The organism is Mesorhizobium sp. M8A.F.Ca.ET.207.01.1.1 (assembly GCF_004794715.1).
Taxonomy (GTDB): domain Bacteria; phylum Pseudomonadota; class Alphaproteobacteria; order Rhizobiales; family Rhizobiaceae; genus Mesorhizobium.
Genome location: NZ_SRUS01000014.1, coordinates 1 through 56,863, shown reverse-complemented (window position 1 = coordinate 56,863; position 56,863 = coordinate 1). Strand labels below are relative to the sequence as shown.

49 protein-coding genes (1 of these 49 cut by a window edge) are annotated in these 56,863 nt (G+C 64.0%); 19 read left to right on the top strand and 30 right to left on the bottom strand.

Annotated features, from left to right (window positions below):
• Together EN850_RS30215 and EN850_RS30210 are read left to right on the top strand one after the other, a co-directional pair.
• Positions 1-70, top strand: the end of a protein-coding gene (locus EN850_RS30215) for a DUF6804 family protein (RefSeq protein ID WP_063169433.1). The gene continues 215 nt to the left of window position 1, outside the view; only the last 70 of its 285 coding nucleotides appear in the window; its start codon lies off the left edge, out of view; the stop codon is at positions 68-70.
• A gap of 14 nt (positions 71-84) precedes the next feature.
• On the top strand, positions 85-627 hold the full coding sequence (locus EN850_RS30210) for a hypothetical protein (RefSeq protein ID WP_127382441.1): 543 nt from the start codon (positions 85-87) through the stop codon (positions 625-627).
• A gap of 529 nt (positions 628-1,156) precedes the next feature.
• On the opposite strand, the gene EN850_RS30205 is transcribed toward EN850_RS30210, so the two are convergent.
• Entirely contained in the window at positions 1,157-1,855 is a 699-nt protein-coding gene (locus EN850_RS30205; RefSeq protein WP_127873388.1) for an SMC-Scp complex subunit ScpB, read from the bottom strand.
• A gap of 2 nt (positions 1,856-1,857) precedes the next feature.
• Positions 1,858-2,814: a DUF1403 family protein gene (locus tag EN850_RS30200; RefSeq protein WP_127873387.1), complete on the bottom strand. Its 957-nt coding sequence runs from the start codon at positions 2,812-2,814 to the stop codon at positions 1,858-1,860.
• An 894-nt stretch (positions 2,815-3,708) separates the two neighbouring features.
• On the opposite strand from EN850_RS30200, the gene EN850_RS36565 reads away from it, so the two are divergent.
• Together EN850_RS36565 and EN850_RS30195 are read left to right on the top strand one after the other, a co-directional pair.
• On the top strand, positions 3,709-3,864 hold the full coding sequence (locus tag EN850_RS36565; RefSeq protein ID WP_189591246.1) for a hypothetical protein: 156 nt from the start codon (positions 3,709-3,711) through the stop codon (positions 3,862-3,864).
• Between the two features lie 15 nt (positions 3,865-3,879).
• A complete protein-coding gene (locus EN850_RS30195) occupies positions 3,880-4,302 on the top strand; it encodes a hypothetical protein (protein WP_136092798.1) in 423 nt (140 codons plus the stop codon).
• Positions 4,303-4,924: 622 nt separating this feature from the next.
• On the opposite strand, the gene recQ is transcribed toward EN850_RS30195, so the two are convergent.
• Both recQ and EN850_RS30185 read right to left on the bottom strand, forming a co-directional pair.
• Complete coding sequence (gene recQ, locus EN850_RS30190) at positions 4,925-6,769, bottom strand: DNA helicase RecQ (RefSeq protein ID WP_136092797.1); 1,845 nt, start codon at positions 6,767-6,769, stop codon at positions 4,925-4,927.
• Between the two features lie 204 nt (positions 6,770-6,973).
• Entirely contained in the window at positions 6,974-7,516 is a 543-nt protein-coding gene (locus EN850_RS30185; protein ID WP_136092796.1) for a hypothetical protein, read from the bottom strand.
• 114 nt (positions 7,517-7,630) lie between these two features.
• On the opposite strand from EN850_RS30185, the gene EN850_RS30180 reads away from it, so the two are divergent.
• On the top strand, positions 7,631-9,052 hold the full coding sequence (locus tag EN850_RS30180) for a coniferyl aldehyde dehydrogenase (protein ID WP_127873383.1): 1,422 nt from the start codon (positions 7,631-7,633) through the stop codon (positions 9,050-9,052).
• Between the two features lie 154 nt (positions 9,053-9,206).
• Here EN850_RS30180 and EN850_RS30175 read toward each other — a convergent pair whose 3' ends face one another.
• From EN850_RS30175 to uxaC, 8 genes are read right to left on the bottom strand one after another with little or no spacing between them, the layout of a single operon-like run.
• Positions 9,207-9,545: a cupin domain-containing protein gene (locus EN850_RS30175; protein WP_136092795.1), complete on the bottom strand. Its 339-nt coding sequence runs from the start codon at positions 9,543-9,545 to the stop codon at positions 9,207-9,209.
• A 10-nt stretch (positions 9,546-9,555) separates the two neighbouring features.
• The gene (gene kduD, locus EN850_RS30170; RefSeq protein WP_136092794.1) at positions 9,556-10,320 is read right to left on the bottom strand and encodes a 2-dehydro-3-deoxy-D-gluconate 5-dehydrogenase KduD; all 765 of its coding nucleotides are present in this window, start codon (positions 10,318-10,320) and stop codon (positions 9,556-9,558) included.
• Positions 10,317-11,168 carry a 5-dehydro-4-deoxy-D-glucuronate isomerase gene (gene kduI / locus EN850_RS30165; protein WP_136092793.1) on the bottom strand — a complete coding sequence of 284 codons (852 nt, stop codon included), beginning with the start codon at positions 11,166-11,168 and terminating at the stop codon, positions 10,317-10,319. The genes kduD and kduI overlap by 4 nt, the downstream gene beginning before the upstream one ends.
• Before the next feature lie 22 nt (positions 11,169-11,190).
• Positions 11,191-11,964 carry a FadR/GntR family transcriptional regulator gene (locus tag EN850_RS30160; protein ID WP_127275634.1) on the bottom strand — a complete coding sequence of 258 codons (774 nt, stop codon included), beginning with the start codon at positions 11,962-11,964 and terminating at the stop codon, positions 11,191-11,193.
• Between the two features lie 12 nt (positions 11,965-11,976).
• Positions 11,977-13,257 (bottom strand): TRAP transporter large permease, encoded by a 1,281-nt coding sequence (locus EN850_RS30155; RefSeq protein WP_127275635.1) that lies wholly within the window; start codon positions 13,255-13,257, stop codon positions 11,977-11,979.
• 3 nt (positions 13,258-13,260) lie between these two features.
• Complete coding sequence (locus EN850_RS30150; protein WP_167531540.1) at positions 13,261-13,848, bottom strand: TRAP transporter small permease; 588 nt, start codon at positions 13,846-13,848, stop codon at positions 13,261-13,263.
• A complete protein-coding gene (locus tag EN850_RS30145) occupies positions 13,845-14,822 on the bottom strand; it encodes a TRAP transporter substrate-binding protein (protein ID WP_136092792.1) in 978 nt (325 codons plus the stop codon). The genes EN850_RS30150 and EN850_RS30145 overlap by 4 nt, the downstream gene beginning before the upstream one ends.
• A gap of 34 nt (positions 14,823-14,856) precedes the next feature.
• Positions 14,857-16,263, bottom strand: a complete 1,407-nt coding sequence (uxaC, locus tag EN850_RS30140; RefSeq protein ID WP_136092791.1) for a glucuronate isomerase — start codon at positions 16,261-16,263, stop codon at positions 14,857-14,859.
• A 200-nt stretch (positions 16,264-16,463) separates the two neighbouring features.
• Here uxaC and EN850_RS30135 point away from each other — a divergent pair, with 200 nt between their 5' ends.
• A complete protein-coding gene (locus tag EN850_RS30135; RefSeq protein ID WP_136092790.1) occupies positions 16,464-17,972 on the top strand; it encodes a mannitol dehydrogenase family protein in 1,509 nt (502 codons plus the stop codon).
• A 142-nt stretch (positions 17,973-18,114) separates the two neighbouring features.
• On the opposite strand, the gene EN850_RS30130 is transcribed toward EN850_RS30135, so the two are convergent.
• The 8 genes from EN850_RS30130 to EN850_RS30090 form a co-directional block, all read right to left on the bottom strand.
• Entirely contained in the window at positions 18,115-18,522 is a 408-nt protein-coding gene (locus tag EN850_RS30130; protein ID WP_127873378.1) for a F0F1 ATP synthase subunit epsilon, read from the bottom strand.
• 111 nt (positions 18,523-18,633) lie between these two features.
• Entirely contained in the window at positions 18,634-20,214 is a 1,581-nt protein-coding gene (gene atpD, locus EN850_RS30125; protein WP_189524574.1) for a F0F1 ATP synthase subunit beta, read from the bottom strand.
• A gap of 70 nt (positions 20,215-20,284) precedes the next feature.
• Positions 20,285-21,172 (bottom strand): F0F1 ATP synthase subunit gamma, encoded by an 888-nt coding sequence (locus EN850_RS30115; RefSeq protein WP_127275642.1) that lies wholly within the window; start codon positions 21,170-21,172, stop codon positions 20,285-20,287.
• A 46-nt stretch (positions 21,173-21,218) separates the two neighbouring features.
• A complete protein-coding gene (gene atpA / locus EN850_RS30110; RefSeq protein WP_127275643.1) occupies positions 21,219-22,748 on the bottom strand; it encodes a F0F1 ATP synthase subunit alpha in 1,530 nt (509 codons plus the stop codon).
• Positions 22,748-23,308: a F0F1 ATP synthase subunit delta gene (locus EN850_RS30105; RefSeq protein WP_127275644.1), complete on the bottom strand. Its 561-nt coding sequence runs from the start codon at positions 23,306-23,308 to the stop codon at positions 22,748-22,750. The genes atpA and EN850_RS30105 overlap by 1 nt, the downstream gene beginning before the upstream one ends.
• A gap of 246 nt (positions 23,309-23,554) precedes the next feature.
• A complete protein-coding gene (locus EN850_RS30100; protein ID WP_127275645.1) occupies positions 23,555-23,950 on the bottom strand; it encodes a DUF4345 family protein in 396 nt (131 codons plus the stop codon).
• Positions 23,951-24,044: 94 nt separating this feature from the next.
• The gene (locus EN850_RS30095) at positions 24,045-24,740 is read right to left on the bottom strand and encodes an aspartate/glutamate racemase family protein (protein ID WP_127275646.1); all 696 of its coding nucleotides are present in this window, start codon (positions 24,738-24,740) and stop codon (positions 24,045-24,047) included.
• Between the two features lie 50 nt (positions 24,741-24,790).
• Positions 24,791-26,974 (bottom strand): primosomal protein N', encoded by a 2,184-nt coding sequence (locus EN850_RS30090; RefSeq protein WP_136092789.1) that lies wholly within the window; start codon positions 26,972-26,974, stop codon positions 24,791-24,793.
• A gap of 91 nt (positions 26,975-27,065) precedes the next feature.
• Here EN850_RS30090 and fsa point away from each other — a divergent pair, with 91 nt between their 5' ends.
• Complete coding sequence (gene fsa, locus EN850_RS30085) at positions 27,066-27,722, top strand: fructose-6-phosphate aldolase (protein WP_135929934.1); 657 nt, start codon at positions 27,066-27,068, stop codon at positions 27,720-27,722.
• 79 nt (positions 27,723-27,801) lie between these two features.
• Here the strand turns inward: fsa and EN850_RS30080 are convergent, their stop codons facing one another.
• The 3 genes from EN850_RS30080 to leuS all read right to left on the bottom strand — a co-directional run bounded on the left by EN850_RS30080 (position 27,802) and on the right by leuS (position 33,802).
• Positions 27,802-30,282 (bottom strand): DNA translocase FtsK, encoded by a 2,481-nt coding sequence (locus tag EN850_RS30080; RefSeq protein WP_136092788.1) that lies wholly within the window; start codon positions 30,280-30,282, stop codon positions 27,802-27,804.
• A 330-nt stretch (positions 30,283-30,612) separates the two neighbouring features.
• Positions 30,613-31,191: an LPS assembly lipoprotein LptE gene (gene lptE, locus EN850_RS30075; protein ID WP_127279371.1), complete on the bottom strand. Its 579-nt coding sequence runs from the start codon at positions 31,189-31,191 to the stop codon at positions 30,613-30,615.
• Positions 31,178-33,802 carry a leucine--tRNA ligase gene (gene leuS / locus EN850_RS30070; RefSeq protein WP_136092787.1) on the bottom strand — a complete coding sequence of 875 codons (2,625 nt, stop codon included), beginning with the start codon at positions 33,800-33,802 and terminating at the stop codon, positions 31,178-31,180. The genes lptE and leuS overlap by 14 nt, the downstream gene beginning before the upstream one ends.
• 153 nt (positions 33,803-33,955) lie before the next feature.
• Between leuS and EN850_RS30065 the strand changes: the two genes are divergently transcribed.
• Both EN850_RS30065 and EN850_RS30060 read left to right on the top strand, forming a co-directional pair.
• A complete protein-coding gene (locus EN850_RS30065; protein WP_136092786.1) occupies positions 33,956-34,618 on the top strand; it encodes a YggS family pyridoxal phosphate-dependent enzyme in 663 nt (220 codons plus the stop codon).
• Positions 34,619-34,719: 101 nt separating this feature from the next.
• Positions 34,720-35,769, top strand: a complete 1,050-nt coding sequence (locus EN850_RS30060; RefSeq protein WP_136092785.1) for an aldo/keto reductase — start codon at positions 34,720-34,722, stop codon at positions 35,767-35,769.
• 56 nt (positions 35,770-35,825) lie between these two features.
• Here EN850_RS30060 and EN850_RS30055 read toward each other — a convergent pair whose 3' ends face one another.
• Complete coding sequence (locus tag EN850_RS30055; protein ID WP_136092784.1) at positions 35,826-36,731, bottom strand: LysR family transcriptional regulator; 906 nt, start codon at positions 36,729-36,731, stop codon at positions 35,826-35,828.
• 138 nt (positions 36,732-36,869) lie between these two features.
• Here EN850_RS30055 and EN850_RS30050 point away from each other — a divergent pair, with 138 nt between their 5' ends.
• Positions 36,870-38,051, top strand: coding sequence for an MFS transporter (locus EN850_RS30050; RefSeq protein ID WP_136092783.1), 1,182 nt, complete (start codon positions 36,870-36,872; stop codon positions 38,049-38,051).
• A 55-nt stretch (positions 38,052-38,106) separates the two neighbouring features.
• Positions 38,107-39,141: an aldo/keto reductase gene (locus tag EN850_RS30045; RefSeq protein ID WP_127277734.1), complete on the top strand. Its 1,035-nt coding sequence runs from the start codon at positions 38,107-38,109 to the stop codon at positions 39,139-39,141.
• A 126-nt stretch (positions 39,142-39,267) separates the two neighbouring features.
• Here EN850_RS30045 and EN850_RS30040 read toward each other — a convergent pair whose 3' ends face one another.
• On the bottom strand, positions 39,268-39,540 hold the full coding sequence (locus tag EN850_RS30040; RefSeq protein WP_023784217.1) for an usg protein: 273 nt from the start codon (positions 39,538-39,540) through the stop codon (positions 39,268-39,270).
• Positions 39,541-39,846: 306 nt separating this feature from the next.
• Here EN850_RS30040 and acs point away from each other — a divergent pair, with 306 nt between their 5' ends.
• The 3 genes from acs (at position 39,847) to EN850_RS30025 (ending at position 43,532) form a co-directional block, all read left to right on the top strand.
• On the top strand, positions 39,847-41,802 hold the full coding sequence (acs, locus tag EN850_RS30035) for an acetate--CoA ligase (RefSeq protein WP_136092782.1): 1,956 nt from the start codon (positions 39,847-39,849) through the stop codon (positions 41,800-41,802).
• 8 nt (positions 41,803-41,810) lie between these two features.
• Positions 41,811-42,557 carry an MOSC domain-containing protein gene (locus EN850_RS30030; protein ID WP_127873369.1) on the top strand — a complete coding sequence of 249 codons (747 nt, stop codon included), beginning with the start codon at positions 41,811-41,813 and terminating at the stop codon, positions 42,555-42,557.
• A gap of 156 nt (positions 42,558-42,713) precedes the next feature.
• Positions 42,714-43,532 (top strand): sugar phosphate isomerase/epimerase family protein, encoded by an 819-nt coding sequence (locus EN850_RS30025; protein ID WP_127873368.1) that lies wholly within the window; start codon positions 42,714-42,716, stop codon positions 43,530-43,532.
• 22 nt (positions 43,533-43,554) lie between these two features.
• Here EN850_RS30025 and EN850_RS30020 read toward each other — a convergent pair whose 3' ends face one another.
• The 3 genes from EN850_RS30020 to EN850_RS30010 all read right to left on the bottom strand — a co-directional run bounded on the left by EN850_RS30020 (position 43,555) and on the right by EN850_RS30010 (position 47,879).
• Positions 43,555-44,823, bottom strand: a complete 1,269-nt coding sequence (locus EN850_RS30020) for a cyclopropane-fatty-acyl-phospholipid synthase family protein (protein WP_127873367.1) — start codon at positions 44,821-44,823, stop codon at positions 43,555-43,557.
• Positions 44,824-45,184: 361 nt separating this feature from the next.
• Entirely contained in the window at positions 45,185-46,663 is a 1,479-nt protein-coding gene (locus EN850_RS30015) for a TadE/TadG family type IV pilus assembly protein (protein WP_136092781.1), read from the bottom strand.
• Positions 46,664-47,009: 346 nt separating this feature from the next.
• Positions 47,010-47,879, bottom strand: coding sequence for a transglutaminase family protein (locus EN850_RS30010; RefSeq protein ID WP_127277740.1), 870 nt, complete (start codon positions 47,877-47,879; stop codon positions 47,010-47,012).
• A 165-nt stretch (positions 47,880-48,044) separates the two neighbouring features.
• Between EN850_RS30010 and EN850_RS30005 the strand changes: the two genes are divergently transcribed.
• Complete coding sequence (locus EN850_RS30005) at positions 48,045-48,710, top strand: HAD-IA family hydrolase (RefSeq protein WP_127277741.1); 666 nt, start codon at positions 48,045-48,047, stop codon at positions 48,708-48,710.
• Positions 48,711-48,770: 60 nt separating this feature from the next.
• Here the strand turns inward: EN850_RS30005 and EN850_RS30000 are convergent, their stop codons facing one another.
• A complete protein-coding gene (locus EN850_RS30000; RefSeq protein ID WP_127277742.1) occupies positions 48,771-48,989 on the bottom strand; it encodes a DUF1674 domain-containing protein in 219 nt (72 codons plus the stop codon).
• 105 nt (positions 48,990-49,094) lie between these two features.
• Between EN850_RS30000 and htpX the strand changes: the two genes are divergently transcribed.
• From htpX to purH, 4 genes are all read left to right on the top strand, one after another.
• Positions 49,095-50,114 (top strand): zinc metalloprotease HtpX, encoded by a 1,020-nt coding sequence (gene htpX, locus EN850_RS29995; protein WP_135863317.1) that lies wholly within the window; start codon positions 49,095-49,097, stop codon positions 50,112-50,114.
• Positions 50,111-51,499, top strand: a complete 1,389-nt coding sequence (locus tag EN850_RS29990) for an RsmB/NOP family class I SAM-dependent RNA methyltransferase (RefSeq protein WP_189591244.1) — start codon at positions 50,111-50,113, stop codon at positions 51,497-51,499. The genes htpX and EN850_RS29990 overlap by 4 nt, the downstream gene beginning before the upstream one ends.
• A gap of 147 nt (positions 51,500-51,646) precedes the next feature.
• Positions 51,647-53,371, top strand: coding sequence for a heparinase II/III family protein (locus EN850_RS29985; protein WP_136092779.1), 1,725 nt, complete (start codon positions 51,647-51,649; stop codon positions 53,369-53,371).
• A gap of 105 nt (positions 53,372-53,476) precedes the next feature.
• The gene (purH, locus tag EN850_RS29980; RefSeq protein ID WP_135921682.1) at positions 53,477-55,093 is read left to right on the top strand and encodes a bifunctional phosphoribosylaminoimidazolecarboxamide formyltransferase/IMP cyclohydrolase; all 1,617 of its coding nucleotides are present in this window, start codon (positions 53,477-53,479) and stop codon (positions 55,091-55,093) included.
• A 44-nt stretch (positions 55,094-55,137) separates the two neighbouring features.
• Here purH and EN850_RS29975 read toward each other — a convergent pair whose 3' ends face one another.
• Positions 55,138-56,517, bottom strand: coding sequence for an MFS transporter (locus EN850_RS29975; RefSeq protein WP_127278614.1), 1,380 nt, complete (start codon positions 56,515-56,517; stop codon positions 55,138-55,140).
• Positions 56,518-56,863: the final 346 nt, after the last annotated feature.

Genomic DNA, 56,863 nt, shown 5'->3' with positions numbered 1-56,863 from the left:
GCTGTGGGCAATCTTCAACGTCGCAGCGGCTACTCTGTTCGGCTTTGTCGCATACCGGCACCGGAATTAAGCCGATAATCTGAGATGGCCAAGAGTGGACCTGAGACGCCGAAGGTCAAGGCGCGCCCGAGGGTCACCGTGTCACAGCCGTTGGCGCTTTATGCGGGAGATCTCCTCGAGCGGACGAAGGAGTACTTCGAGGCTTTCAACCATCTAGGCTCGGAGTCGGAAAAGGCGCATCTTTTTGCCCGTTATTTTCTATTTTCGCATGCCCTAGAACTCCTCTTGAAAGCGTATCTAGCTTCAAAGGGCGTGTCGAAACGCGGTCTCCGGCTCGGCTTCGGTCACAAGATCGAGGACATTTACGAAGCCGCAGTGGCCCTAGGAATGCCGCCGATTGGGAACGTGAAGATGATTGCCAACAACCTTGACCTGATGAATTCTCAGCAAGATTTTAGGTACCCGTCGGGGTACAAGCTGAATGTCCCGCCGCCGAGCTTCTGCCGAGAAACGTATAACGCTCTCCACACAGCGATCGAGCCGAGGATCCCCACCGAGGTACTGAAAGCCAACCTCAAATTTCATTGGGATTTTCGGGGGAAGACTGTCATTTGGAAGGACGAATAGCCCGAGGATGATCTTCCCCATCTACGTTGGCGTTCTTATGGCGCTGCTGTCAGCATCCGCCATTGGCGGTGGCGGCAAGGCGATCTTGTTGGGATGGCCGCCTCGCTGACAATGGCCGGGATGGGCACTCGCCGGCTGGCTAGGTTCTTAGCAGGCCATAGCCGGCTGTCTGGTGGAGATCGTCTTTCAGGGCTTTGATCGTCTGTGAAAGGTCGCGAACCTTGTCCATCAGCGTCTGAATGGTCGCCCCGATGGGCTGGATCTTAACGCCTCAATCGTCGCGAGAAGCTCAAGGTAGACGTGGTTCAATTGAACTTTCTCCCTTCGAGAGCTCTCAATGGTGATCGACATGTGCGACCAGGCTCGATCAATTGCCTGTTCGCTTATCCTTCATCGACAAGCGGACGCGTGCCGCCACCTCCCTTCCGTCACGCGAAGGACCCAGACGGCGAGACCAGACGGCGTGCGTGGCGCAATCTTCTATGTGACGAGCGGCGAGATCGCGTGTGTCCCGCCGTGATGGGATCATCTATTCGTCGAGCGCGGCGCTGGCGCCATCATCGTCGATATCTGCAAACCCTGGGATGATGTTACCGGCCAGCAGCTTCTCCTTCGACAGCAGCCCGGCGTCCTCGAGCGCCTCGAAATCCGGCAGCTGGCGCAGCGTGTCGAGCCCGAACTGCGACAGAAAAGTTTTGGTCGTCACATAGGTGTAGGGCGCGCCCGGCTGCGGGCTGCGCGGCCCCGAGGCGACCAGCTGCTCAGCGCGCAGCACGCCGATCAGGTCACGTGACACCTCCTTGCCGAAAAAGCTCGACAGCTCGCCACGGGTGATCGGCTGGAAATAGGCAATGCACATCAAGACAAGCGCCTCCGCCTGCGACAGTTCTTTTGCTCCCTCGCCCGCTGCCGTGCCGAAGGCTGCGTGAATGGCGTCGCCAAAAACCTTTTTGGTCCGGTGCTGCCAGCCGCCGGCGACCGCGACCAGCTCGTAAGGGCGGCCGGCGAGTTCGGCGCGAATGTCGTCGATGATCAGCTCGATATTGCAGTTTTTTCCCACCACCCGCGCGAGGACACTACGTGTCACCGGTTCATTTGCCGCAAAGATCACCGCTTCGACGCGGGCCATCCATTCGCACCAGCGCAGCTCCGGCGGCAGATGTTCCAGTTCGGTGTCGAGCAGCGCCGGCTGATCGTTTGGCTTGCGGCGGGCGGACGCTTCGCTCATCGCTACAGCCCGAACAGCCGGAATGTGGGGCGGCCGGAGAGCTCGCGCACGACCTCCAGTTGCTGCAGCCGTTCGAACAGCCGTCGCGATGCAAAGCGCGACAGATTGTCCGTCGTCAGCGATCCGGACACGGCGTCTTCACTGAGCAGCAGAAAGATTACGTCGCCGGCGCCTTTGGCGCGCAGTTTCGGCGCCACCGCCAGGAGTTTTTCGGCCCGGCGCGACAGCTCGGCGGCCAACCGACAAGCGTCCGCGGCGGCCGCGACGAGCGCGATGCAAACCGCCCGCTCAAAATTCTTGTCCCCGGGCCGGATGCGCCGGCCACCGCCGGCCTCGGTGCGGAAAGATGGTCCAAAACCCTGCGCCATTAGGAGCGGCAGGGGCTGCGGCCAGCCCAGGCGTTGCGCCAGTACCAGGTCGGCGAGCCACCAGCCAAAGAGTTCGGCATCGGGACGCATGGCGACGACCTCAGCGGCGATCGCCGCGGCGTCGAATGGCGCCGACCGCTGGGATACCCCGAGTTTTTCGATCTGCGTGCAAAGGTCGGCGAGCGCGGCGCCGTCCCAATGGAGGCCAAGCTGGTCGAGTATCTTCCCGAGCCGGCCGGGCGTAGCGGCGGGCGGCTGCCTGGCCAACTGCCGCCAGGCGCCAAAGACGGCGCCTGCGGGACCGGGGTCAGCACCTAGGGGACGCAAATGCCAGGCATCGCGCAAGGCGGCCGCATCCTCGGCGCGGCCGGCGAGCCGCATGCTGGAGGCGGCGCAGCGAACCGCCAGCCGCTGCCGCCAAGCGCCGGCCCAGGCTGCCTGCGCGCGGGCGAGCGTGTCGAGGGCACCCAGGGCGGCGCCGGCCCGGAAGGCGGCGTCGCCGTCACTCGGCGCGCCGGCGCTTGTGATCGCCCACGCGGGAACGGAGGGCGGCGCAGAGGAGCTGGCGGTCGCGGGATCGAGGCGAATCATAATTTGGAGAGTAAAGTGCCGGTGCGCTTTTCGCCATGATTTTCGTGCCAAAACGCACAGCCTGTCGGATCAGCACAACGACTGATAGTGTTGCATTATCAATCTCTTCACGAGTTCGTCCCTGCTAAGCCATTTGGCCAACAAGTAAGTCTCGACAGGGCACCTTTTTGCGCAGCCGGACGAAACTCCGTTCGGAAATGTGCCGGCTCGCGGCGTAGGAGCCTGCTCAGGTTCAGATGTCATGAAGGCATCTAACGCCCGATCTGCCGCGCAACTTCGGTCCCATATTCATTGCCGACGGGGTATCTGAGGGCGACGTTTTTTGCGGGTTTTTCCTGGTCGGCTTTGGAGGTGATGCTGGCGCCGATTGTCACAGGCTACTTCACTATCTGTTCCTTGACCGATGAGATCTTTTGCGCTGCGGCGCTCCCGTCTTTGCTGTGGGTCACCTTCTGACCCAAGCCCCAACGTACACACGCGGGAGTGTCCTACAAGCCATCGGTTTCGACAGATCGGATGGATTGGGCAGGCGAGCCCAAAAGCTGCGAGCTTAGAGCGGTTATAAATCGTAGTTGTAGCTGTGTAACAAACTGTGTAACAAAAAGCGCGAAAAGACTAGTATTTTCAGTATCATAGAGGTGAAAGGGAATCCCTCCCTCTCCGCCATATCATCAATAACAACCGTCGCATGCCCACAAAAAGTCCGGAAGCCGAGGCCGCCGGGCTAATTCGTTTCGCTAGCATAATGATATTACTTCGCTTAACCGGATTTTGATTAACCAGTTGTGGTCCGCGAGATCACTGCTAAAACCGTCTTGACCGCCCCCGTCCGGGTTCGATGACGCCATATCGAGGGGATTCATAGATTCCCGGTTTCGATCTATGTTGCTCGGCATGGAACGCACTTTCGACATTCCTCCTGTCCTGAGAGCCCCGCCAGCGTGTTTGCGCGAGCGCTACGGCGCCTTTGTCATCCGCATTGCCGAAAGCCTCGCCACGGGCCTTGCGACCGGCGTGGGCTTCGCCATCGTGCGCGCCTTGGCGGGTTAGAAAGTGGTGCGGGTATTGCCGGTCTACACCCCAGAAGATTATCCACTTATCCGGCAACTTCCTGGTGCCGATGATATGCCCCCGACTTGGGAAGAGTGGCACGCGAATTTCGATGCGACGCATATGGAGAGCTTGGAGGGGCTAAGCTACGCTACCATGCGCATCAAGCCCGACTTGTTCAAAGTTTGGTTGGACACCAATTCGCAGGTCGCTTCGGAAGACTCCAGACAACTCTACGCCCAAGAGTTGCTTGATGCGTGCAAGACGAAATCTGAAACTCGCCAAGAGGACGAACGTGCCCGACGGTTGATCGCTCGCATGGCGAACGACCCGCTCCCCACTGACCCCCTGATGTATAAATTGGCTGAGGTCGGTGCGCTGTTCATGATCGTGATGGCGATCGTTTCAGCCGCGTTGATCATACTGGCGAGGCGCTGACGTGGTCGCGCTAAGAATACCTCCTATTTCATTCATTCGGATAACTTCGCTTCTATTGGAGGAAGGCGCATGATCATCCTGGCCAGCGGGATGCCGTGCCCCCTACCAGTCTCTCGCCGGTTAGGCTCGGCGCCATCAGGCAACTCTTGCAAGGACGCCGAGCCGCTGCATCGCTATCGGGCCGGCGCTGCTCTGGTGGACGAGGCCACGTAGCCGTTCGCGCCTTCATAATCCTCTGCCGGACTAACCTGAGCATCTAATTTAGCCGATACCTGCGCTCGCGCCTTGATTACGCGATGCTGAGTTGGCGCAATAATGAGGGGCGGGTTTTGCGTAGATTCCGACACGTCGCTGCGGCGGCGCATGATCACTAACCTATTGGCGTCGCCGCCTTGGCAATCCTCATCCCGCTCTACATCATCCTCAAATGACAATCCCATAGAAACGCCTCAGATCCCGTCTGCCGAAGACGCATGTCGTCGTCTGGGAGAAGAGAGCGGGTGGGTAAGTTCGATCCGCAAACAATCGGTACACCGTCGGAAGTATGGCGGTGGCCGTCGTTTCGGCGGAGGCGGGGTAGCCTAACAGCAGCTGAAGGCAGTCCCATCGCCAAGCCTGATCCTCAGCCTGCCCCGTCGGGCCGATGCGCCGCGATCGCGGCCAGAAAAACCTCGCCAAACTCCTTGAGTTTCGCCCCGCCCACGCCATTCACCTCGGTGAAGGCGTCGAGGTCGCGCGGGCGGCGGGCGGCCATGTCGATCAGCGTGCGGTCGGAAAACACCACATAGGCCGGCACCTGGCGCTCCTTGGCGAGCCGCAGCCGCAGCGCCTTGAGCGCCGCCAGCAGCGAGGCATCCACGCCCTCGGCATCGGCGGGAGAGCCTTCCCCGGAACGCTTCCTGCCGCGCGTGAGAGGGTCGCGGTTCTCGACGCGATACCGGAATTCAACCTCGCCGCGGCCGAGCGCGCGGCCGCTTTCGGAGATGGCGAGACCGCCATGGCCCTCGGGATCCGGCATCAGGAACCCACCGGCGACCAGTTGCCGGACCAGCGACAGCCACACTGTCTTCCTGTGCGCGGCGCCGGCGCCAAAACTGCTCAGCGATTGATGGCCCCGCGCCAGCACCTTCTCGGTCTCATGGCCAAGCAGGATGTCGATGACATGGGCCGCGCCGAAGCGCTCGCCGCTCTGCGCGACCGCCGCGAGGATTTTCCGCGCCTCGGCACTGCCATCGGCGCGCGGCGCCTGATCGAGGCAGTTGTCGCAATTGCCGCAGGCTTGAGCCTCTTCGCCGAAATAGCCGAGCAGCACCTGGCGGCGGCATTGCGCCGTTTCGCAATAACCGATCAGCGTGTCGAGCCGGCGATGCGACCGTCTCTTGTGCTCGGGCGAGGCGTCCTCGTCATCGATGAACAGCCGCCGCATGCGGATGTCGCCAAGACCGTAGAGCATATGCGCCTCGGCCTCGCGTCCGTCGCGGCCGGCACGACCGATTTCCTGATAATAGGCCTCCAGGCTGCCCGGCATATCGGTGTGGAAGACATAGGCGACATCGGGCTTGTCGATGCCCATGCCGAAGGCGATGGTCGCCACCATGACGACGCCAGACAAGGTCATGAAGGCGTTTTGATTCGCCTCGCGCGCCTCCTTGCTCATGCCGGCGTGATAGGCAAGCGCTCTCACGCCGTTCTTCTCGAGGAAGGCCGCCATCTCCTCGGTCTTCTTGCGCGACAGGCAATAGATGATGCCGCTCTTGCCCGCATGGCGCTCGATGAACCGCAGCAATTGCCGCTTGCTGTCCTGCTTGGCCTCGATGGCCAGCTTGATGTTGGGCCGGTCGAAACCCAGCACCAGCGTCTCGACCCGCTCGGCGAACAGCCGGGCGGCGATGTCGGTGCGCGTGCTCTCGTCGGCCGTCGCCGTCACCGCGATGATCGGCACATTGGCAAAGATGCCGCGCAACCGAGACAGATCTTCATATTCGGGCCGGAATGCCGGCCCCCAGTGCGAGATGCAGTGCGCCTCGTCGATGGCGATCAGGCTGACGTCGAGCCTGGAGAGCGCCTCGAGCATGCGCTCGGTCATCAGCCGCTCCGGCGCCAGATAGAGCAGCCGCGTCTGGCCCGAAGCGACGCGACGCCAGGCCGCGACATTGGCCTCGCGATCGAGCGAGGAATTGATCGTATCGGCCGCTACCCCGGCAAGCCGCAGCGCCGCGACCTGATCCTGCATCAGCGCCACCAGCGGCGAGACGACGAGGGTGAGCCCGCCCAGCACCAGCGCCGGAACCTGGTAGCAGAGCGATTTTCCGGCCCCCGTGGGCATGACAGCCAGCACATGGCGCCCGCCGAGCAGCGCGTCCATCACGTCGGCCTGGCCGGGGCGGAAATCGTCGAAGCCGAACACGTCCTTCAGCACGCGCCGCTTGGGATCCTCGGCGCGGATGCTCGCTGCCATTACCTGCATCAGGCGGCCGCCGGACTGGGAACGGCTTTTCGTGGATTGGAGAGGATAGGCAAACCGGTCAAAGCGACCTCCGGGTGAGGGCCTGGAGTAGCGCAGCCCTCATCCGATCACAACGGTCGATATCGCCGATCTGCACCAGTGCCGCGCACGACCGCCTGACAGGTCAGACTAAGGTGATACAGAGATATAGCTCCCTCCCAGGCATCACTCGCCGCTGCCGCCTTGCTCCAATTCGTCATAATAGCGCTGGGCGGCCTTGCCCTTCTCCAACCGATATGTCTCGGACCGGCGATCGAATTCGGCCTTGAGAGCCTTCGACAGTTGCAGCGCATGGAAGCAATAGCCGGTAAGGACCGCCAGCAGCATGATAAACAGGCCTATCGGCACCTGGCCATCGCTCAGCATGAGGATGCCGATGACGGCTTCCAGCAGCGTGGCGAGAGCCGCCATGACCGTCAGGAAAATCTTCGCCGGCCTTGACCCTTTCAGGAAGTAGTAGCCACCGATGACGTAGGCCACGCTTGAGGCGGAACCCACAATATTCGGCGAATGTCCAAAGGCCAGCAGGACGATCGCGGACAGGATGCCGATCGCGCCGGTTACTAAGAAAATGCCGGCCACTGCCAGCATGTGGTGTTTTCCGCTCATTCGAACCCCCTTGGTGTCGAGCTCTTGCCCGTCCAGCATTGCAGCATGCAACCAAGGATTGCACAAGGCCTGCCGCACCACCTTCTGCAAAATCGCCAACGCCGCTTATGGCATCGGGGCATCATCGCGCCTCCTTCCCCAACGACACCATCGCTCCCGCTGGATTCCTTCGCTCTGCGATGTAAACTTGGCCAATCAGGCCGGGAGGGCACGATGCTGCAGGTGAGACAGGATGCTCTCGACGAGCGGTTCCGGCTACAGCGCGCCGCTTTCGAGAAGCAACCCTTTGCGGACCTTGGCCTGAGGAAAGACCGTCTCAAACGCCTGCTGGCGCTGACCGAGCGGCATGAGAGCGAAATCTGCGCCACGATCGACGCTGACTTCGGCGGCCGCTCGGCGCATGAGACCCGTCTTGCGGAACTGTTCGTCGTGCGCGCCGGCATTCGCCATGCCCTTGCGCATGTCGGCGGCTGGATGCGGGAGCGTCGTGTCGCCACCACCTTGCCCTTCCTGCCGGGCAAAAACCGCCTTCTGCCGCAGCCACTTGGGGTGGTCGGCGTCGTATCGCCCTGGAACTACCCCTTTCAGCTCGCCGTGGCGCCGGTCACGGCGGCCCTCGCCGCCGGCAACCGCGTCCTGGTAAAGCCTTCCGAATTGACGCCTGCTTTCTCCGAACTGCTGGCCAGACTGGCCGGCGAGCACTTCGCCCCGGATGAACTCAGCGTCATCACCGGCGATGCCGAGATGGGCAAGGCCTTCGTCTCGATGCCCTTCGACCACCTGCTGTTCACCGGCTCGACCGCGGTCGGACGCCAGGTCGCCATCGCCGCCGCCGCCAACCTGACCCCGGTCACGCTCGAACTCGGCGGCAAGTCGCCGGCGATCCTCGACCCTTCCTGCGATCTCGACGCGGCAACAGCCAGCGTCGCCTATGGCAAGCTGCTGAATGCCGGGCAGACCTGCATCGCGCCGGATTATCTGCTGGTGCCCAAGGGACAGGCAGCCACGGTCGCTGCCAAGCTCGCAATCGCGGTGGCGCGGCTCTATCCCTCGCTGCGCGACAACCCCGACTATACCGCCATCATCAGCGACCGGCATTACCAGCGCCTGCGCGCCATGATCGCGGAGGCCCGCGAGGCCGGCGCCGACATCACCGAGATCAACCCGGCCGGCGAAGACCTCGGCACCACTGGGCGGAAGCTTTTGCCGACCCTGGTCAGCAACGCCGGGCCGGACCTGCGGCTGATGCGCGAGGAGATTTTCGGCCCGGTGCTGCCGATCGTCGAATACGCCACGGTCGACGACGCCATCGACTATGTGAACCGGGCCGACCGGCCGCTGGCGCTCTACTGGTTCGGGCGCGACAGCGGCAACCGCCGGCGCATCCTGCGCGAGACCGTCGCCGGCGGCGTCACCATCAACGACTGCATGCTGCATCTGGTGCAGGAGAACCAGCCCTTCGGCGGTGTCGGCGCCAGCGGCATGGGTGCCTATCACGGCGAGTGGGGCTTCCGCACCTTCAGCAAGGAGAAGCCGGTCTTCCAGCAGTCGCGCTTGAGCGCAGGAGCCCTTCTGCGCCCGCCCTATGGCAGGACGTTCGAACGGCTTTTCGGCCTGCTCAGGCGCATCACCTGACACGCATTAAGTTTATATTCACCATGATCCGGCAGGTTTCCGGTCCTGCGGTGATGTTTTGAGTACCGCGGCGCCATTGGCGCCCAGGCAACAAACCCGCGCTTCCTTGGAAGTGCGGGTTTTTTCATTGGCCGGGAAATCGCCGGCGGCCGGGTCAGGCGAGAAAATCAGCGCGGTGCGGCGTGAAACTGTCCACCAGCCGTCCCGCCTCCAGCGCCCTGACGCCGTGCACCAGGCCGGACGGCACGATGAAGCTGCCGCCGGCCTCCAGGATTGCGGTCCGTCCGTCGATGGTCACCTCGAAACGGCCTTCGGCGACGTAGCTTGCCTGGACGTGCGGGTGCGAATGCAGCGCGCCGACGCCGCCCTTGTCGATGCCGAATTCGACCATCATCAGTTCGTCGGTGGACAGCAGCACGCGCCGGCGATTGCCGTCTGGCGTCGGCATCCAGGCACCCTCGCCTGCTTGCGCGAAAGTCTTAGGCTCGGTCATTGTCATCTCCTCATCGCGCCAGCCAGCCGCCGTCCACTGGCACCACCGCGCCATGCATGTAGTTCGAGGCCGGCGCCAGCAGGAAGACGGCGGCATCGCCAATGTCTCCCGGCTCGCCCCAGCGCCCGGCGGGAATGCGCCCGAGGATGGCGGCACTGCGGTCGGGATCGGCACGCAGCGCCTGCGTGTTGTTGGTCTCGATATAGCCCGGCGCTATGCCGTTGACGTTGATGCCTTTCGCCGCCCACTCGCAGGCGAGCAGACGGGTGATGCCGAGCACGCCATGCTTTGACGCCGTGTAGGACGCGACGCGGATGCCGCCCTGGAAACTCAGCACCGAGGCGATGTTGACGATCTTGCCCTGGCGCCCGCCGGCAAGGACGCGCCGGGCAAAGGACTGGCTGAGCAGGAAGACCGTCTTCAAATTGACATCGATGACATCGTCCCAGTCGGTCTCCGTCAGGTCGACGGCATCGGCGCGCCGGATGATGCCGGCATTGTTGACCAACCCGTCGAGCGGCCCGCTTTCGTCCCAGACACGATCGAGCATCGGTCCGGCCGCTCCGGTGTTGGCAAGGTCGGCGGCGACCGCCTTGAATTCGCCGCCCAGAGCCGCGACCTTGCTCGCCGTATCGGCCATCGACGAGCGGCCGACGCCGATCACCGCGCCGCCGGCGCGCGCGATGGAGACCGCGATGCCTTGGCCGATCCCGGTGTTGGCGCCGGTGACCAGGATGCGTTTGCCGGCCAGGCTGAAGGCAGTGAGGTCGCTCACCGCAGCGCGTCCATCGCCACGGCATCGACATCGGTGTAGTCGACATTGTCGCCCGCCATCGCCCAGATGAAGGCGTAGTTGGACGTGCCGGCGCCCGAATGGATCGACCAGCTTGGCGACAGCACCGCCTCTTCATTGCGCATGACGATATGGCGCGTCTCGTCCGGCTCGCCCATGAAATGGAAAACGCGCGCCGCCTCGGGCAGGTCGAAATAAAGATAGGCCTCCATGCGCCGGTCATGCACATGGCACGGCATGGTGTTCCAGATAGAGCCCGGCGCCAGCTGCGTCATGCCGACGACGAGCTGGCAGGTCTTTGTTCCCCCGGCATGGATAAACTGGAAGATCGAGCGCTCGTTGCAGGCCTCCTTGCTGCCGAGATCGAGGCGCTTGGCGTCGCCGAGGCGGATCAGCCGGCTGGGATGAGCCTGATGCGCCGGCGCGCTGAGCAGATAGAACTTGGCCGGGTCGTCTTTATCAGCCGAGGTGAACGAAACCGTTTCGGTGCCCATGCCGAGATAGAGCATGTCGCGCGCCTGGAGGTCGAAGGACTGGCCCCCGGCTTCGATCGTGCCGGCGCCGCCGATATTGACGGCGATCAGTTCGCGCCGGTCGAGAAAACCCTTGGTGCCGGTCGGCTTGATCGCTTCCAACGGCAACGCCGTCGCCACCGGCACGGCACCGCCGACGATCATCCGGTCGTAGTGGGTGTAGGTCAGGCTGATCCGGCCAAGCTGGAAGAGATCGTCGATATGGAAATTATGGCGCAGTTCGTCCGTTCCCATGGCGGCGGCGGCCGCCGGATCGATGGCGAAGCGCGATGTGTAGTCTGTGTGGTTCTGGCTCATCTCTTTCCTGACTTCCGGTGGATCATTCGCCGGCGGCGGCCCTGGTCGAACTGGCGTAATAGGCCTGCCGCGCCTGCAGGCGTTCGCGGTAGCGCTGCTGGCTGGCGCCGAGATGGGCACGCATCGCCTCGCGCGCGGCCTCGGCATCGCCCGCCGTGATCGCGTTCAGGATCACCAGATGCTCTCGCTGCAGCCCGCGCTGGTAGCTGTCGGACTGCACCAGCTCGGTCGACCAGGGCGAGGTCACGTCGCACGGAATGGCGCGCCGGCCGAGCACGTCGAGCATCTCGACATAGAACGGATTGTTGGTGGCGCTGGCGATGGCGCGATGGAAGGCGAGATCGGCGGGTCCGGTCGGCTGGCCGTCGAGTAGCAGCCGCTCGAACTCGAAGAAGGCTTCCTGGATCGCCGCTTCCTGCGCGGCGTTGCGGCGGATGGCGGCGAGCCCGGCCGATTCGATCTCGATCGCCAGCCGCACCTCGAGCACGTTGAGCGCGATCGAATCCTTGGCCCCCATGTCGGCGGCCAGCGCCCCGAACATGGTCGAGATGTGCTCGGTGACGAAGACACCCGCCCCCTGCCGCGGCTCGACAAGGCCGTCAGCGGCAAGCTTGGCCATCGCCTCGCGGATGACGGTGCGACTGACGCCGAAGGTCTCGGTCAGCTGGCCCTCGGTCGGCAGCTTGTGGCCGGGCAGGATTTCACCCGCATGCAACTGCTTGCGGATCGCCGCCACGACGGTTTCCGACAGTTTGGGTTTTCTCTCGACCCTGAGGTCGTTTGCGATATCGGACACCTGGGTGATCTCCTAATGGAACAGGCTCGGCAGCCACAATGAGATTTCCGGTATGTAGGTGACAAGCATCAGCACCACGAAGGCGGCGCCATAGAATGGCCAGATCGAGCGCATCGCCGTCCAGATCGGAATGCGGCCAATGGCGCAGCTGACGAACAGGACCGCGCCAACCGGTGGCGTGCAAAGGCCGATGCCGAGATTGAGGATGAGGATCACGCCGAAATGCACAGGATCGACGCCATAGGCCATGACCACCGGCAGGAAGATCGGCGTCGTGATGATGATCAGCGGCGACATGTCCATGAAGGTGCCGAGAATGAGCAGCACGATGTTGATCAACAGCAGGATGACCAGCTTGTTGTCGGATACCGACTGCAGAAAGGCGACTAGCGCCGCCGGCACCCTGAGATAGGCGAGCAGCCAGCCGAAGGCCGCCGCGCAGCCGATAATCATCAGCACCATGGCGGTGGTCCGCACCGAGGCCGTCGTCGCCGCGACGAAGTCACCCCAACTCATCGAGCGGTAGATGATCAGCGTGACCAGGAAGGCGTAAACGATAGCGATGCAGGAGCTCTCGGTCGCGGTGAAGATGCCGGACCTGACGCCGCCGAAGATGATGGCGATCAGGATAAGGCCCGGAATGGCGGCGACAAGCAGCTGCAAGGCCCGACCGAAGCCCGCGAAGGGCTCCGTCGGGTAGCCGCGGCGGCTGGCGACCCAATAGGCCGTTATCATCAGCGACAGCGCCAGCAGCAGACCCGGCAACACGCCAGCCGTGAACAGATCCGCGATCGAGATACGGCCGCCGGCCGAAATCGAGTAGATGATCATGTTGTGCGAGGGCGGGATCAAAAGCGCGATGATGGCGCCGACCGAGGTGATGTTGACGGCGTAGTCGATGCCGTAGCCGCGCGCCTTCATCTGCGGGATCATCAGCCCGCCGACTGCCGACGCATCCGCCACCGCCGAGCCGGAAATGCCGCCGAACATGGTCGACGCCGCGATGTTGACCTGCCCCAGACCGCCACGCAAATGGCCGACCAGTGAGCCTGCCAGCGCGACCAGCCGCGCGGCGATGCCGCCACGCACCATGAGGTCGCCGGCGAAGATGAAGAAGGGTATGGCCATCAGCGAAAAAACGCTGACGCCGGAATTGAGCCGCTGGAACACCACGACCGGCGGAAGGCCTAGCGTGAGGATCGTCGCGAAGCTGGCGACGCCCAGACAGAACGCGATCGGCGTGCCGATGACCAGCAGGAACACGAAGGTGCCGAAAAGGACCATCAAGGCCATGGTTCAGACCTCCTCGCCGGTTGCATGGATGTCGGCGTCGACGGGCAGGCCGGCAAAACGCCCGGCCAGCCGTTCCAGTGAAAACAGGCAGACCAACGCGCCTCCAAGGATGACCGGCAGGAAGCTGACGCCGCCCGGCAGGGCGAGCGAAGGCATCACCGTATTCCAGGTCAGCCTCGCCAGTTGCACGCCGTAGACGATCATGCCGGCGCCGAAGGCCAGCACGACAAGATCGGAAATGCTGCGCAGCACCGCCTTGGCCGAGGCAGGCAGGACGTAAAGCAGCACGTCGAAGCCCAGATGCGTGCGCTCGCGCACGCCGACCGCGGCACCCAGGAAGATGAACCAGCCCATCAGCAGCACCGAGAAGGATTCGGTCCAGCTCGGCGAACGGTTCAGCATGTAGCGCGAGAAGACCTGCCAGAAGATGATGATCGTCATCAGCGTCAGGCCGGCGCCGCTGACCCACAACGCCAGCCGGGCAAGCCCGGAGAGAACGCGCTCGGCAGCGAGCCAGAAGCCTCTCGTGGCAGGGGCGTCCGAAGGCAGCGCAGGAGTCCTCGCGCTGCCTGACCTGTTAGCCCCGTTCATTTCTCGGCCTGTATCTTCGCCGCCAGATCCTTCAGTTCCGGCGTCGACAAATATTTGTCGTAGACCGGCTTCATTGCGTCGATCAGCGGCTGCTTGTCGATCTCGCTGACCTTGACGCCGGCCTTCTCGACGATGTCGCGCGACTTCTTCTCCTGCGCGTCCCAGAGCTCGCGCATCTTCACGACGCTGTCCTTGGCCGCCTGCCGCACGATCGCCTGGTCTTCCGGCGACAGCTTCTCCCAGCTTGCCTTCGACATGACCAGCACTTCCGGCACGATCTGGTGCTGGTCCATGGTGTAGTGCTTGGCCACTTCGTAGTGCTTGGCGGATTCGAAGCTCGGCCAGTTGTTCTCGGCGCCGTCGATGACGCCGGTCTGCAGCGCCGAGTAGACCTCGCCATAGGCCATCGGCGTGGCATTGGCGCCAAGCGCGTTGACCATGTCGACGAACACGTCGGACTGGATGACGCGGAACTTCATGCCTTTCATGTCCGCCATCGAGGTGATGTCCTTCTTGGTGTTGTAGAAGGAACGCGCGCCGGAATCGTAGAAGGCGAGGCCGACGAGGTCATGCGCCTCGAACGCCTTGAGTATCTGGTCGCCGATCGGCCCGTCCATGACATGGCGCATGTGTTCGACCGAGCGGAACATGTAGGGCAGCGACGGCACGGCGGTTTCCGGCACGATACCGTTGAACGGTCCCATCGAGACACGGTCGAGGTCGATGACCCCGGCCTGGGTCTGCTCGATCGTGTCCTTCTCCTCACCGAGCTGCGCCGAGTGATAGACCTCGATCGAATAGCGGCCGGCGGTGCGCTGCTTGACGAGGTCGCCCATGTACTTGACCGCTTCGACGGTCGGATAGCCGTCCGGATGGGTATCCGAGGATCGCAGCACGGTCTCGGCATTTGCAATGCCGATCAGCAGCGAACCGAAGGCGAATGTGGCCGCCGTCAATTTCGAAAAATGCAACATGACTTCCTCCCTTTGAAAAATCGGAGCGTCCCGTTCAGAGCCGGTACGCCGTCTTGGCGAGCGTGTAGGCAAGCTCCTTCGCGAGTTCATGAGCCTCGTCCTCGCGCAGCCTGTGCTCGGCGACGAGGCGCGCCAGGAACGCGCAGTCGACCCGCCGCGCCACGTCGTGACGGGCCGGGATCGAGGGAAAGGCGCGCGTGTCGTCGTTGAAGCCGACGGTGTTGTAGAAGCCGGCGGTCTCGGTGGTCATCTCGCGGAAACGGCGCATGCCTTCCGGGCTGTCGTGGAACCACCAGGCCGGCCCGAGCTTCAGCGCCGGGTAGACGCCGGCCAGCGGCGCCAGCTCGCGCGCGTAACTGCTCTCATCCAGCGTGAACAGAATGACGGTCAGGTCGCGCTCGAGCCCGACGCAGTCGAGCAGCGGCTTCAGCGCCGTCACATAATCGGTGCGGGTCGGGATATCGAAGCCTTTGTCCCTGCCGAATTTCTGGAAAATTCCAGGCGAATGATTGCGCCAGGAGCCGGGATGAATCTGCATCACCAGTCCGTCGTCCCGGCTCATCTTGGCCATTTCGGTCAGCATCTGGGCGCGAAACAGCTTTCGTTCACGCTCGTCCTGCGAGCCGGCGCGAATCCGGTTGAACAGCTCCTGCGCCGCCGCATCGGAAAGATTGGCGGTGTCGGCCGTGGGATGGCCATGATCCGACGAGGTCGCGCCGAAGCTCTTGAACAAGGCGCGGCGCTGGCGGTGCGCATCGAGATAGCCGGCCCAGGTCCCGGTGTCGCAGCCGGTGACCTCGCCTAGCCGGTCGAGATTGACTGAAAACCCTTCGAAATCGGGATCGACGACGGCATCCGGCCGATAGGCGGTGACGACGCGGCCCTCCCAGCCGCTGTCGCGGATCATCTGGTGCCATTTGAGATCGTCGAGCGCGCCTTCGGTCGTTGCGATGACCTCGATGTTGAAGCGCTCGAACAGGGCGCGGGGGCGGTAGTTCTCCCACTGCAGCACCGTCGCGATCGTGTCGTAATGGCGATCGGCGGTTGCGGCGCTCAACGGCTCTTCGATGCTGAACAGATGCGCAAGCACATGGTCGAACCACAGCCGGGTCGGCGTGCCACGGAAGAGATGATAGTGCTCGGCGAACAGCCGCCAGATCGCCCTGCCGTCGGTCTCGACGGGCGCGCCATCGAGCGTCGGCACGCCGAGAGCCTCCAGCCGCACGCCCTGGCTGAACAGCATGCGAAAAATATAGTGGTCAGGTACGATGAGCAGTTGCGCGGGATCGGGGAACGGCTCGTTCAGCGCATACCAGCGCGGGTCGGTGTGGCCGTGCGGGCTGATAATGGGCAGGTCCTTGATGCCGGCGTAGAGATCGCGGGCGATCGAGAGCGGACGCGCCTCGGCTGGAAACAGCAAATCCGCATTCGTCAGTGCCACGGCATCCTCCCAGGGTCGCTATCGGTAGGATCGGCTGGAAATAATGTCAACATACAAAAATCGGATTGTTGTATGATGACTTTTGAGCAATGCTGAGCATTGTCGGCAACCGCCGCCGATGTTACGCCGTTCTGCGATCCGCCCGCGGATTAGCAGCCATTCCCTGACCAGCCGTCCCACGAGATGAGTGCCGCAAACCGATGACAGCCCTTCGCCTTTCCAACCGCACGGCGCAGGCATTGCCGGCCAAGGTCGCCGCGCCTCGATACGATCGTGGCGCGATTACGCCGGGCATTGTGCATCTCGGCGTCGGCGCCTTTCACCGGGCCCATCAGGCCGCCTACATCGATGAGTGCCTGGCCGCCGGCGAGACGGGCTGGGGCATAACAGGCGTGTCGCTGCGCAGCGCCGACACCCGCGACGCGCTGGCGCCGCAGGACGGGCTGTACACGCTGGCGGTGCGCGGCAGCGGCGGCGAGAAGCTGCATGTCATCGGTTCCATCGGCTCGCTGCTGGTGGCGCCGGAGGACCCGGCTGCGGTGCTGGCGGTGCTGACCGATCCCCGCACCCGCATCGTGACGTTGACCATCACCGAGAAAGCCTATTTGCGGGCGGCCGGCGGCGGGCTGGACACGGCGCATCCCGACATCGTCCACGACCTGGCCAATCCGCAACAGCCGAAGACCGCGCATGGTTTTCTGACCGAAGCGCTCGCCCGGAGGCTGGCCGCCGGCACCCCGCCCTTTACCGTGCTGTGTTGCGACAACCTGCCGGCCAACGGCGCCACCTTGCACAGGCTGCTGATCGAATTCGCTGAATTGCGCGATGCCAGGCCTGGTTCGGCGGGCGGTGCTGGAATTGCCGGCCACATCGCCGGTCAGGTCGCATTTCCCTCGAGCATGGTCGACCGCATCGTGCCGGCCACGACCGATGCCGACCGGGCGCGGATATCAGGCGAACTTGGCATCGAGGACGCCTGGCCCGTGATGACCGAACCTTTCCGCCAATGGGTGATCGAGGACGATTTCCCGGCCGGGCGTCCGGCCTGGGAAAAATTCGGCGTCACCATGGTCGGCGATGTTGCCCCCTTCGAGGACATGAAGCTGAGGCTGCTCAACGGCGCGCATTCGGGCATCGCCTATCTTGGCCTGCTCAGCGGCCACCCCACGGTCGATCGCGCCTTCGCCGATCCGGCGATCCGGCGGTTCGTCGATGCGCTGTGGGAGGAGGCCAAATCGACATTGCCTGACGATGCCGGCCTCGACACATCGGCCTATACGGCCGAGCTTGCCGAGCGTTTTTCGAACACGGCACTTGCCCACCGTACCGCCCAGATCGCCAATGACGGCAGCCAGAAACTGCCGCAGCGCATCATTGCCTCGGCCATCGAGTGCCTGGAAGCCGGCACCGAGCTGGTCCACCTCACGCTGGTGGTGGCAGCCTGGATCGCCGCCTGCGCGGCGCGCGGAAAGAGCTTGCCGAGGGGCCATTTCACCGATCCGCTCGATGCGGAGCTGACGGCGCTTTTGGACCAGCAGCTGCCGGCGAACGAAACCGTGACGGCGGTGTTCGATCTGGCCGGCTTCGCCAGGGATCACGCCGAACGCCAGACGCTGATCGACCTCGTGGCCATTCATCTTGTTCATTTGCGGCGCGACGGCACGACCTTGGCCCTCGCTGCGCTCGGCATAGACGGCGAAGGACGGTAAGACGGAGCTGGACGGGGTCAACAGGCGGTAGAGGACTTCGATGTCGGCGGTACGATATCGCCGCCGTAGCTGAACACTTGCCGCCCCAACAAACAAAAAAGCGGGGCAGGCCCCGCTTTCAATCCGTCTTCCGGGACAAGCCTCAGGCCGGCAGGATTGCGCCTTCCAGCGTGGTGAGCTGGCTAAGGAACTGTTCCGCCTTGCTGCGCGACTGATCGTCCTTGGCGTCGGCCGCGTCTTCCCTGGCTTCCTGGATGCGGCGGGCGAGGTCGGCGCGGTCGACATCCTTCACCGCCACAGCCGATTCCGCCAGCAGCGTGCAGCCGGCCGGGACGATGTCAGCGAAGCCGCCGAACACGACATAGCGTTCTTCGCTGCCCGAGGCATTCTTCACCGTGACGACGCCCGGCTTGATCGTGGTCATGACCGGCGCGTGATGGGCCATGACGGTCATCTCGCCCTCGGCGCCCGGAATGACCACGGATTCGACCTCGGCGGAAACCAGCAGGCGCTCCGGCGAGACCAGTTCGAACTTGAAAGCTTCAGCCATGTCAATTTAGCGAGTAGGGAATAGTGAGTAGGAAGTAGGGAGAGAGGACAACCGCCCCGATCACCCAGCTGCTATTCACTACTGACTACTGACTACTCCCTATTCCCTTGATTAAGCCGCTTCAGCCGCGAGGCGCTGTGCCTTCTCGACCGCTTCGTCGATGCCGCCGACCATGTAGAAGGCGGCTTCCGGCAGGTGGTCATAGTCGCCGTTGCAGAGGCCCTTGAACCCCTTGATGGTATCGGCGAGGTCGACCAGTTTGCCCGGCGCGCCGGTGAACACTTCGGCGACAAAGAACGGCTGCGACAGGAAGCGCTCGATCTTGCGGGCGCGGGCCACGGTCTGCTTGTCCTCTTCCGAGAGCTCGTCCATGCCCAGGATGGCGATGATGTCCTGCAGCGACTTGTAGCGCTGGAGGATCGACTGCACCTGGCGGGCAACGGCATAGTGCTCGTCGCCAACGACCAGCGGGTCGAGCATGCGCGAGGTCGAGTCCAGCGGATCGACGGCCGGATAGATACCCTTTTCGGCGATCGAACGGTTCAGCGTCGTCGTCGCGTCAAGGTGGGCGAACGAGGTCGCCGGCGCCGGGTCGGTCAAGTCGTCGGCCGGCACGTAGATCGCCTGCACCGAGGTGATCGAGCCCTTGGTGGTGGTGGTAATGCGTTCCTGCAGCGCGCCCATGTCGGTGGCGAGCGTCGGCTGATAGCCCACGGCCGACGGGATACGGCCGAGCAGAGCCGACACTTCCGAACCCGCTTGCGTAAAGCGGAAGATGTTGTCGACGAAGAACAGCACGTCCTGGCCCTGGTCGCGGAAATATTCGGCAACCGTCAGGCCGGTCAGGCCGACGCGGGCGCGCGCGCCCGGCGGCTCGTTCATCTGGCCGTACACCAGCGCCGCCTTCGAACCTTCGCCGCCGCCCTTCTTGTTGACGCCGGATTCGATGAACTCGTGGTAAAGGTCGTTGCCTTCGCGGGTGCGCTCGCCGACGCCGGCGAACACCGAGTAACCACCATGCGCCTTGGCGATGTTGTTGATCAGTTCCTGGATCAGCACCGTCTTGCCGACGCCGGCGCCGCCGAACAGGCCGATCTTGCCGCCCTTGGCGTAGGGCGCGAGCAGGTCGAGCACCTTGATGCCGGTGATCAGGATCTGCGCTTCCGTCGACTGTTCGATATAGGCCGGAGCCGGCTGGTGGATCGAGCGCAATTCGACCGCGTCGACCGGGCCTGCCTCGTCGACCGGCTCGCCGATGACGTTGATGATACGGCCGAGCATGCCCGGGCCGACCGGCACGGCGATCGGGCCGCCGGTGTCGCGCACTTCCTGGCCACGCACCAAGCCTTCGGTGGAGTCCATGGCGATGCAGCGCACGGTGTTTTCACCCAGATGCTGCGCAACTTCGAGCACCAGGCGATTACCGACATTGTTGGTCTCGAGCGCGTTCAGGATCGGCGGCAGATGCTCGCCGAACTGCACGTCGACGACGGCGCCGATGACCTGGCGGACCTTGCCGACAACGCCGGTCGCCTTGGTGGCCACGGCCTGCGTCTTGGCAGCGGCGGCCTTGGCCGGCGCTGCTGCCGCCTTGGCCGGAGCCGCCTTTACTGCCGCTGCCGGAGCCTTGGCCGCCTTCGCGGGAGCTGCTGCCTTGGGGGCTGCCGTCTTCGGGGTCGCTGCTTTCGCCATCGTCTTTACCCTTTTCGTCCTTTGTTTCTCACGCGGTCCGGTTCGCGGGCCAATGACCCGCTGACCGCGCCTAGAGCGCCTCGGCGCCCGAAATGATTTCGATCAGTTCCTTGGTGATCTGCGCCTGCCGCTGGCGGTTGTAGGTGATCGACAGCTTGTTGATCATCTCGCCGGCGTTGCGCGTCGCATTGTCCATGGCGCTCATCTTGGCGCCCATTTCGCCCGCCGCGTTTTCGAGCAGCGCACGGAATATCTGCACCGCGATGTTGCGCGGGATGAGGTCGGACAGGATTTCGCCCGGCTCCGGCTCATACTCGTATACGGCGCTGGCGCCATCGGCCGTTTCTGGCTGAGCCGAAGAGGCGGACGCTGCCGGAATGATCTGCTGCGCGGTCGGAACCTGGCTGATCACCGACTTGAACTGCGAGTAGAACAGCGTGCAGACGTCGAAGGCGCCCTCGTTGAACAGATGGATGACCTTGCGGGCGATCGCATCGGCATTGACGAAGCCGAGCGTCTTGACCTCGCGCAGATCGACGCGTTCGATGATCATCGCGGCATAGTCGCGGCGCAGGATGTCGAAACCCTTCTTGCCGACGCAGATGATCTTGACCTGCTTGCCGTCGGCCAGAAGCCGGCGGATATGGTCGCGGGCATGACGGGCGATCTGCGAATTGAAGCCGCCGCACAGGCCACGCTCGGCGGTGCAGACGACGAGCAGATGCACGTCGTCCTTGCCGGTTCCGGTCATCAGCGCCGGGGCATCGCCCCCGCCACCGACCGCCTGGGTGATATTGGCCAGCACGGAACCCATGCGCTCCGAATAGGGACGCGCCGCTTCCGCCGCCTCTTGCGCACGGCGCAGCTTCGCCGCGGCAACCATCTGCATCGCCTTGGTGATCTTCTGCGTCGCCTTGACCGAGGCGATACGGTTACGAAGGTCTTTTAATGAAGGCATGCTTCAAACCTGATCCCGTCTTGTCTCATCCGGACTGGCACTTCGCTCAGGCGAAGGTCTTGGCGAAGGCGTCGATCTCGGCCTTCAGCTTGGCGCGCAGATCGTCCGACAGCGCCTTTTCCTTGCGGATGGCGTCGAGGACGTCCTTGCCGGCCGAACGCATGTGGCTGAGCAGGCCGTGCTCGAACTTGCCGACCTGGTTGACCGGCAGCTTGTCGAGATAGCCGTTGACGCCGGCGAAGATCACCGCGACCTGCTCTTCCGTCTTCAGCGGCGAGAACTGCGGCTGCTTCAGGAGCTCGGTCAGGCGCGAGCCGCGGTTGAGCAGGCGCTGCGTGGCGGCGTCGAGATCCGAGCCGAACTGCGCGAAAGCAGCCATTTCGCGGTACTGCGCGAGCTCGCCCTTGATCGAGCCGGCAACCTGCTTCATCGCCTTGATCTGCGCCGAGGAACCGACGCGCGACACCGACAGGCCGACGTTGACGGCCGGACGGATACCCTGGAAGAACAGGTTGGTTTCGAGGAAGATCTGGCCGTCGGTGATCGAGATCACGTTGGTCGGGATGTAGGCCGACACGTCGTTGGCCTGCGTCTCGATGACCGGCAGCGCGGTCAGCGAGCCGCCACCCAGATCGTCGTTGAGCTTTGCGGCGCGCTCGAGCAGGCGCGAGTGCAGGTAGAAGACGTCGCCCGGATAGGCTTCGCGGCCCGGCGGGCGGCGCAGCAACAGCGACATCTGGCGATAGGCGACGGCCTGCTTCGACAGATCGTCATAGCTGATCAGTGCATGCATGCCGTTGTCGCGGAAATACTCGCCCATGGTGCAGGCCGTGAACGGCGCCAGGAACTGCATCGGCGCCGGGTCGGAAGCGGTGGCGGCGACGATGATCGAATATTCGAGCGCGCCGCGCTCTTCCAGCACCTTGACGAACTGCGCGACGGTCGAGCGCTTCTGGCCGACGGCGACGTAGACGCAGTAGAGCTTTTCCTTCTCGGGGCCGTTGTCGTGCACCGACTTCTGGTTGAGCATCGTGTCGAGGATGATGGCCGTCTTGCCGGTCTGGCGATCGCCGATGACCAGCTCGCGCTGGCCGCGGCCGACCGGGATCAGCGCATCGATGGCCTTGAGGCCGGTCGACATCGGCTCGTTCACCGACTTGCGCGGGATGATGCCGGGTGCTTTGACGTCGACGCGCTTGCGCTCGACCGCCTTGATCGGGCCCTTGCCGTCGATCGGATTGCCGAGCGCGTCGACGACGCGGCCGAGCAGGCCGGGGCCGACAGGCGCGTCGACGATGGCGCCGGTGCGCTTGACGGTGTCGCCTTCCTTGATGTCGCGGTCGGCGCCGAAGATGACGACGCCGACATTGTCGGCTTCGAGGTTGAGCGCCATGCCGCGGATGCCGCCGGGGAATTCGACCATTTCGCCGGCCTGGACATTGTCGAGGCCGTAGACACGGGCGATACCATCACCGACGGACAGCACCTGTCCGACTTCGGAGACCTCGGCCTCCTTGCCGAAATTCTTGATCTGGTCTTTCAGAATTGCGGAAATTTCCGCGGCGCGGATGTCCATCAGCCGACCTCTTTCAGTGCAAGCTTGAGCGAATTGAGTTTGGTTTTGAGCGACGTATCGATCTGGCGCGAGCCCATCTTGACCACCAGCCCGCCGAGCAGCGACGGGTCAACGGTGACGGAAATGGCCACGTCCTTGCCGGCAACGCTTTTCAGCGCCGCCTTGAGTTCGGTCTGCTGGGCCGCGGTCAGCTCATGAGCCGACGTCACTTCGGCCGCAGCCTCGCCACGGGCTTCGGCCGCGATCTGGCGGAACGCCTTGATCATGCCGGGCACCGCGAACAGGCGGCGATTCTTGGCGACGACGCGCAGGAAATTGCCGGTCAGGCCGGTGATGCCTGCCTTGTCGGCGATCGCCGCGATGGCCTTGGCCTGGTCTTCGCTGGAGAACACCGGGCTGTTGATCAGCCGGGTGAGGTCCGCGCTGCCCGCGAGCAGTGCCTCGAAACCGTTGAGGTCGGCCTCGACCTTGGCCACGGAATTTGCTTGCGATGCCAGTTCGAACAGCGAACCGGCATAGCGCTCTGCGACACCTGAGATTGGCGATGACGATTGGGCCACGGACCGTCTTTTCTCTTGTCTGACAGGCCGCAGATTGTTGGCGCGAGCAAAAACTCTGGCTAAATCTTTGACCTTACTGCATTTTTCCAAGCACGGAGGCGCGGCTTCCGCTATCCCCGGCCGAAAGTCGATTGCCGTCTAGCACAGGCATTTTAAGACCGCAATGCGTCGTTCCGCATGGTTTTCAGGCACTATTGTCGCATCCGGCGAAAGATCAGCGTCCTGCGCGCCGGAATACCCTTGGATTCAGGGCACAAAGCCGAAGGCAAAGGCGAGCGGCAAGGCCGCGAGCGCCAATTCCACCACAATGGAAACCCAATTGAAAGGCGTATTGGCGCCATCCGACATCATCGACAGCAGCCGGCCGAAGGCAGTGAACAGCCAGGAGAAGCCGAGCGCCATGTAGACCAGCGGCTGCGCGAGCAGGATGCAACACAGGCCGACCCCGAGATAGAAGCCCGACATGCGGCCTCGCCCCTCGGCGATCGCCGCCGCCTTCTCGGGTTTCGCCTGCAGGCGCAGGATGCGGAACGCCAGGCCCGGCGCCAGGAAAAACAGAAGGCCGAGCAGCACGGTGAAGACCGCGCTCGACCAGGCCAGCCATTCGCCCTGGCTCGTCGGCCATGGAAGCGCAAAATCCATCGTGTCCCTCGGAATGCCTATTTTGAAATCGCGGGCATTCTAGCGGAGGAAAAATGCCGCGCCAGATGGCTCAAGGCACTTTAGGAGACCCGCATCAACCGAGCGCGAATTCCACCGCCGCCTCGGCATGGATGCGCGTCGTGTCGAAAACCGGAATGTCGAAATCGCCCTGGCCGATGAGCATGGTGATCTCCGTGCAGCCCATGATGATGCTGTCGGCGGCCTCTTCACGGCGCAGGCGTTCGGCCAATTCGATATAAGCGGCCTTCGAGGCTCCGGTCACGATGCCCTGGCACAACTCGTCATAGATGACGCGATGCACCATGTCGCGCCCGGCCGCATCGGGCACGACAGGCGACAGGCCGTATTTGTCGGCGAGCCGGCCCTTGTAGAAATCCTGCTCCATGGTGAAGCGCGTCGCCAGCAGCGTCGGGCGCTGCATGCCTGCGCGCTTGACCGCCACCGCCGTGGCATCGGCAATGTGGATGAGCGGGATCGACACCGAAGCCTGCACCTGGTCAGCCAGTCTGTGCATGGTGTTGGTGCACAGAAGCAAGCCTTCCGCGCCGCCGGCCTCGAGCTTGCGCGCGGCATCGACCAGCAGCGCGCCGGCGCCGTCCCAATCACCATGATGCTGCCGCTCGGCGATCTCGGCGAAATCGAACGACCACATGAGAAGCTTCGCCGAATGCAGCCCACCCAGCCGCTCGCGCACGATCTCGTTGAGCAGGCGATAATAGATGGCGGTCGATTCCCAGCTCATGCCGCCGAGCAGGCCAAGGGTTTTCATGTGATCTTTCCGTTTCTCTCGCCGAGACAGCTGTAGCTGAAATTGCGTCCCTACAGAAAGCTCTGCGGGTCGATGTCGACCTGCACCCGGACCGAGCCGCGCTGTTTCGGTCCATTGGCCAGCATAGCTCTGATAAAACCTTGCATGTCGGCGCGGCGCTCGCCCTGGATCAGCAGGCGGAAGCGATGGCGGCCGCCGAGCAGGGACAGCGGCGCCTCGGCCGGCCCGAGCACGAACAGGTCCGACGCCTCGGGCGCGGCGCGGCGCAGGCCGCGGGCATGGCCTTCCGCCTCCGCCCGCGTCACGGCGCTGACGATGACGCCGGCCAGCCGGCCGAAGGGCGGCAAGGCAGCGCGTTCGCGCTCAGAAATCTCACGCTGGTAGAAAGATTCGGCGTCGCCGGAGACGATCGCCCGCATCACCGGATGGTCGGGCTGGAACGTCTGCAGCAGGCCCAGGCTCTTCTTGCCGGTGCGGCCGGCACGGCCGGTCACCTGGCTGAGCAACTGGAAGGTGCGCTCGGCGGCGCGCGGATCGCCATTGGCAAGGCCGAGATCGGCATCGACGACGCCGACCAGCGTCATATCAGGGAAATTGTGGCCCTTGGCGACCAGTTGCGTGCCGATGACGATATCGGCCTCGCCATTGGCGATTGCCTCCAGCTCCAGCCGCAACCGTCGTACACCCCCCATGATATCCGACGACAGCACGATGGTGCGCGCGTCCGGGAAATGCGTGACGACCTCCTCGGCGATGCGCTCGACCCCCGGACCGCAAGCGACCAGGTGGTCGAGCGTGCCGCATTCCGGGCAGGCTTCGGGACGGCGCTCATTGTGACCGCAATGGTGGCAGACCAACTGGCCGCGAAAGCGGTGTTCGACCAGCCAGGCCGAGCACACCGGGCAGCCGAAGCGATGGCCGCAGACCCGGCACAGCGTCAGCGGCGCGTAGCCGCGTCGGTTGAGGAACAAGAGCGACTGCTCCTTCTTCTCCAGCGTCCGGCGCATATGGTCGATCAGCACCGGCGACAGGAAGCCGCCACGCGCCGGTGGCGCGCGCCGCATGTCGATCGACTTGAGGTCGGGAAGTGCCGCCTCGGCGAAGCGGGCGGAAAGCACAGCCCTGGCATAGCGGCCTTGGCTGGCATTGACCCGGCTCTCGACCGACGGTGTCGCCGACGCCAGGACCACGGGGAAGCCGCCTATATGGCCGCGCACGACGGCCATGTCGCGCGCATTGTAGAAGACGCGGTCTTCCTGCTTGTAGGCGGGGTCGTGTTCCTCGTCGACGATGATCAGGCCAAGCTCCTTGAATGGCAGGAACAGCGCCGAGCGCGCGCCGGCGACGACGCGCACGCCGCCTTCCGCCACTTGCCGCCAGACTTTTTCGCGCATTCGCGGCGGCAGGTCGGAATGCCACTCGGCCGGCTTGGCGCCAAAACGCTGCTGGAAGCGTTCGAGGAAGGCATGCGTCAGCGCGATTTCCGGCAGCAGGATGAGCACTTGGCCGCCCTGCTCGAGCGCGGCCGCCACCGCCTCGAAATAGACCTCCGTCTTGCCCGAACCGGTGACGCCGTCGAGCAACGCGACATTGAACTCGCCGGCCGCGACATTGGCGCGCAGCATTGACGCGGCCTCGTTCTGGTCCGGCATCAGTTCGGGAACGGCATAGCTTGGGTCAGGCGCGGCCACCACCGGGCGCGGCGGGATCATCACCGTCTCAAACACGCCCTGCGCTTTCAGCCCCTCGATCACCGTCGACGACACGCCGGCGGCGTGCGCGAGGCCGGAGCGCGTCCAGGCCAACCCACCCTCGGCCGTCTCCAGCACGCGTGCCCGCGCATCCGTCATCCGGTCGGGCACAAGCAGGGTGCGCTGCAGCCCCTCGATCCAGGGTTCGGGATCAAAGGCCTCCGGCGCCCTGAGCAGCATGCGCGCCACCATGCCCGGCGCCGACAGCGTGTATTGCGCCACCCAGTCGACGAAGCGGCGCATGGCGCGGTCGATCGGCGGACAGTCGAAAACCTGCTCGATCGGGCGCAATTTCCTGGCATCGACCTGCTCGACCGTGCCGTCCCAGACGATGCCGGCGACCTGGCGCGGCCCAAGCGGCACGCGCACGATCGAACCCGGCACCACGCGCATGCCGGCCGGCACGGCATAGGTGTAGGGACGTTCGGCCGGCATCGGCACCAGCACCGGTGCGGCCGCGACAAAGGGCGAATCTTCGATCATGAGGCGTGACCTTGCCCTGACTTTGGTCTAGATCAAAGAGCAACGCTGAACGCGCCTTCCCAAGCACGACGAAATCGTCAGGAGACCCGCCATGAAATTTTTTGCCGACACCGCCGATATCAAAGAGATCAAGGAACTGAACGATCTGGGACTGCTCGATGGCGTCACCACCAACCCCTCGCTGATCCTGAAATCGGGCGGCAAGATCATTGAGGTCACCAAGCAGATCTGCGACATCGTCGAAGGCCCGGTCTCGGCCGAGGTCGTGGCGACCGAGTTCAAGCAGATGATGGCCGAGGCCGAGGTGCTGGCCAAGATCGCGCCCAATATCGCCATCAAGGTGCCGCTGACGCTGGACGGCCTGAAGGCCTGCAAGACCATCCGCACCGAGATGAACCGCATGGTCAACGTTACGCTGTGCTTCTCGGCCAACCAGGCGCTGCTCGCCGCCAAGGCCGGCGCTTCCTTCATCTCGCCCTTCGTCGGCCGCATCGACGACACCGGCTCGGACGGCATGGAACTGATCCAGGAGATCCGCCAGATCTACGACAATTTCGACTTCCAGACCGAAATCCTGACCGCTTCCGTGCGAACGGTGAACCACGTCAAGCAGGCGGCTCTCATCGGCGCCGACGTCATCACCGCGCCGCCAGCGACGCTGAAGGCGCTGGTCAACCATCCGCTGACCGACAAGGGCCTTGCCGCTTTCCTCGCCGACTGGGCCAAGACCGGCCAGAAGATCGGCTGAGCGGTCCGACACCAGATACTAAAAAAGGCCGGGCAACCGGCCTTTTTTACGCGCTGCGGATCAGGGGCAGCCTGCCCGGTCAGTCCGTGCCGTCATCGGGGAGCGCGGCCGCCGGCTGGCGCTTGCCCGCCATGATCTCGCGCTTGCCGACATGGTTGGGCGCGCCGACCAGACCTTCCTTCTCCATGCGCTCGACCAGTGAAGCGGCGCGGTTGTAGCCGATGCCGAGGCGGCGCTGGATGTAGGACGTCGAACATTTCTTGTCGCGCAACACCACCTTGACCGCCTCGTCATAGCTGGAATCGCCGTCCTCGGCGGCAACGGCTCCCTTGTCGAAGACCGCTCCCTGGTCGCCTTCCTCTTCCTCTTCATCCTCGTCGGCCGTCACGGTCTCCAGATATTCGGGGCGGCCCTGCGCCTTCAGATGCGCCACGACATGCTCGACCTCGGCGTCGGACACGAAGGGGCCGTGCACACGGGCGATGCGCCCGCCGCCCATCATGTGCAGCATGTCGCCCTGGCCGAGCAGCTGTTCGGCGCCCTGCTCGCCCAGGATGGTGCGGCTGTCGATCTTGGAGGTGACCTGGAAGGAGATGCGGGTCGGGAAATTGGCCTTGATCGTGCCGGTGATGACGTCGACCGAAGGCCGCTGCGTCGCCATGATCAGGTGAATGCCGGCGGCCCGCGCCATCTGCGCCAGGCGCTGGATGGCGCCTTCGATCTCCTTGCCGGCGACCATCATCAGGTCGGCCATCTCGTCGACGATGACGACGATGTAGGGCATCGGCGCGAGGTCGATTTCCTGCTGTTCGAACAGCGATTCGCCGGTGCCCTTCTCGAAGCCGGTCTGCACGGTCATGACGACCGTCTCACCTTTGTCGCGGGCTTGGGCGGCGCGCTCGTTGTAGCCGTCGATGTTGCGCACGCCGAGCCGCGCCATCTTGCGATAGCGGTCCTCCATCTCGCGCACCGCCCATTTGAGCGCGGTGACGGCCTTCTTGGGGTCCGTGACGACGGGGGTCAGAAGGTGCGGGATGCCGTCATAGACGGACAGTTCGAGCATCTTCGGGTCGACCATGATCAGCCGGCATTCTTCCGGCTTCAGCCGGTAGAGCAGCGACAGGATCATGGTGTTGATGGCGACCGACTTGCCGGAGCCGGTGGTGCCGGCGACGAGCAGATGCGGCATCTTCGCCAGCTCGGCGATGACGGGTTCGCCGCCGATCGTCTTGCCAAGGCAAAGCGCCAGCTTGCAGCTGGTCTTGCGGAAGCCCTGCGATTCGATCAGTTCGCGGAAATAGACGGTTTCGCGGGTCTCGTTCGGCAACTCTATGCCGATGACATTGCGGCCGGGCACCACGGCGACGCGTGCCGAGACCGCCGACATGGAGCGGGCGATGTCGTCGGCGAGACCAATGACGCGCGAGGATTTGACGCCAGGTGCCGGCTCGAATTCGTAGAGGGTGACGACCGGACCGGGGCGTACGTGGATGATCTCGCCGCGCACGCCGAAATCCTCCAGCACGCTTTCCAGGAGATCGGCATTCTGCTCGAGCCGCTCCTGCGACATGTAGAAGCCTTGGCCCTCGGGAGGCTGCTGCAGCAAATCCTCCGAGGGAAGCTCGTAGCCTTCGCCCGTCTCCGGCTGAGCAACCTTGCCGGCCATGGGCAGCGACGGTGCACGCGCTGCGGGAACGGCTTCGCCCACGCGTTGCACAACCGGCGCTGGGGCGGCGCTGCTTGCGGCAGGTGCGACTGCGGCCGTCGTCCGAGCCCGCCGGGCGGTCCCCGCCGGAACGGACGGGGCGGCCACGGCCTTGTTGGAGTTGGCCGGAAAGACTTCCGGCAAGGCGGACGGTGCCTGGCCCGGAAGGCATTCGATGACACGGAACAAGGCGGTGACATCAGCCGCGGACGCGGAGATGTCGGCCCGCGCCGCGGCAAGCGGTGGAGCCGCGACCGGTGCGCGCGGGGCCGGGCTGACCTGCCGGATCGGCGACGTCACATCGACCAGAAGCGGAGCCAGGCCCTCGAAGAAGGCGTGATCCGAAAGATAGGGCCGCCGGGCTTTTTCAGCGGTGGCTGCTTTGACCGGCGCTCCGTTCCCGACGACGGGCCCCGGACGCGTGGCCGCTGGTGCCGTTGCGGGCACCTTCGGAGCCGCGGGCACAACGCCCTGGGACGTCTCGCCACCGCGCGCTGGCTGGGCGGGCCCGGCCGGTGGCGGCCCGCGATGCATGACGGCGCCAGGCCCGGCCTGCTGCGTCGGGAGCGCCTGCGGGCGACCCTCCCCGGCAACCTCGTCCTGCTGGCGATGCTTGGGCTCATAGTCCGGCGTGCGTGTAAAACGCACATTGGGCGCAAGGAAAAAATACTCTTGCCAGGCAGGGCTTTCGGTGTCGCCGCCGACATCGGCAGCCCGCCCGGAATGACCTGCGTGAGAAGCGCCGGGCTGGCGAACATCCGCCTTGCCGCGCGGGCCGCCGGAACGCTCTCCTTGGGGGTCATCGGGCGAAACTGCGTGCAACGAATTGACCCGAGAAAAACGCCTGGCTTCCATGCTCAAGACTCACTGTGAAATGTCTGCTGAGCAATAGGGAGCGAGTGGTTAACAGTTGCTTCCTGTCAGCGTCGCTGGAGCGATCGAGACGCATCTTTCGCGGCGACGCCGCACGATGAGGATTCGAGCAGCCGATCGTGTTTCCACGACCGGTTGCTCATCCGAATGCGGCTATTGGAAAAAGGGCGAGCCTTTGCTCGCGTGACAACCAGCGGGCGGAGATTTACATGCCGCCAAACAGCACGCTGCCGACGAGTCCGATCGCCGGGAACAGGAAATGCGATCAAGGAGAGAGGGGCGATTCGGCCTCTTCTGATGCGGCGACTCGCGCTAGCTGGCCGTCTTGCCGTGCCGGGCCAGATCCTGGGCGATGGACAGTTGCAGGGCTTCGGCCAGTTCGCGCGCGGCACGGTTCTCGGCGTCGATCTGCGCCCGGTAGGAAGCAAACTCCTGACGCGGCCTGTCGAAGGACGAGGTGATCGCCCGCTTGCCGACCGCGATCACCGCGCCGGTTTTCGCATCGGTTAGCGTGTAGCCGGCGGTCAGTGTCACCGAACCGGCGGTCGGCTCGTCTTGATCGGTTCCAACCTGGACCAGCGCCGAGGATTCAACGGCTTCGGTCACGCCGAGATCGAGCGAATAAAGCGGCGAGGCCGGTTCGCCGGCGCCGCGCCCGAACCCGAAGATCAGATTGTTGCGCACCTGCTGGGCATAACGCGTCCGGACCGGCTTGACGGCAATCGACGCCAGCTCGGCATTGGCGGTCGAGCCGGTCGACAGCGGCGCGCTGGAATAGAGCGGCCGCACCTGGCAGGCCGAGACGAGCGCAAGCGAACCGACAAGACCGGCAAGCGCGATGCGGCGCAGCAGACCGCTCAACTCTGTCTTTTCCCGATCAGGCAACGACATTGACGATCCTCTGCGGCACGATGATCACCTTGCGCGGAGCCTTACCTTCAAGTGCTTTCTGCACGAAGTCGAGAGCCAAGACCGCTTTTTCGACCGCACCTTGGTCCGCGTCGCGGGCAATTGTCAAATCGCCCCGCTTCTTGCCGTTGACCTGCACCGGATAGGTGACTTCGTTGTCGACGACCAGCGCCGGATCGAAGACCGGCCACGGCCGTTCGGCGAGCAGATCGGTGCCGCCCAGCACCTCCCAGCACTCTTCGGCAAGGTGCGGCATCACGGGCGCGATCAGATGCACCATGATCTCCACGGCCTCGCGGCAAGCGCTTTTCAGCGCCGTATCAGCCTTGCCTTCCGTCACCTCGTTGAGCGGAGTGGTCAGCGCGTTGGCCAGTTCATAGATGCGGGCGATGGCACGGTTGAAGGCGAGCTTCTCGATGTCTTCGCCGACCGCCTTCAGGATTTTGTGCGCGGCCTTGGAAACCGCTCCGGCCTCGCCATCATTGGCGGCCTTCGGTGCGATGCCTGCCAGCGTCTCGGCCGCCGTCGACACCAGCCGCCAGATGCGCTGCATGAAGCGATGCGCGCCGGCCGCACCATCGTCGGTCCACTCGACATCGCGTTCGGGCGGCGAATCCGACAGCATGAACCAGCGCGCCGTGTCGGCGCCGTAGCCATCGGTGATGTCTTCCGGGCTCACCGTGTTCTTCTTCGACTTCGACATCTTTTCGAGCGGGCCGATGGTGACCGCCTCGCCGGTGGCGATGTCGATGGCGCGGCGCTTGCCGTCGACATCCTCCAGCCGCACTTCGGCCGGCGCCAGCCAGCGGCCGTTCGATGCCGAACCGACACGGTAGGTTTCGTGCACGACCATGCCTTGCGTGAACAGGCCCTTGAACGGCTCGGCCAGGTCGACATGGCCGGTCTCGCGCATGGCGCGGGTGAAGAAGCGTGAATAGAGCAGATGCAGGATCGCATGCTCGATGCCGCCAATATACTGGTCGACCGCCAGCCACTCGTTCGCTGCCTTGGGATCGGTCGGATCATGCGCCCACGGCGCTGTGAAGCGGGCGAAATACCAGGACGAATCGACGAACGTGTCCATCGTATCGGTTTCACGGCGCGCGTCCTTGCCGCATTGCGGGCACTTCACATGCCGCCAGGTCGGGTGACGGTCGAGCGGATTGCCCGGCCGGTCGAAATCGACATCGTCCGGCAGCTTGACCGGCAGGTCGGCCTTCGGCACGGGCACCACGCCGCAATCCTCGCAATGGATCATCGGGATCGGGCAGCCCCAGTAACGCTGGCGCGAAATGCCCCAGTCGCGCAGGCGGAAGTTCACCTTGCGCTCGGCCATGGGGCGATTGCCGATGGTCTTTTGTTCCAGCAGCCTGGCGACCTCGTCGAAAGCCCGATCCGGAGTCATGCCATCAAGGAAGCGCGAGTTGATCATCGCGCCATCGTCGGTATAGGCCACGTCGATCACCTGGAAAGCCGACGGATCCTCGCCGTCCGGCATCACCACGGGCACCACCGGCAAGCCGTATTTGTTGGCGAAGTCGAGATCGCGCTGGTCATGCGCCGGGCAGCCGAAGATGGCGCCGGTGCCATATTCCATCAGCACGAAATTGGCGACATAGACCGGCAGTGTCCAAGTACCGTCGAAGGGATGGACGACGCGGATGCCGGTGTCGAAGCCCTTTTTCTCGGCCGTCTCCAGCGCCGCCACCGAAGTGCCAATATGGCGGACTTCGTCGATGAATTTCGCCAACGCCGGATTGGTCTCGGCGGCTTTTTTGGCCAACGGATGATCGGCGGCGATCGCCATGAACGAGGCGCCGAAAATGGTGTCGGGCCGCGTCGTGTAGACCTCAAGCTCGTGCTCGCCGGCAATTTCCGAGGCCAGCGGCCAGCGGATCAGCAGACCTTCCGAACGGCCGATCCAGTTCTGCTGCATCAGCTTCACCTTTTCGGGCCATTCGTCGAGGCCATCGAGCGAACCCAGCAGGTCCTGCGCGAAATCGGTGATCTTGAAGAACCATTGCGTCAATTCGCGCTGTTCGACCAGCGCGCCGGAGCGCCATCCGCGCCCGTCGATGACCTGCTCGTTGGCGAGCACCGTCATGTCCTCCGGGTCCCAGTTGACCTTGGAGGATTTGCGCGTCACCAGCCCCTTCTCGACGAAGTCGAGGAACAGCATCTGCTGGCGGTGGTAGTAATCGACGTCGCAGGTAGCGAATTCGCGCGCCCAGTCCAGCGACAGGCCCATCACCTTGAGCTGCTCGCGCATGGTGGCGATGTTCTGGTAGGTCCACTCCTTGGGATGAACCTTGTTCTGCATGGCGGCGTTTTCGGCCGGCATGCCGAAGGCGTCCCAGCCCATCGGATGCAGCACGTTGAAGCCCTTGGCCCGCTTGTAGCGCGCTACCACGTCGCCCATCGTATAGTTGCGGGTGTGGCCGATATGGATCCGCCCCGACGGATAGGGGAACATTTCCAGCACGTAGTATTTCGGGCGCGGATCGTCATTGTGCGCTTCGAAAAGCTTCTTTTCGGCCCAGGCCTTTTGCCATTTGGGTTCTGACGCGCGCGGATTGTATCGTTCGGTTGCCATGGGACGTTTTTCACTTAAAAGCATGCGGACTGCGGGCAAGAGCCCGGCAGTTCACGAAATGTGGTCCGGGTGTTCACCATGGTTTGGCAAACCCGTCAACCATATGGGCATCGCGGCGGTCAAAAACGCGGGTCAAAACAGCGGGATTTGCATATGGGCGACACCGTTCAGCAGTTTTTCGCGGTCAAGGCGAGGATCGCCGCCGCCGAGCAGGAGGCTGGCCGTGAAGCCGGCGCGGTGACGCTGGTCGCGGTCTCCAAGACCTTCGACGCCGTCGATATCCAACCGGTGATCGAGGCCGGCCAGCGCGTCTTCGGCGAGAACCGCGTCCAGGAAGCACAAGGCAAATGGCCTTACCTGAAGGAGGCCTTCCCCGACATTGAATTGCACCTGATCGGCCCGCTGCAGTCGAACAAGGCCAAGGAGGCGGTGGCACTGTTCGACGTCATAGAAACGGTCGATCGCGAAAAGATCGCCGCCGAACTCGCCAAGGAAATTGCCCGGCAAGGCCGGGCGCCAAAACTCTATGTCCAGGTGAATACCGGTTCCGAACAGCAAAAGGCCGGCATCGAACCGCGCGAGGCGGTCGCCTTCGTCAAACGCTGCCGGGACGTCCACGGCCTCACCATCGAAGGCCTGATGTGCATCCCGCCGGCCGACGAGAACCCCGGTCCGCACTTCGCCTTACTGGAGAAGCTCGGCAAGGAAGCCGGCGTCGCCAGACTTTCGATGGGCATGTCGGGCGATTACGAAACGGCGATCGCCTTTGGCGCCACCAGCATACGAGTCGGCTCCGCCATCTTCGGCAGCCGCTAGCCGTTGGGCCAGATCAACGAGGTCGCTGCACCAGCACTGGAAACGAAACGTACCGTTCTTATTTGTTTTGTGTCATCGCACATTTTTCTGGAGCTTTCGCCATGCGCTACAATCAGCTTGGAAATACAGGGCTTTTCGTTTCCGAACTTTGCCTCGGCACCATGACCTTCGGCGCCGCCGGCCAGAACGCCCAATGGGGCCTGATCGCCAGCCTCGACCAGAAGGGCGTCAATGAGATTGTCGGTCACTCGATCGCCGCCGGCGTCAACTTTTTCGACACGGCGGACGTCTATTCGTTCGGCGAGTCCGAACGCCTGCTCGGCCAGTCGCTCCGGGATCTCGGCATTGCCAGGTCGACCGTGGTCATCGCCACCAAGGTCCATGCCGCCACGGGCGACGGGCCGAACCAGCGCGGCTCCTCGCGCGGCCACATCATGGATTCGGTCGATGCCAGCCTCGAACGGCTGCAGCTCGACCATATCGATCTCTATCAGTTGCACGGCACCGACGCTGTGACGCCGATCGACGAAACGCTGCGGGCACTCGATGATCTCGTCTCCAGCGGCAAGGTCCGCTATGTCGGCGTGTCCAACTGGCAGGCCTGGCGCATCGCCAAGGCGCTCGGCATCGCCGACCGCAAGGGCTTTGCCGGCTTCGAGACCATCCAGTCCTATTATTCGATCGCCGGCCGCGACCTCGAACGCGAGATCGTGCCGCTGATCAACGAGGAGAAGCTCGGCCTGATGGTGTGGTCGCCGATGGCCGGCGGCCTGCTCTCCGGCAAATACGGCCCTGGCGCGCCGGGCAATGGCGAGGGTCGCCGCGCCTCCTTCAACTTCCCGCCGGTCAACGAGGAGCGCGCCTGGGCAGCGGTCGCCGCCATGCGCGAGGTCGCCAGGAAGCATGATGTCAGCGTCGCCACCGTGGCGCTCGGCTATGTCCTGGCCAAGCCTTTCGTCATGAGCGTGATAATCGGCGCCAGCCGCATGGAGCAGCTCGAACAAAACCTCGCCGCCACCAGCCTCAAGCTCGATGCCGACGATCTCGCCAGGCTGGATGAGGTGAGCGCCTTGCCGGCCGAATATCCCGGCTGGATGGTCGAGCGCCAGGGCGCCGGCCGGCGTCCGGCGCCCTTCGTCCCTAAGGCATAGCCTGCGGGAAAGCCGGCCTTTTCGAAGCCGCGTATCCCATGGACGCGCGGCTCCAACTACAGCCGAACCATCTCGGCCAGGAAATCGAGAAAGGCCCGCACCCGTGCCGGCAGATGGCGGCCTTGGCCGACATAGACGGCGTGCGTCGCCTCCTCGTCGCCCGGGTTGAAATCCTCCAGCAGCGGCACCAGCCGCCCGGCGGCGATATCGGCCGCCACATGCCAGCGCGCCAGCCGGGAAATGCCTACCCCGGCCAGCGTCATCAGCCGCATCGCCTCGCCATCGCTGACCAGCGCGTTGCCGGTGATCGGGATCATGACGGCATTGCCCTGCGCGTCGAGGAACGGCCAGCCGTCAATATGCCTGACGAAGCCGAAGCCCATCCGGTTGTGTGTGTCGAGATCGGCCGGCGTCAGCGGCATGCCATGCACCTCGAGGTAGGAAGGGGCCGCAACGACGACGACCGGGCTCTGCCCGAGCTTGCGCGCCACCAGCCGTGATTCGCCGAGCGGCCCGGCCCGGATCGCTACATCGGCGCGTTCGGCCATCAGGTCGATGACACTGTCGGTCAGCACCAGATCGACCGAGATTTCGGGATAGCGTTCGAGGAAGCGCGGCAGCAGCAGGATCAGCCGGTGCACCCCGAACGGCACGTAGGTGTTGACGCGCAGCCGCCCGCGCGGCGCGGCGCCCGCGGCCGCCTCACGCTCCGCCGCCGCCATGTCGGCAAGGATGCGTAGCCCGCTTTCATAAAACGCCGCCCCTTCCGGCGTCAGCAGCAGCTTGCGCGTCGAGCGGCTGACCAGCCGCGCGCCAAGCCGGGCTTCCAGCCGCGCGATCAGCTTGCTGACGGCAGACGGCGTCATGCGCAGCGCGCGCGCCGCGGCGGAAAAGCTGCCTGCCTCGACAACGCGCACGAAGACTTCGATCTCGCCGGAACGGTTTATGTCGGGTCTGGCCATCTGTGAATCTATTTCACAGAAAATATGCCCTGATCAAGTCTGGTTCACAGCACTCGGCAACACGATCTTCCCGGTCGGGGCGCGGGTTGGACAGGCGCTCATCGCCTGAACGGCCCGTCTTTCAAAGTGGAAACCGCCATGCCTCTTGCTCTCTATGCCCTCGCTGCCGGTGCCTTTGGCATCGGTGTCACCGAATTCGTCATCATGGGCCTGCTCATCGATGTCAGTAAGGATCTTGGTGTCTCGATCTCGGCCGCCGGCCAACTGATCTCGGGTTATGCGCTCGGTGTCGTCATCGGCGCACCCCTGTTGACCATCGCCACTGGCAACTGGCCGCGCAAAACCGTGCTGCTGGCGCTGATGGCGATCTTCACCGTTGGCAACCTCGCCTGTGCGCTGGCGCCCGATTACTGGACGCTGATGGGTGCGCGCATTGTCACCGCCTTTGCCCATGGCACGTTCTTCGGCGTTGGCTCAGTGGTCGCCACTGGTCTGGTCGCGCCCAACAGGAAGGCTTCGGCGATCGCGCTGATGTTCACCGGCCTGACCATCGCCAACATCCTCGGCGTACCTTTCGGCACCTGGCTCGGCCAGGCTTTTGGCTGGCGCGCGACCTTCTGGGCAGTGACCGCGGTCGGCCTCGCGGCCTTCGCCGTCATCCTGGCCCTGGTGCCGCGTGGCCAGGCGACGCCGGAGAAGAGCGACTTGCGCGCCGATCTCGCCGTGCTGCGCCGAACGCCCGTCCTGCTCGGCCTCGCCACTACGGTGCTGGGCTATGCCGGCGTCTTCGCCGTCTTCACCTACATCGCTCCGTTGCTCACCGAGATCAGCGGCTTCGGGGAAGCGGCCGTGTCGCCGATTCTGCTCGTCTTCGGCGGTGGCCTCATCGCCGGCAATCTCGCAGGCGGCAAGGTCGCCGATCGCTGGCTGGTGCCGGCGGTGCTCGGCAGTCTCGTGGTGCTGGCGCTGGTGCTTGCCACGATGAGCTTCGCCATCCACAGCCAGGTCATGGCCGTGATCTATGTCGGCCTGCTCGGTGCGGCCGCCTTCGCCACCGTGGCGCCACTGCAGATGTGGGTGCTGGAAAAGGCGCAAGGCGCCGGCCAAAGCCTGGCCTCATCGTTCAACATCGCCGCCTTCAATCTCGGCAATGCCGCCGGCGCCTGGCTTGGCGGCGCGGTCATCGCCCATGGCCTTGGACTGGGTTCGCTCACTTGGGTCGCTGCCCTGCTGCCGCTCGCGGCACTCGCCGTGGCCGGACTGGCGCTGCGCCTCGATCGCGGCGCCACATCAGGCGCGCCCGCCTCCGTCCGGTTGTGACATCAGCCGACATCCGAATCGCCTTACTTCTTCACAAACCACCAGGAGCAAGAAAATGGACTATCGACGTCTCGGCGCATCGGGTTTGAAAGTCCCGGCGCTTTCATTCGGCGCCGGAACCTTCGGCGGATCCGGCCCACTGTTCGGCGCCTGGGGCAACAGCGACGCGCAAGAAGCGCGGCGGCTTATCGACATCTGCCTCGAGGCCGGCGTCAACCTCTTCGACACCGCCGACGTCTATTCGAACGGCGCCTCGGAAGAGGTGCTCGGCGAGGCGATAAAAGGCCGCCGCGACGCCGTTCTGATCTCGACCAAGACCGCGCTGCCGATGGGCGACGGCCCGGCCGACCACGGCTCGTCACGCTCGCGGCTGATCAAGTCGGTCGATGCCGCGCTGAAGCGTCTCGGCACCGACTATATCGACCTGCTGCAGCTGCACGCCTTCGATGCCGGGACGCCGATCGAGGAAGTTCTGGCGACGCTGGACGGCCTCGTTCGCTCCGGCAAGCTGCGTTATGTCGGTGTTTCCAACTTCTCCGGCTGGCAAGTGATGAAGTCGCTCGGCTTGGCGCAGACGCACGGCTACCCACGCTATGTCGCGCACCAGGTCTACTATTCGCTGCTCGGCCGCGACTATGAATGGGAGCTGATGCCGCTCGGCCTCGACCAGGGCGTCGGCGCGTTGGTGTGGAGTCCGCTCGGCTGGGGCCGCCTGACCGGCAAGATCCGCCGTGGCCAGCCCTTGCCGGAAAAGAGCCGCCTGCACGAGACCGCGAGCTTCGGCCCGCCGGTCGAGGACGAACATCTCTACAGGGTCATGGAGGCGCTTGACGCGGTGGCTGAGGAGACCGGCAAGACGGTTCCGCAAATCGCCATCAACTGGCTGCTGCAGCGCCCGACCGTTTCATCTGTTATCATCGGCGCCCGCAACGAGGAGCAACTGCGCCAGAACCTCGGCGCCGTCGGTTGGACGCTGACGCCGGAGCAGGTCAAAAAACTCGACGCGGCAAGCGAGGTCACCGCGCCCTACCCGTACTTCCCCTATCGGCGGCAGGAAGGCTTTGCCCGGCTGAACCCGCCGGCGGTGTGATTGATAGGTGCTAACAGGTTACGTCGCGGGACAGCGCCCCCCTCTGTCCTGCCGGACTGTCCGGCAGGACAGAGGGGGGCGCCGTAGGACGCCTTCCTCGACAGCCATCGTCGCCCTATCCGACCCTCAGTGCAGGACGAACTCTCCATCCACCTTGCGCCATTCATTCGGGGCGATCAGCTTCTGGTGCGTATAGACCACCGAATGCAGCGGCCCATCCAGCTTGGCTTTCCAGAATTCGATGAACCGGATCAGCACCGGGAACTTCGGAGCGATGTCGTAGTCCTGCCAGACGAAGCTCTGCAGAAGATGCGGGTGGTCGGGGAAATGATAAAGAATCTTGGCCGTGGTCAGGCCGTAGCCTTTGAGCATCAGGTCCATTTCAAGATGGTCGCGCATTGCGGTCCCCAAGGTTGATTCTCCTTTCCTCCCAGGCACCAATTGTGCGCGCCGTTACTTAACTGTCTATTGATTTTTCTTGATCGCAAAACGAACTTTTCCCACAAAAACATGCAGTTAGCAGCGAACCGTTTCGAGTGCTGACAGTCTCGAAAAGCGCCCCTGCGGCATCCCGCCGCGCGAATCCAACGTCTAATGTTGCCGTCGCGGCGGAACTGGTAATAATGCCGCCGAATTCGCGGCTGCGTCGCCGCGATCCCGCAGGCGTCTCAAGCTGGCGGATTGGTTCGGGAGGAAAGCCAAGAAATGTCCGAGGTTCATGTCCATCGCGTCAAGCCGGCGTGGAAGAAGAACGCCCTGATCGACAATGACACCTACCTAAAATGGTATGCCGACAGCGTGAAAAACCCGGACAAGTTCTGGGGCAAGCACGGCAAGCGCATCGACTGGTTCAAGCCCTTCTCCAAGGTCAAGAACACCTCCTTCGACGGCAAGGTCTCCATCAAGTGGTTCGAGGATGGCCAGACCAATGTCTCGTACAATTGCATCGACCGCCACCTGAAGAAGCGCGGTGACCAGACCGCCATCATCTGGGAAGGCGACAACCCTTACGACGACAAGAAAATCACCTACAGCGAGCTCTACGAGCATGTCTGCCGGCTCGCCAATGTGATGAAGAAGCACGGCGTCAAGAAAGGCGACCGCGTCACCATCTACATGCCGATGATCCCGGAGGCGGCCTACGCGATGCTGGCCTGCACGCGTATCGGCGCCATCCATTCGGTCGTCTTCGGCGGCTTTTCGCCGGATGCGCTTGCCGGCCGCATCGTCGACTGCGAATCGACCTTCGTCATCACATCGGATGAAGGCCTGCGTGGAGGAAAACCCATTCCTCTCAAGGACAACACCGACAAGGCGATCGACATCGCCGCCAAGCACCACGTCATGGTCAAGAACGTCGTGGTCGTGCGCCGCACGGGCGCCAAGATCGGCTGGGCGCCGGGCCGCGATGTCTGGTATCACGACGAAGTCGCGACGGTGAAGACCGAGTGCAAGCCGGAGAGAATGAAGGCGGAAGATCCGCTGTTCATCCTCTACACGTCGGGCTCGACCGGCAAGCCGAAAGGCGTGCTGCACACCACCGCCGGCTATCTCGTCTATGTGTCGATGACGCACCAATATGTCTTCGACTATCATGACGGCGACATCTACTGGTGCACCGCCGATGTCGGCTGGGTGACCGGCCATAGCTACATCGTCTACGGGCCACTCGCCAACGGCGCCACCACGCTGATGTTCGAAGGTGTGCCGAACTACCCCTCGCAGTCACGCTTCTGGGAGGTCATCGACAAGCACAAGGTCAACATCTTCTACACCGCGCCCACGGCGCTGCGCGCGCTGATGGGCGCCGGCAACGACCCGGTGAAGAAGACGTCGCGCAAGTCGCTGCGTGTGCTGGGCTCGGTCGGCGAGCCGATCAACCCGGAAGCCTGGGAGTGGTATTTCAACGTCGTCGGCGACGGCAAGGTGCCGATCGTCGACACATGGTGGCAGACCGAAACCGGCGGCATCCTGATCACGCCGCTGCCCGGCGCCACCGACCTCAAGCCGGGTTCGGCGACGCGGCCCTTCTTCGGCGTCAAGCCGCAGCTGGTCGACGGCGAGGGCAAGGTGGTGGAGGGTGCGGCCGACGGCAATCTCTGCATCACCGATTCCTGGCCGGGCCAGATGCGCACCGTCTATGGCGATCACGACCGCTTCGTGCAGACCTATTTCTCGACCTACAAGGGCAAGTATTTCACCGGCGACGGCTGCCGCCGCGATGCGGACGGCTATTACTGGATCACCGGCCGCGTCGACGACGTCATCAACGTCTCCGGCCACCGCATGGGTACCGCCGAGGTCGAATCGGCGCTGGTCAGCCATGAGAAAGTCTCGGAAGCCGCAGTCGTCGGCTATCCCCATGATATCAAGGGCCAGGGCATCTACAGCTACGTCACCTTGATGAGGGGCGTCGAAGCGACCGAAGATCTGCGCAAGGAACTTGTCGCCCATGTCCGCAAGGAGATCGGCGCCATCGCCACGCCCGACAAGATCCAGTTCGCGCCCGGCCTGCCCAAGACCCGCTCGGGCAAGATCATGCGCCGCATCCTGCGCAAGATCGCCGAGGACGATTTCGGCGCCCTTGGCGACACCTCGACGCTTGCCGATCCGGCCGTGGTCGACGACCTCGTCGCCAACCGGCAGAACAAGAAGGGCTGACGCCGGCCATGGCCGCGATCGGCTGCGTTGCCGAACTCTGGCGCTATCCGGCGAGTTCGCTCGCCGGCGAGCGGCTGGAGGCGATCGCGGTCGGCACCGACAGTATCGAGGGCGACCGTATGTTCGGCCTCGTCGATACGTCGGACAACGAGATCGCCCGGCCCGATCGTGACGCCAAGTGGCACAAGGTGCCGCGCATCAGGACCCGGTTGAGCCATGATCGCGTACTGGAAATCGCCGTTCCCGGCGGCGACTGGCTCAGCGCGCCAGGCCCCGAATGCGACCGCGCGGTGTCGAACTATCTTGGCTTTGCCGCCTCGATTCGCCCGTTCGGCCGCGAGAACGCCCCGCCCGCCTATGCCGGCCCGCTGACGCAGGCGCGCTACAAGAAGGCGCCGATCCATCTCCTGACCACGGCCTCGCTGGCGCGGCTGAAGGCACTGCATCCCGATGGTGCCGCCGATCCGCGCCGCTTTCGTCCCAACATCGTCGTCGACATGGCTCCAGTCGACGGCTCGTTTCCCGAAACCGAATGGATCGGCCGCAAGCTAGCCATCGGCGACCTCGTCTTGACCATCTCCGAGCCGTGCCGCCGCTGCGGCTTCACCATCATCGCCCAGGACGGTTTCGACAACGATCCCGGCATCCTGCGCAATCTGGTGCGCTACAACGCCCACAATCTCGGCGTCTATTGCACCGTCGACCAACCCGGCCGTGTCGATATCGGTGCGCCGATGCGTTTCGTGGCGGCATAGCCCCGTAGCTCGCCGCCCTGGTGCGATGGAGATGTGGCGCGCCCTCTTCACGCTGCCTGTAATACGCGTGACAGAAAACCGCGCCATACAGCTGGCGCGGCTCGCCTTGTCGCTTCCGTCGTCCACCAATTTCAGATCCCACCAATCGGAGTGCCTATGACTTCCTTGCCCATCCTTGGCGCTGCCATGGCCCTGGACGACCTTGAGATCCACCGCGACTGGCTTTTCGAAAAGCAGCGTGACCTCGAATTGCAAAGCTTCGCCGAGGCCAGAGTTCTTAACGGCGACTGGGCACCGCTCGCCGCCCGCGCCAGAAAGCTTCTCGACGGCCACAAGGGGCGGCTCGGGATTCACGGACCTTTCTGGGGCTTCACCATCGCCTCGCAGGACCCCGATATCCGCAGCGTCGTCAGCAAACGTCTGCTGCAAGGTCTCGAAGTCTGCGCCTCCGTCGGTGCGACGCACATGGTCGTCCACAGCCCCTACACGACCTGGTCCTACAACAACCTCGACAACAATCCCGGCGAGCGCGAAAAAATCACCGAGTACTGCCACCTGACACTGCGCGACGCCGTCAAGCGGGCCGAAGACATCGGCTGCACCATGGTGCTCGAAAACATCGAGGACAAGGATCCGCACATCCGCGTGGCCTTGGCCGACAGCTTCAAGTCGCCCGCGGTCGCGGTCTCCATCGACACCGGTCACGCCTACTATGCCCATGGCTCGACCGGCGCTCCGCCGGTGGACTACTTTGTGCACGCCGCCGGCAACCGCCTGCAACATGTCCATCTGCAGGATGCCGACGGCTACGCCGATCGTCATTGGAGCCTCGGCGAAGGTACGATCCAATGGCGTTCGGTCTTTGCCGCGCTCGCCAGGCTCGAAAGCAATCCGCGCCTCATCATCGAGATCAGGGACAAATCCAAGATACCGGCTTCGGCGGCCTATATCGCCTCGCTCGGCATCGCCGAATAAGGCCCGAACTGGGGGCGCCGCGCTACCGGTACAAATCCGCCCGCGTCGGGGGCAAGCCACTAGGCCCCCGCGCGCGCTTTGTGGCTACGGTCTGGAATATCTGCGCCGAGGCGCGTTCGAAGGTGATGGAGCAGCCGCTCAGGTAAAGCAGCCACAGCCGCGCCTTGGCTTCGCCGACCTCGGCGATCGCCTCGCCGAACCGCGCCTGCAGACGCTCGGCCCACAGCCTGCAGGTGCGGGCATAGTGCTCGCGCAAATTCTCCACATCGTAGACGAGGAAGCCGTGTGCTTCGAGATTGCCGAGCGTCATGCCGATCGTGTCCAGCTCGCCCCCCGGGAAGATGTATTTGATCAGCGCCTTGTATTCCGGCCCCTTGCGCAGGGTCTTCTTGATGTCGCCCTTGCTGCGCCTTGTGATGGCGTGATGCAGATAGATGCCGCCCGGTTTCAGCAGGCGATGGACGGCGGAGAAGTAGACGGCATGGTTTGCCAAGCCTAGATGTTCGAACATACCGATGGACGATATCTTGTCGAAGGTGCCGGTCAGCTCCGCGTAGGACTTTATCTCGATGGTGATCTTGTCCTCCAGACCCTCGGCGCGAATGCGCTCGCGGGCTAGCGAGGTCTGGGCTTGCGACAGCGAAACGCCGTGTCCGACGACACCATAATTTTTCGCGGCGTGGATCAGCATCGCGCCCCAGCCGCAGCCGATATCGAGCAATCTTTCACCGGGTTTCAGCCGAAGCTTGCGGCAGATATGGTCGAGCTTGTCGACCTGCGCCTCGTCGATGCCGTTTGCGAAATCCTGGAAATACCCGCAGCTATAGACCATGCGCTCGTCGAGAAAGAGCCCATAGAAGGCATTCGAGATATCATAGTGATGCTGGATCGCCTCCTTGCTGGAGCCGCTGACGAACGGGTTGCGACCGGCGAGATCTACCCGCGACGTCATCTGCTTTCTCGAAAACAACACCGCCGGCAAGTCACGCAGAAGCGCCCGTTTCGGCAAAGTCTTCAGCTTCGGCCGCAGCTTGCCCGTCGAAGGCAGGGCATAGAAATCGAACAGCGATCCGTCTTCGATGTCGACTGCCTTGGAAATCCACATCTCGATAAGGGTCGACAGGGACGGTCGGCGAACGATCTGCCAGACAATGTCGTGGTCGTTGATGATCAGCACGGGGCCGGTGGCGGGGCCGATCCGCTCACCTGTCCACAGCCTGACCGCGAAGCTGGGTTTCACCGCCTCGACTACCGTTCTAACGATGCGCGCCGCTCTTTCGGTGGCGTCCATGTCCTTCCCCTCGCGCTCGATGGCTCAATCTTGTCCGTTTAAGACCTGGATCGCAAGCCGGAGCATGCGGCGCCATCTTCCGGCAAGGACGCCTTTTTCAGCAGGGCACTTGTCATTTGCTGCAACGCACCCCATCATGAAGGTGTGTTCAACGAACTGAAAGGAGGTGATCCGATGTCGAGTGATTTCGTTTTCCAGAACGTGGCCTCAGCGGATTGCACTTTCGGGAAGCAGTCTTCCCGTTAAGGCGCGAGATGCGCGGCGGGTGACGTGAACGTCACCGCCATTGAGCCGCGCCATGGACGGAAACACGGAAGGCCGCCGGCTTCGAAAGAAGCGGCGGCCTTTTCCTTTTCGCGGATTATTGGGTCAGTATGACCTTTTCGGTGTTGCGGATGATTTCCTGAAAGGCATCGTCCAATTCACCCCCGGTGGATACCTCGAAATAATGTTTCTCGGTGGCGGAGGAGTCTTTCGACGAACAATCCTTTAGCACCGCCTTTGCCTGGTCCCGCTCGGTTGCCGACATGTCCTTATCGTTCAGGTCGAAGCCGATGGTGAAAATCTCGATGCCGTCATTTTTCATGTTGCCGCACAGCGTTTCAGCATTGCCGCGCGCAAGGTTACCCTGGCCGTTGTAGCTCCCGGCGGCACTCGCGAAGGCCGTATTGAACTGGCCATCGGTCATCAGGATTGCGACCTTGGCAATCTTCTTTCCATTGGCATTCGAAGCGCCGTTGCCGAGGCCGGCATTCTTGATCGCGCTGCGCCATTGCGGCGACAGCATATAATAGGTCCACTGAATGGCGATTGCGCCGGCTGTATAACCACCGGCCCAGAAGTCGTCGATCGAATCAAGCAATGCATCGGAATCCGCGGTCAGCGGGATCACTTGCGCGTCAGGACACCTGTTCATTCCTTCGCCGCCGAGATGATCATCCCGATTGACCAGGGCATAATATTTCTTGCCGTTCCTGTCTGTGCGAACAGTGTCTGGGCCGTCGGCGCTCAAATCCGCGTCGCCGTTTTTGTTCTTGCGCTCCGTAGCGCAATTATCCGGGCGCGGCATGGCCGCACCAACAATGGAGATGTAGTCGCTGAAGGACGGCAGCAGATTTTTGCCCGTCTTGGCAACCAGAAGCGAACTGCCGGCGACGGGTGGCAGTTCAGAACTCCCTTGCTTTTCGGCATAGACGTTCTCCGCCAGTTTGCCGGCGTTCACGCCAGATGCATAAGGCACAATCGCGACACGAACGCGGGGGTTCTTCGAGTCCTGGTTCTCGAGCATCGTCTGGACGGCATTTCGCGCAGCTGCTTTCAGGTCGCCGATCTTGTTGACGTTGCCCCGTTTGGCCATCGATCCCGTTATGTCGAGCATCATGGCCACCTCTATCTGCTTGTCGGAATAGAGCGCTGTGGTGGAAGCGCCGACGCGCTGCATGGCACCGGTGCTGAACAACGGGAAATAGAGGTCGACATCGACGTGGGCATCCGCCTGGACCGTATTGGCGGTCCTGTCGACGATCAGCTTGTCGAGCACGATCTGGCCGGCGTGCAGCATGCCCGCCGTGCTGTTGGCTTCCAGAAAAGCCTGCACGGATTTGTTGGCGTCGGCTTCCTTGATGGCACCGGTGGTCAGGTCACGCGCCGTCGATGTTACAGCCGCATCGACCACGCCCTGCAGGCTCGATTTGGCATTGTAGAGCTGGGTCACATTGACCGAAAAGCCCGCGACCAGCGCCAAGACCGAGGCGGCAAAGCCGAACAGGACCGCGAAATTTCCACCGCGATCCCTGGCCAACCCGCCGACCGCGTGAACAAGACCCCCGTAATTCCGCATCCAACAGCCTCCGCTTGCCTCGGCCTCGTCGCCGCGAACAGGGCAGTGCAGGATTCCAGCCGGATGACGCGGCGATCGGACCGCAGACCAGGAGTTCGCCAGCAGAACATTGTTTTTGTTGGATTTTCACAGCGCAGGAAGGTGAATGACCGGTAAACGTCGGACTGTATTCGCGCGCGCGTTTACCGGACGCTTACCATGCGAGACCAAAGACCTCGTGGGGTGTGCGGCGACGTCTTGTTGCGGAACAGCGTCTCTGTGCCGCAACGGGTCAACTGTACCGGGACAGCTGTGTTGAGATTCAGGTGAGGCAATTGCAGGCCGCCTCATCCGAATATCGACATGCCTAGGCCAGCATCTGTGCGCTGGCCGTCCTGTCGATACCGTGGTGGGGTGGATTGAACAGCCTGCCTTCCTGCTCGTAGGTCCATACCTTGAACAAGGTAAGCCGGTGCGGGCCGAAACTGTGCAGCAAGGGAACGTCGGTGGCATCGCGGCCGCGCGCGATGACGACGCGACCAATTCTGGGCCGGTTATGGCGCGGATCGAACGTGTACCACTTGCCGTCGAGGAATGCTTCCATCCAGGCTGAGAAATCCATCGGCGCCGGATCGGCCGGCACGCCGATGTCGCCGAGATAGCCGTTCACGTAGCGCGCCGGAATGTTCATGCAACGGCAAAGCGTGATCGCCAGATGGGCGAAGTCGCGGCACACTCCGACACGTTCCTCGTGCGCCTGCGCGGCGGTGCGAGTCGAACGCGCATAGCCGTAGCCGAAAGACAGCCGGTTGTGGACATAATCGACGATTGCCTGTACCCGCGCCCAGCCGGAGGGAAGATGGCCGAAAAGCTGCCAGGCGAGATTGCTCAAATGATCTGTCTCGCAATAGCGGCTGCCGAGGAGATAGCCGAGCACCTCGTCGGGCAATTCGGCGACCGGCATTTCCCTGGCCAGCGTATTGATCTCGTCCGTCTCGCCGCTGTCCTCGATCACCGCGTCGTAGAGGATGCGAAAGCCGCCGGCGGGGGCAGTGAAGCGGCGGCAGGCATTGCCGTGCAGGTCATGGTAGAGCCGAGTCGGCACCGAAGGCGACGTCAGCACCCGCGTCTGCCGCTTGATATCGGCCTGCCTGTCCCGGTGAATCTCGAGCAGCGAAATCACCGGCGTCGGCTCTGTGCATTCAATGGCGATTTCGTAGCCGAGCCGTATCAGCATCGCGTCCCCCTTCGATGGTCATGGAGATAGTGTGGCTGAAACGCGGTTGGGGGACGGTGGTTCCCTGGACCGTCCGAAAAGGCGTTCTCGCGCCTTTCCATGCCGGCGCCTGGAAGATACGGTTGCGCTCTTCCCCAAGGCACACCCCGCAATCCAAGGAAAATCATGTACCCAGGCAAGAAATTCGCCGCCTTTCTCTTTGACATGGACGGCACGCTCATCAATTCCATCGCCTCGGCGGAGCGGGTATGGAGTGATTGGGCACGACGGCACGGCCTCGACGTCGCCGCCTTCCTGCCGACCATCCATGGCGTGCGGGCGATCGAGACCATCACCGCCCTGGCGCTCCCGGGCGTCGATCCGACGCACGAAGCCGACCTGCTCCTGAAGGCGGAAGCGGCCGATCTGGATGGCATTCTCCAGATCGCCGGCGCCGTTGCGTTCCTCAATTCGCTGCCACCGGAGCGCTGGGCGATCGTAACCTCGGCGCCACGCTCGCTGGCGCTTGCACGCATGAAGGTCGCCGGCATTCCTGTCCCAGCGGTCCTCGTCGCGGCGGAGGATGTTTCCCGCGGCAAGCCGGCGCCCGATTGCTTCCAGCTCGGCGCGAGACGGCTTGGCTTCGACGCGCGCGATTGTCTGGTGTTCGAGGATGCGCCGGCCGGCATTGCGGCGGCCGAGGCGGCGGGCGCTTCGGTCATGGTGATCAACGCCACGCACCAGCACGCGCTGCAGACCCCGCATGCCGCGATATCGGCCTATGATATGGTCGGCCTCACGGTCGACGAGCAAGGCTGGCTGGCGCTCGAGCCCCAGCGCAGTGCCGCTTAGTCTGGGCGCACCAGCTATGGCGAGATACGCCGGCCGGCCTCAGCTGAATATCGACACACTCTAAAAGTCGCTGGTCAGGCCTTTGATCTCCCAGTCGCCATAGCGGCCGGGCTCCTTGCCGCCACGGCCACCGATCTCTTTCGGCAGGGCGGCTTCCTGCGCGAGATAGTCGGTGCGTCGTGCGTCGGCTTCCGCCAGCGCCCGGCGGGCGGCTGGCGTCAAATCTTTCCGCGGCGCATTGCCATCGCCGGCGGGCGTTTTACTGGTTTCGTCGTTCATGCGATATTTCCCGCGGATTGAAACAGGAACAGGCGTTTCCCATCATATAGCGATGACCTCGCAAGGATCGACCCTTCTTCACCACCATCGCGACAGGAGCAGACGATGAACACCATTCGCACCGCCATGCTTCTCGCCGCCATGACGGCGCTGTTCATGGGCGTCGGCTTTTTGATCGGCGGCTCGGGCGGCATGATGGTCGCGCTGGTGGTCGCCGCCGGTACCAATCTGTTCAGCTATTGGAACGCCGACAAGATGGTGCTGTCGATGAACCGCGCCGTCGAGGTCGACGAGAAGAACGCGCCGGAATATTACGCCATCGTCCAGGCACTGGCCAAGCAGGCCGGGCTGCCGATGCCGAAAACCTATCTGATCGACAATCCGCAGCCGAATGCCTTTGCCACCGGCCGCAACCCGCAGAACGCGGCGGTGGCCGCCTCGACGGGCCTGTTGCAGCGGCTGACCCACGAAGAGGTCGCCGCCGTGATGGCGCATGAGCTCGCCCACGTCCAGCACCGCGACACGCTGACCATGACCATCGTCGCCACCTTTGCCGGTGCCATCTCGATGCTCGGCAATTTCGCCTTTTTCCTCGGCGGCAACCGCGAAAACAATCCGTTCGGCTTTGTCGGCGTGCTGGCGGCGATGATCGTGGCGCCCTTCGCGGCCATGATCGTGCAGATGGCGGTCAGCCGCACCCGCGAATATGAGGCCGACCGGCGCGGCGCCGAAATCTGTGGACACCCGCTGTGGCTGGCCTCCGCGCTTGACAAGATCGCCCGCGGGGCCGAACGCATTCCCAACCCCGACGCCGAGCGCAATCCGGCAATGGCGCATCTCTTCATCATCAACCCCCTGCATGGCGAGCGCATGGACAGTCTGTTCTCCACCCATCCGAGCACCGACAACCGCATCGCCGCGCTGCAGGCGATGGCGCGCGAAATGGGCGATGGCGCTGCGCGGGCCACGCAGCGCCAGACACAGACGCCGCCGCGGGCGGACGAGCCGCAGGCGGCCGGACCGTGGGGCAAGCCGGCCGAACCGGAACAACAGGCCGAACCGGCCAGCCCGAAATCCAATCCGTGGGGCCGCAACCCGACCGGACCCAAGGGCCGGTGGTCGTGAGCGTGGCGGGCAGAGCACCTCGACGCACGGTTTCAGGCGATCAGGAACACAATGCCGGCGGCGAGTTCGTTGCCGGCCTTGCCGCGCGCAAGGCGGCGGCGCGGCTGCTGGCCGCCGTAATCGACGCCCGCACGCCGCTTGATGGCCTGACTGACCACGAGAACGGCCATCCGCAATACAAGGCGCTCGATTTGCGCGACCGTGCCCTGGTGCGCGCCATACTGGTCACCGCGCTGCGTTACCGCATGACCATATCGGGATTGCTGGCGCGGCGCCTGGAAAAGCCGCTGCCGCCCAACGCGACCGCCTTGTCGCACATACTGCATGTGGCGGCGGCCCAGATCCTGTTCCTCGACATTCCCGACAGCGCGGCCGTCGACCTCGCCGTGACGCACGCCAAGTCCGACCCTCGCACGCAGCGTTTTTCCGGCCTGGTCAACGGCGTGCTGCGCACGCTCGCGCGCGCCAAGGAGGCCGAACTTCCGGCAGTGCTTGCCACCACCGACGAAGCGCCGAAATGGTTTTCCGACCGGCTGAAGGCGGCCTATGGCGCCGAGAAGGCCCGGCAGATCCTGGCCGCCCATCGCCACGAGGCGCCGGTCGACTTCTCGGTCAAGGCCGATGCCGAACTCTGGGCCGACAAGCTCGGCGGCATAGTCCTGCCAACCGGCACGGTGCGCGTGGAGAAGCTTGCCGGCCCTGTCACCGAACTGCCTGGCTTCGCCGAAGGCGCCTGGTGGGTCCAGGATGCGGCCGCCAGCTTGCCGGCAAGACTGTTCGGCGATGTCGGCGGATTGCGCATCGCCGATCTCTGCGCCGCGCCCGGCGGCAAGACAGCTCAGCTGATCCTGGCCGGCGCCAGGGTCACCGCCGTCGATACCTCGAAGAACCGGCTTGCGCGGCTGGAGCAGAACCTCGACCGCCTCGGACTGTCCGCCGAAATCGTCCAGGCCGACCTGCTCAAATACGAGCCGGCGGCGTTGTTCGACGCCGTGCTCCTCGACGCACCATGTTCCTCGACCGGCACGGTGCGGCGGCATCCCGACGTGCCGTGGACCAAGACGGCGGCGGACGTCGAAAAACTCGCCGACCTGCAGCGCAGGCTGCTCGCCCGCGCCGTCACGCTGGTCAGGCCCGGCGGCCGGATCGTCTTTTCCAATTGTTCGCTCGACCCGCTCGAAGGTGAAGAACTGCATCGTTCCTTCCTCAAGGACACGGCTGCGGTCATTGACGATCCGCTGCATCAGGGCGAGATCGCCGGCATCGATTCGTTCCTGACGCAGCAAGGCACGCTGCGCACCACGCCCGCCGACCTCGACCTCGGCGCGCCGGAGCGCTCCGGTCTGGACGGCTTCTTCGCCGCGCGTATGCGCCGCGCCGGCTAAGCGTGTAACCTCCCGGATTTGCTGACTTTTTTAGGACGAGTCAGGGTTAAGACCGGGTTAACTGGACCCGTTGCCAGGAATTCGCCTTCGCACGCTACGTTCAATCATGTAAACTTGTGCCGGGGTAGAGGACGACCAGGAGGGCTTTTGGCACTTGCTGCCGGCAACACGACGCGTCTGTGGACGCTGGTCGCGAAGGAGTTCTGGCGCAAGACACGCCGGCGCCTGCGCGCCGGGCCGGTCTATCGCTGGCGCTATTCCGGCCGCACGCCCGAACGCGTCCTGATCGCGCCGCCTGACCTGCGCCTCGCCGATCCGCAGATCGCACTCGAGATCTATTACGGCCGCTATCCCCTGTCTGGCCATCTGGTCGAGACCGGCGGCAAATCCCCTTTCCAGATCAATGTCGCCAATCACGGTTGGCAGAAGACCCTGCATGGCTTCCGCTGGCTGCGCCACATGCGCGCCGCCGGCACGGAGCTGGCCGCGGCAAACGCCCGCGCGCTCGTTTCCGACTGGATCACCATGCATGGCAGCCATATTTCGGGCATTGCCTGGGAGCCAGGCACGACGGCCAAACGCATCATCGCCTGGCTGCAGCATTCTTCCGTCGTGCTGCAGGGCGCCGAATTTCCCTTCTACCGGGCCTTCCTGAAATCGCTGGCGATGCAGATCCGCTATCTCAAGTCCATGGCGCGCGAAATGCCCGACGGCAAGGACCGGCTACGCGCTCGCATCGCGCTGGCATTCGCCGCACTGTCCCTGCCGGCGCCGGCCTCGGCGCTGCGCGGCGCCACCCGCAACCTCGCCGAAGAACTCAATCGCCAGATTCTTGCCGACGGCGGCCATGTCTCGCGCAATCCGATGGTGGTGCTGGAAATCCTCGCCGACCTTCTGCCGCTGCGGCAGACCTATGCCAACCAGGCCGAAGCGCCGCCGCAGGCGCTGATCGGCGCCATCGACCGCATGCTGCCGGCGCTGCGCTTCTTCCGCCATCAGGACGGCAGCCTCGCCCGCTTCAACGGCATGGGCGCCACCATCCATGACCGCATCGCCACCATCCTGCGCCACGACGACACCGCCGGCTCGCCGCTGCTGCATGCGCCGCATTCGGGCTATGAGCGGCTGGCGATCGGTGGCACCACGGTCATCGCCGATACCGGCCTGCCGCCGCCGGTCGACGTGTCCAATGCAGCCCATGCCGGCTGCCTCGCCTTCGAACTGTCGTCCGGGCGCCAGCATTACATCGTCAATGCCGGCATCGACACCTACGGCGCCGCCGAGTTCCGACCGCTGGCCCGTGCCACCGCCGCGCATTCGACAGCCACCATCAACGACACGTCTTCGGCGCGTTTCACCCATGCGCTGCGGGTCAACGACCAGTTGGGTTCACCGCTAATCGGCGGCCCGCAGCAAGTGCAGTGCAAACGCATCGACCAGAAGGGCATCCACGGCTTCATCGCCCGTCATGATGGCTATCTCCAGCGTTTCGGCTTCCTGCATGAGCGTGAACTGAAACTCTCCTCGGACGGCAATGTGCTGGCGGGCCGGGACCGGTTCCAGCGACCCGGCAACGCCGCGGTCCGCAACAACGGCCGCGATTTCATCACCGTGCGTTTTCACATCCATCCGGACATCAATCTGCTGCAGGACGAACAGGAGCGGCTGATCCTGACCGCCGATCAGGCCGACACCTGGGTGTTCACCTCCAGCGAAGTGATGCCCGAGGTGGAGGAATCGATCTATTTCGCCGGTCTGGGCGGTCCACGCCGCAGCCGCCAGATCGTGCTCGCTTTCAGGGCGTCCGAAATTGCCGAAGTCCATTGGCAGCTGACGCGGACAAAGATCACCGGTTATCCCGAAAACAACTGAGCTTGCGGCGGCAATGGCATGCCGTGAAAAAGCGAACGCTTGATTTCCGGGCCTCATGTGCTACGGCGCGGGCTTGCTCCTCCAGACTTGAAAGGCCGCCAGCCCATGGCCGTTCCTGCCAAGAACATTCCCGCCCCCGACCTCGTTCCGGTCCGCCGCGCGCTGCTGTCTGTCTTCGACAAGACCGGCATGCTCGACTTTGCCAGGGCGCTGGCCGCGGCCGGCGTCGAGCTGGTCTCCACTGGCGGCACGGCAAAAGCGATCGCCGAGGCCGGCATGGTGGTACGCGACGTCTCCGAGCTCACCGGCTTTCCCGAGATCATGGACGGCCGCGTCAAGACGCTGCACCCGTCGGTGCACGGCGCGCTGCTAGGCGTGCGCGATGATCCCGAGCATGCATTGGCGATGCGCAAATATGGCATCGAGCCGATCGATCTCGTCGTCTCCAATCTTTATCCCTTCGAGGAAGTCCGCCGCTCCGGCGCCGACTACGCGGCGATCGTCGAGAATATCGACATTGGCGGCCCGGCGATGATCCGCGCCTCGGCCAAGAACCACGCTTACGTCGCCATCGTCACCGATCCCGGCGACTACGCCGCGGTGCTCAACGCGCTGGAGATGAACATCGGCTCGCTGTCGCTGGATTTCCGCAAGAAGCTGGCGGCCAAGGCCTTCGCCCGCACCGCCACCTATGACGCGGCAATCTCGGGCTGGTTCGCCGAGGCGCTGGAGATCGAGCATCCGACCTGGCGCGCCTTCGGCGGCAGGCTGGCCGAAGTCATGCGCTATGGCGAGAACCCGCATCAGGGCGCCGGCTTCTATGTCAATGGCGACAAGCGGCCGGGCGTCGCCACGGCGCGGCAGCTGCAAGGCAAGCAGCTATCCTACAACAACATCAACGACACCGACGCCGCCTTCGAACTGGCCGGCGAGTTCGACCCCAACCGCTCGGCCGCCGTCGCCATCATCAAGCACGCCAATCCCTGCGGCGTCGCAGAGGGCGCGTCGCTGAAGGCGGCCTACGCCAAGGCGCTCGCCTGCGACCCGGTCTCGGCCTTCGGCGGCATCGTCGCCTTGAACCGCACCCTCGACGCCGAGGCGGCGCAGGAAATCATGAAAACCTTCACCGAGGTGATCATCGCGCCCGACGCCACCGACGAGGCCGCGGCAATCATCGCCGCCAAGAAGAATTTGCGCCTGCTGGTCACCGGCGGCCTGCCCGATCCGCGTACAGCAGGCACGACGGTCAAGTCCGTCGCCGGCGGCCTGCTCGTCCAGGGCCGAGACAACGCCGTGGTCGACGACCTCGAACTGAGGGTGGTGACGAAGCGCGCGCCGACGCCGGCCGAAATGGCCGACCTCAAATTCGCCTTCCGCGTCGCCAAGCACGTCAAGTCGAACGCCATCGTCTATGCCAGGGACGGCGCCACTGTCGGCATCGGCGCCGGCCAGATGAGCCGCGTCGATTCCTCACGCATCGCCGCCCGCAAGGCGCTCGACGCGGCGGAGGCCGCCGGGGTGACCGAGCCGCTGACCAGGGGCTCGGTGGTCGCTTCGGACGCCTTCTTCCCCTTCGCCGACGGCCTGCTGTCGGCCATCGAGGCCGGTGCCACGGCCGTGATCCAGCCGGGCGGTTCGATGCGCGACGACGACGTCATCGCTGCCGCGGATGAACATGGCATCGCCATGGTGTTCACAGGCGTGCGGCATTTCCGGCATTGAGCACCCCCATCCTTCTCCCCTTGTGGGAGAAGGAAGTGGCGCTGCTACTCAACCGGCCGATCCGCCGGATATGGCGTTCCAACCAGGATCGCCATGCCGATGCCGAGGAACAGGATGATCGCGGCCATGCCGAGCCGTGGCGAATCGCTGAGCGTGGTGATGGTCGCCACCATGAACGGCGCCAGGAAGCTGGTGGCCCGCCCGGCCAGCGCGTAGATGCCGAAATAGCGCCCGGATTCGGCGGCGGTGACGCTGCGCGCCATGTAGGAGCGCGACGAGGCCTGCACCGGACCGAAGGCGAGGCCGATCAAAAGGCCATACATGATGTATGCCTTTTCCGCGGCGGTGCCGAACAGCCCGCCTGAATCGGCGGTCGACAGCGGTATAAGGCCGAGCAGTGTGAAGCCCGGTCCGGTCGAGACGACGCCGACGGTGGCGACCGAAAGCATGACCAGCGCAACCATCACGACGTGCTTCGAGCCGAGCGCGGTATCGAGCCGCGCCGCGATCCAGCAGCCGAAGATGGCGACGACGTTGAGGATGATGCCGAACAGGCCGATCTCGGTGATCGACCAGTGGAACATGCCGGCCGCGAACGTGCCGCCCAGCGCCAGCAGCGCGTTGACGCCGTCCTGATAGATCATCCGCGCCGCCAGGAAGCGCAGGATGCCGCTGCGGTTGCGCACTTCGGCGAGTGTCGACTTGAGTTCCGACAGGCCCTCGCGCACCGCCGGCCCGATCGGGATGCCCTTGACGGCGTCGGGCGTGAAGAAAAACATCGGCAGGATGAACAGGAAATACCAGCCGGCCGACATCGGTCCGGTGAAGCGCGCGTCCTCGCCAAGCTTCGGATCGAGCCCGAACAGCGGGTCGATGCCGATAAGCGTCTTGCCGGTCTCCAGATTGCCTGCCAGGAACAGGACGACGAAGATCAGCGCGATCATACCGCCGAGATAGCCAAGTCCCCAGGCCATGTTGGAGATCCTGCCGATCTCGGCCTTCGGCACCAGGCGCGGCATCATGGAATCGTTGAACACGGTCGAGAACTCGGCCGCCACCGAAGCCAGCGAGAACAACAGCACGACCAGGAACAGGTTCGAACCGGGCGCGGCGAACCACAGCAGGGTGAGGCTGACGATCTTGATCGTCGCGAAGAAGGCGATCCACGGCTTGCGCGGCCCGGTCTGGTCGGCGATCGAACCGAGGATGGGCGACAGGATCGCGATGACCAGCCCCGCCGCGGCGATACCATAACCCCAGGCCGCCTGTCCGGCGGTCGGGTCGCTCGCCATGCGCGAGACGAAATACGGTCCGAAAATGAAGGTGGTGACGACGGTGAAGAACGGCTGCGCCGCCCAGTCGAAGAACATCCACCCCCAGATGCCGCGCCCCGACGCCCGCTGCACTGTCTCTACCGCCGCCATGCTGATTCCCCCGGCCCGCCCGCGTCGGGCGTCATGTCTGCATGTTTTTCATGGGCATGCAAACTGGCAAATGTTCGTGCCGCCCCTCACCTGCCTGCCGGCATCCTCTCCCCGTATAGAGACGGGGAGAGGGGCGCCGTCACTGCGGATTTCGCCAATCACCAGCGTCCCAAAAGAAGGCGCCGAGGCCGCGGCCAGCCCTTTCTCCCCGTCACTATGCGGGGAGAAATGCCCGGCAGGGCAATGAGCGACTATCTGTGGTGTCAAGTTGCATTGGCGAACTCGATGCGCGCATCGCGTGCTTTTGCATTGAGAATGACGAGGAGTTTTCGCGCCAGCGCCATGC

Excerpts from the sequence above, each read along its gene's own strand:
- EN850_RS30205 (WP_127873388.1), bottom strand. The coding sequence starts at position 1,855 with ATGAGCGAAGCGTCCGCCCGCCGCAAGCCAAACGATCAGCCGGCGCTG.
- EN850_RS30040 (WP_023784217.1), bottom strand. The coding sequence starts at position 39,540 with ATGCGCGACCATCTTGAAATGGACCTGATGCTCAAAGGCTACGGCCTG.
- EN850_RS30180 (WP_127873383.1), top strand. The coding sequence starts at position 7,631 with ATGCTGCAGGTGAGACAGGATGCTCTCGACGAGCGGTTCCGGCTACAG.
- EN850_RS30065 (WP_136092786.1), top strand. The coding sequence starts at position 33,956 with ATGGGCGACACCGTTCAGCAGTTTTTCGCGGTCAAGGCGAGGATCGCC.
- EN850_RS30155 (WP_127275635.1), bottom strand. The coding sequence starts at position 13,257 with ATGGCCTTGATGGTCCTTTTCGGCACCTTCGTGTTCCTGCTGGTCATC.
- EN850_RS30005 (WP_127277741.1), top strand. The coding sequence starts at position 48,045 with ATGTACCCAGGCAAGAAATTCGCCGCCTTTCTCTTTGACATGGACGGC.
- EN850_RS30175 (WP_136092795.1), bottom strand. The coding sequence starts at position 9,545 with ATGACCGAGCCTAAGACTTTCGCGCAAGCAGGCGAGGGTGCCTGGATG.
- EN850_RS30050 (WP_136092783.1), top strand. The coding sequence starts at position 36,870 with ATGCCTCTTGCTCTCTATGCCCTCGCTGCCGGTGCCTTTGGCATCGGT.
- EN850_RS29975 (WP_127278614.1), bottom strand. The coding sequence starts at position 56,517 with ATGGCGGCGGTAGAGACAGTGCAGCGGGCGTCGGGGCGCGGCATCTGG.
- EN850_RS30060 (WP_136092785.1), top strand. The coding sequence starts at position 34,720 with ATGCGCTACAATCAGCTTGGAAATACAGGGCTTTTCGTTTCCGAACTT.
- EN850_RS30025 (WP_127873368.1), top strand. The coding sequence starts at position 42,714 with ATGACTTCCTTGCCCATCCTTGGCGCTGCCATGGCCCTGGACGACCTT.
- EN850_RS36565 (WP_189591246.1), top strand. The coding sequence starts at position 3,709 with ATGGAACGCACTTTCGACATTCCTCCTGTCCTGAGAGCCCCGCCAGCG.
- htpX (WP_135863317.1), top strand. The coding sequence starts at position 49,095 with ATGAACACCATTCGCACCGCCATGCTTCTCGCCGCCATGACGGCGCTG.
- EN850_RS30080 (WP_136092788.1), bottom strand. The coding sequence starts at position 30,282 with ATGGAAGCCAGGCGTTTTTCTCGGGTCAATTCGTTGCACGCAGTTTCG.
- EN850_RS30115 (WP_127275642.1), bottom strand. The coding sequence starts at position 21,172 with ATGCCTTCATTAAAAGACCTTCGTAACCGTATCGCCTCGGTCAAGGCG.
- EN850_RS30100 (WP_127275645.1), bottom strand. The coding sequence starts at position 23,950 with ATGGATTTTGCGCTTCCATGGCCGACGAGCCAGGGCGAATGGCTGGCC.
- EN850_RS30010 (WP_127277740.1), bottom strand. The coding sequence starts at position 47,879 with ATGCTGATACGGCTCGGCTACGAAATCGCCATTGAATGCACAGAGCCG.
- EN850_RS30210 (WP_127382441.1), top strand. The coding sequence starts at position 85 with ATGGCCAAGAGTGGACCTGAGACGCCGAAGGTCAAGGCGCGCCCGAGG.
- kduI (WP_136092793.1), bottom strand. The coding sequence starts at position 11,168 with ATGAGCCAGAACCACACAGACTACACATCGCGCTTCGCCATCGATCCG.
- EN850_RS30150 (WP_167531540.1), bottom strand. The coding sequence starts at position 13,848 with ATGAACGGGGCTAACAGGTCAGGCAGCGCGAGGACTCCTGCGCTGCCT.
- EN850_RS30000 (WP_127277742.1), bottom strand. The coding sequence starts at position 48,989 with ATGAACGACGAAACCAGTAAAACGCCCGCCGGCGATGGCAATGCGCCG.
- EN850_RS30130 (WP_127873378.1), bottom strand. The coding sequence starts at position 18,522 with ATGGCTGAAGCTTTCAAGTTCGAACTGGTCTCGCCGGAGCGCCTGCTG.
- purH (WP_135921682.1), top strand. The coding sequence starts at position 53,477 with ATGGCCGTTCCTGCCAAGAACATTCCCGCCCCCGACCTCGTTCCGGTC.
- EN850_RS30030 (WP_127873369.1), top strand. The coding sequence starts at position 41,811 with ATGGCCGCGATCGGCTGCGTTGCCGAACTCTGGCGCTATCCGGCGAGT.
- EN850_RS30045 (WP_127277734.1), top strand. The coding sequence starts at position 38,107 with ATGGACTATCGACGTCTCGGCGCATCGGGTTTGAAAGTCCCGGCGCTT.
- EN850_RS30015 (WP_136092781.1), bottom strand. The coding sequence starts at position 46,663 with ATGCGGAATTACGGGGGTCTTGTTCACGCGGTCGGCGGGTTGGCCAGG.
- EN850_RS30095 (WP_127275646.1), bottom strand. The coding sequence starts at position 24,740 with ATGAAAACCCTTGGCCTGCTCGGCGGCATGAGCTGGGAATCGACCGCC.
- atpA (WP_127275643.1), bottom strand. The coding sequence starts at position 22,748 with ATGGACATCCGCGCCGCGGAAATTTCCGCAATTCTGAAAGACCAGATC.
- EN850_RS30090 (WP_136092789.1), bottom strand. The coding sequence starts at position 26,974 with ATGATCGAAGATTCGCCCTTTGTCGCGGCCGCACCGGTGCTGGTGCCG.
- EN850_RS30055 (WP_136092784.1), bottom strand. The coding sequence starts at position 36,731 with ATGGCCAGACCCGACATAAACCGTTCCGGCGAGATCGAAGTCTTCGTG.
- lptE (WP_127279371.1), bottom strand. The coding sequence starts at position 31,191 with ATGTCGTTGCCTGATCGGGAAAAGACAGAGTTGAGCGGTCTGCTGCGC.
- EN850_RS30135 (WP_136092790.1), top strand. The coding sequence starts at position 16,464 with ATGACAGCCCTTCGCCTTTCCAACCGCACGGCGCAGGCATTGCCGGCC.
- fsa (WP_135929934.1), top strand. The coding sequence starts at position 27,066 with ATGAAATTTTTTGCCGACACCGCCGATATCAAAGAGATCAAGGAACTG.
- acs (WP_136092782.1), top strand. The coding sequence starts at position 39,847 with ATGTCCGAGGTTCATGTCCATCGCGTCAAGCCGGCGTGGAAGAAGAAC.
- atpD (WP_189524574.1), bottom strand. The coding sequence starts at position 20,214 with ATGGCGAAAGCAGCGACCCCGAAGACGGCAGCCCCCAAGGCAGCAGCT.
- EN850_RS30020 (WP_127873367.1), bottom strand. The coding sequence starts at position 44,823 with ATGGACGCCACCGAAAGAGCGGCGCGCATCGTTAGAACGGTAGTCGAG.
- EN850_RS30145 (WP_136092792.1), bottom strand. The coding sequence starts at position 14,822 with ATGTTGCATTTTTCGAAATTGACGGCGGCCACATTCGCCTTCGGTTCG.
- leuS (WP_136092787.1), bottom strand. The coding sequence starts at position 33,802 with ATGGCAACCGAACGATACAATCCGCGCGCGTCAGAACCCAAATGGCAA.
- recQ (WP_136092797.1), bottom strand. The coding sequence starts at position 6,769 with ATGCAGGTAATGGCAGCGAGCATCCGCGCCGAGGATCCCAAGCGGCGC.
- EN850_RS30200 (WP_127873387.1), bottom strand. The coding sequence starts at position 2,814 with ATGATTCGCCTCGATCCCGCGACCGCCAGCTCCTCTGCGCCGCCCTCC.